We start from the raw sequence: 57671 nt of genomic DNA, 5'->3' as shown, positions 1-57671 counted from the left end.
AACGATAGATTCTACCATTTGAGCCGCTGCCGATCCCGGCGCATACCAGGCAGAAGTCCCCATCAATTTCACGAGCTCTCCGCCTCCAAATTTGGTGCGTTCAATGATGGCATCCAGTTTGTCTTTCGCAATGAGCTCGGTCACGGGAATACCCGCCACGGTAGTATACCTTGGAAGTGGAACCATGGTGTCTCCATGTCCTCCCATCAAAATGGCTTGAATCTCTTTGGGAGAAATATCCAATTCCTCCGCCAAAAAAGCCCTGTACCGGGCGGTATCCAGTATTCCTGCCATTCCAATCACCTTTGTTTTGGGCTTTTTGGACGTTATATGCGCCTGATAGGTCATGACATCCAGCGGGTTGGAAACGATAATAATAATAGCCTCCGGTGAATGCTTGATCACGTTTTCAGTAACCATTTTAACGATTCCCGCATTGGTCTCGATGAGATCGTCACGAGTCATCCCAGGTTTTCTGGGCAATCCAGAGGTAATGACAACTACATCGGACCCAGCCGTTTTGGAATAATCATTGGTACTTCCGATGGTTCTGCTATCGTATGCGTTGATAGGAGCTTTTTGCCAGATATCCAACGCTTTCCCTTCTGCAACTCCCTCTTTGATATCCACTAAAACAATTTCCTCGGCAATCTCTCGGTAAGCTAAAACGTCTGCACAGGTTGCGCCTACATTTCCAGCTCCAACTACGGTTACTTTTGTCATTATTTATAATCGGTTTAGATTGTAATTTTTCAAAATATGCGCTAAGATATTAAAGAATGCGCTTTTAATGAAGGATTATTGCGAATTATTCGAACATCTGCCCCAGGTTAAAAAACCCATAGGAATTTCGGTAAGAAGAGAATAATTGTTGATTGGTTTGGTTGTAAAAATCGGCTAAAGCAGTCATCATCTTTGCTTTTATTTTTTGGTTATTTTTAAAAATTTCCAGGATGGCGTAATTCGGTATCACCCATAAAATCGCCTCCTCGGTGCTTACGATGGCTGTGTAGATTCTTTTTGAATCTGCCAGCATGGAATTTTCTCCAAAAGGCCTTCCTTCCTTCAATTTAATGATGGTTTCAAAGTTGCCCCGAATGTCAATGTTTAAAGTAACTTCCCCTCTTTCCAGTATGTACAATGCCTGACTCGGATCATTTCTAAAAAACACTACTTCATCCCTTTCGTATTTCCGTTGATGTATTGCCGGTAAAAAACGAGCCAATTCATCGAAACTGAGGTCTTGAAAAAACCTGGCTTTGCCTAAAAAATCGAATTGATTTAACTCAGAAGGACTGAATTTCTTTTTAAAAGGATTAAACATTATCATTTTTTTTAAAATACACGACTTCTTTAGTGGCCTGGGTTACTTTAAACCGATCGTCTATTCGAAGGCCAATCACCCAAACAATCTCACCGGCAGAACAAAGTACCTTGACTCGTTCTTTCAAAATTAAAGGCACTTTTGTATCTATCAGGAAATCACTCACTTTTTTGAACCGCCCCATGCCCAACGGTCTGAACTTATCCCCTTGCCTCCAGTTCCTTATTTGTAAGGGAAATTCCAGTAACTGCTTGTCCAATAGTGCATTTTCCTTGGACCGGTCTAGCTGCCAGCCTTCCCTTAAGTGGAGAATTTCATAGCCCGTCTGATCATCAGTCCGGAATGATATCGCATGCGTCTCAACCGTCATGGATACCTCACCGGACTGTTTTTTACCTAAAATTAACCTTTCTCGGTCAATGTTTACCATCCAACTTCCGGAAAAAAAACATTTTCCGGAGACGGAATCGGCCATGGCTTGTACCATTTCCTTCACCTGCGCATACACGAATCCCTTTGACCGCAGCCAGTAAAACAGCAGAGAAGTTTTTCCCGGAACGCCTTCCAGACTTTTAAAATCCAGGTACTCATCGGATGTAACCTGAATTACATGCTGGCTAAGCCATTGTTCATAAAAATAAAAAAATGCTTTTCCGGTATCCTTGACCCTGTCAAAACTGTAATTCATGAGTTCCGGTCCCCTGGGATCAAATTTTTGTAGCAGCGGAAACAATTCATGACGGATAAAATTTCTTTTGTAGATCGTTTTCAGGTTACTGCTGTCCTCTCTCCAGTCCAGCGATTCGTTCGTAAGATACGACTGTATATCAACTCTACTAAAGGGTAACAGAGGCCTAAGGACACAACCTCTCCTTTCGGACATGCCATACAAGCCCTCTATTCCGGTCCCTCGCAATAAATTTAGCAGGACGGTTTCGAGCTGGTCATCGGCATGATGCGCCACCACCACCCCATCGGTTTGGTTATCCCTGTTCATCTGCTCAAACCAGCTGTACCTCAGTTCTCTCGCAGCCATTTGCAAGGATACACCCTGGGCTTTCATGTAGGTTTCGGGCTCAAAAACCTTGACGTGAATTGCACAGTCCAGCCTTTGGGCCAGCTGACGGACAAAAACCTCGTCCATATCGCTTTCTTTTCCTCTCAACTGAAAATTGCAATGAAGGAAACTAAACGTAAACCCCGCCCGATGCATCAGGTGTGCCAGTACCACACTGTCAATTCCCCCGCTAATCGCCAAAAGATATCGATTGTCGACATCTAAAATGTTATTTTCCCGTACATGTTGGATAAAACTCCTGAGCATATCCCAAAAATACCATTTTCTATTAATTTTGACCTGGAATTACAAACGAATGATACGAAACAAAATTCTTTTACTGGGGCTTTTCATCCTGATGGCATCGCTCCAGGCAAAAGGTCAGGAGGAAAAAAGCACGCTTGAAATCCTACAGGCCGAAAAACTTCAGGCAGGAAAAGGCTTTGACCGCTTACTGACAGATGTGATCATGAAGCACAAAAGCTCTCTTATCTATTGTGATTCCGCCCATTTTTACGCCCAGGATAACCTGGCCAAATTATTCGGCAGTGTCAAAATTGAAAATCAGGAAGATTCGGTAACCGTCACCAGCCTCTATGCAGAGTATGACGGAGACACCCAAATGGCCCGCCTGCGCAATGAGGTAGTCCTGGTAAATGAAGGAACAACCTTGTTCACAGACTTTTTAGACTATAACAGGGGTACCGGAGTGGCCAATTATTTTAACTCGGGGATGGTCAAAGACAGTACCAATACGCTTACCAGCGTAGAAGGAATCTATGAAACCCAGCAGGAAAAAATTACTTTTATGGAAAAGGTCGTTTTGGAAAATCCAGACTATACCATGAGGTCTAATATTCTATTCTATTATACGCAAACAAAGATTGCTGAAACCGAAAAACTTACAAATATACTTTCAAAAGAAGGTAATAAATTAAATGCCCAAAGAGGGACTTTTTATGATACTCAAAATAAAATCTTCCGGTTTTACGATGGGGATGTGGAGTCCGAAAATAGCATTGTGTCTGGAGAAATCTTATACTATGACGAAAATGAGCAGTATTATGAAGCAAGGGAAAACGTGAGTATTTTTAATAAGGAAAGGAACGTGGAGGTATTTGGTGAGGAGGGGAAGTATTGGGAAGAACGCCAGTATTCCAAAGTATATGGAAAAGCACTGGTCCGTAAGTATTTTGAAGCCGATACGTTATATATGATTGCTGACACCTTGATCTCTCAGGACAGTGAAGCCCCTGAGGATCGATTCACGCTGGCCTTTCCAAATATGCGGATGATCAAGTCAGACCTGGCCGGACGGGCGGATTCGATGGCCTATCAGTATGCTGACTCCACCGTATATCTTTTCTCCGACCCGGTATTATGGAATAATAAGAGCCAAATCACAGCAGACAGTATCCGGTTTATTATAGCAAATCAGGAAATTGACCAGGCCTTACTGGTAGACAATGCGTTTGCAATCACCCGAGACACCGTGGCCAATTTCAACCAAATAAAAGGGAGAAAAATGACAGCGTATTTTATAGAGGGGGATATGGATTTATTGGACGTAGAAGGAAATGGCGAATCCTTGTATTTTGCGCTTGAAAACGACACCACTTTTAAAGGGTTGAATAAATTGCTTTGTGGCCGTATCATCATGGAGTTTCAGGAAGGAACCGTTTCCAGAATCAGTCATTCAATAAAACCTGAAGCCTCCTTTACGCCCCCCCACCTCATAGAAGAGGACCAGACCCAATTGAAGGGATTTACCTGGCGCTCTGAGGAAAGGCCTGAGCGGAAGATGATTGACGACTGGAGAACTCCCCGGATAAGGGAAAAAAACAGGTATAGTTTTTTTGACGAGCCTAACGTGAGCATACCCCTTCCTTCAGATGATGAAATACAAAAACGTATAGATAATTAATATTATTTATACGTTAAATAACATTTTTTTGAAAAGCTGGTACTTTAAAAACCATTTTCTAACGGTAGACAAGAAAAAAAATTTCATCAAGGTTAACATTTTTTAACCGGAAAATGGGTGAAAAGTGGAACCAATTTGGTATTTTTATCCGTATATACTAGGAATGAAACAAAACCGCAGTCATTATTGAATCAAACTTTACATGAAAATTTTTCTCGCCCTTTTAATCACTTTTGCCTTGTTCGCTCAGCAACCTGCCGAAGCGAGACAAGTGCGTGTATTGAGTGAGAAAGTGGAGTTTAGTGGAAAAGTAAATACAACACAACGAAAATCGGTGATTATTCAAAATGAATCGGATGAAGCTGCCTCCTATTATTTAAGGTATCTTCGCGGAAATATTGGCTCTTCTCAAAACATCCTGGTCTGTTTGGGAGAGACTTGTTTCGACCCCCGGGAAGATCTTTCCCAGATAAAACTAGTGCTGGAACCCGGAGAAATCTTCACGGACCTTTACATCGAATTTGAATTGGGGATTACACCAACCAAAGGTACATTTGATTTGCATTTTTTCAACCGCACCAATTCACGTGATGCTTTTGTAATCGAAAGCGTGTATAATGTAAATGGAGAAAATCCTTCCGAGCAGGTTAGTCATAAGGATGTGGACATGGGAAGCATTTATCCCAACCCCAGTGTTCGGTCGGCCCAACTGGATTATAAAATAAAAAACCCCAACGCTAACGTGAGGGTCGTTATTAACAGTTTTATAGGAAATCCGATTTATGATTTCAGTCTGGATCCGGTTCAGGAGACCTTGGTAATCCCCGTGACTGAATTGAATCCTGGAACCTATTTTTACACCCTCATCGTTGACAATAAAAATATTGTCACCAAAAAACTCTACGTCAAAAGGTAGGTTTATCCGGGATTGGATAAACAACCTTGATAACCAATTATTAATCCCTTATATTTGCAGGCTAGATGAAGAAAACAACCCTATTATATATTAATATTCTATTGCTATCCACGGTAGTATTGTCCGGGTGTGGCGAATTTTACAAATTAGAAAAAAGTACCAATTGGGACGAGCTGTATGAAGCAGCAAACCGCTACTACGATGAAGGGGAGTACAATAAGTCCATCATTCTTTATGACAGGGTGCTTCCGGTAATCAAGGGTAGTGGAAAAGCAGAATTGGCCGAATTTAATTATGCCTATGCGCATTTCAGGACCAAGCGATTCATTGAATCTGCCGGTTATTTTAAAACCTTTTTTGATACTTACAACCGGTCCCCTTTAGCGGAGGAAGCCCTTTTTATGCATGCCTATTCGTTGTACCTCGATTCTCCGGATTACAACCTGGACCAAAGGAGTTCAAGAGAAGCAGTAAATGCCATCCAACTATTCATGAATCGCTATCCGGATTCCGACTCTTACGAAAGAGCCATAACCATGATTGATGATCTCCAGAAAAGGTTTGAGGAAAAAGCCTACGAAGAATCCCGGATGTATTACCGGCTGACCGAGGGGCTCTTTCCCGGCGAATTTTACCGGGCTTGTATCATAAACTTTCAGAATTTTGCCAAGGATTATCCTGATAGCGAATACAATGAAGAATTGGCCTTTAAGTTGGTCGAGGTGAGCAACGCCTATGCAGAAAGAAGTGTCTTTGATAAAAAGGAAGAGCGTCTACAGCAATCCATAGAATTTGCACAAGATTTTGCGCAGAAATACCCAGACAGCAGTTATGACGGAAAAGTAAAAAACCTCATGAGTGAATCCGAAACGGAATTGGAGACGCACTACCGGTTGAAAGAGCAATACGAATCCCGTTCTGCAGAGGCCAGAAGGTTACGTGAAGAGGAAGAAAGGAATCAGAAAGCAACAGAGGCATTACGAAATACAGAAAATTAATCAAATAAACTATTATGGCAGTTAATCCGTCAATCGTTACCAGAGATCTGGATAAAGTAGCCGACAAATCAGGCAATCTTTACGAATCCATATTTGTAATTTCACAAAGGGCTAAGCAAATTTCTTCCACAATGAAGGAGGAACTAAACAACAAACTTTCCGAGTTTGCTTCCACTGTGGATAACTTGGAAGAGGTATTTGAAAACAAGGAACAAATAGAAATTTCCAAGTTTTACGAAAGGATGCCCAAACCCAGTACCATGGCGATGGAAGAATTCATGGAAGACAAGGTCATGTTCAGGTACCCAGAAGAAGAAACAGAATCCTAAATGCCACTATCAGGCAAGCGAATTCTATTGGGAGTAACCGGGGGGATTGCGGCTTATAAAACCGCACATCTGATTCGGTTATTGATCAAAGAAGGGGCAGAAGTCAAGGTCATTATGACGACTTCTGCCCTTTCTTTTATCGCTCCATTAACCTTGGCCACCCTATCGAAAGGGGCGGTATATCATGCGTTTTTCGATAAAAACACGGGAGAATGGACCAATCACGTTGAGCTGGGGAACTGGGCTGATTTAATGGTGATTGCTCCCTTATCGGCCAATACCCTGGCAAAGATGGCCGTTGGTCAAAGCGATAATTTGCTTCTCTGCACCTACCTTTCCTGTACTTGCCCGGTATTGGTAGCACCAGCTATGGACCTGGACATGTATCAGCATCCAGCCGTTCGACAAAACCTTGCTACCTTAAGACAGCATGGCATCGAGGTTATGGAAGCAGCGACCGGGGAATTGGCTAGTGGCCTCAGCGGACAGGGACGAATGCCCGAACCCGAAGACATTCTCTCAGCAGTTTTTACCTTTTTTCGCCCATCAGGTAGTCCATTAACGGGCAAAAAAATAATGATCACCGCCGGGCCAACCCGGGAAGCGATGGATCCGGTCCGGTACATTAGCAACCATTCCAGCGGAAAAATGGGTATTTCTCTTGCAGAGAAAGCAGCCGAACGAGGAGCACAGGTGACGCTTATTCTAGGGCCAAGCTCCCTGAATGCCCGGCATCCGTCCATACAAACGATCCCAGTGTCCACTGCGATAGAAATGTATGAGCAAGCAAAAAAAAGTCACGCACAATCGGACATTGCCATTTTCACAGCAGCCGTGTCGGATTACCGTCCGGAAAGCCCTTCGTCCGAAAAAATCAAAAAAAAGGACGATAAGTTAAGCCTTACGCTGGTAAAAAATCCGGACATTGCCCGGAATCTGGGTCAGGAAAAAAAACCAGGACAGGTACATGTGGGCTTTGCTTTGGAAACAGACGAAGGATCCGGAAGTGCCAGCAATAAACTAAAAACCAAAAATTTCGATTTTATCGTATTGAACTCCCTACTCGATCCGGAAGCCGGGTTTCAGAAAGACACCAACCAGGTGACCTTCATTGATAAAACGGGGAAAAGCCAAAAATCCCAGGTTTTGAAAAAAGAGGAACTGGCCTCAAAGATTCTTGATAAAATAGAAGTCTTTTTTCAGACAACAGAACCACAGGAAAACCGTTGAATAAGGCGTGCTCTAAAATGTAAAAAATGTTCCGATACCTCGTTCTTTTTGGCCTATTGGTACTGGGTTGCCTGCCGCAAACTGGAATCTCCCAACAGTTGAATTTCACCGTTACGATTAACAGTGAACGGGCAAGGACTCAGGATAGGGATATATTTGAGCAAATGAAATCTTCCTTTGAGCAATTTTTAAATGGTCGGAATTGGACCGACGATGAATTTACGCAGGAAGAAAGGATCAAGGGAAATTTACTGATAACCATAAATGACATGCCCCAGGTAGGGCTTTTTACTGCCACCGTGCAGATCCAAACCGTCCGTCCCGTCTACGGTTCCAACTACGAAAGCCTGATGTTGAATTTTGCCGATCGAAATTGGACCTTTGAATACGTAGATTCTCAGCCATTGGAGTTTAATCAATATTCATTTCTAAACAACATCACGTCCCTATTGGCTTACTATGCTTACATAGCTATTGGGATGGATTATGACTCTTTTGCTCCCAGAGGTGGCGATCCCTATTTCGAAACAGCCAATAACATTGTGTCCAATGCACAGCAGTCATCCAGGCCAGGCTGGAACCAAAACCCCTCGGACAAAAGAAACCGATATTGGCTTTCCAATGAATTGTACAGCTCACAGGTGATGGTTCCCGTACGGGATGCCTATTACCTGTATCACCGAAAAGGATTGGACTTTTTGACCACAAAACCGGAAGAAGGTTTTGAAAACATCCTGGAGGCGATCAAATTGGTAGGAGAAGCGAATCAGGCGCAACCCAATAGTATCCTCACAATCAGCTTTATGGATGCCAAATCAGACGAGATAAGCAAACTCTTAAAGACTGCTCCTGATGAAATAAAACAGGAGGCGGTGGAGGTTTTGCTTAAAGTAGACCCGAACAACGCCCGAAAATACAACGACATTTTGAAAGGATAATCCTGTTTTTTTGGTTAATTTTGGTTTCCTGAACGAAACCAAAGCACCATGTTGACCAACCTAAGCATAACAAACTATGCTTTGATAGAGAAATTGGAAATGAATCCTTGCCCGGGGTTAAATATGATTACCGGGGAAACAGGTGCTGGCAAGTCCATCATGCTAGGCGCTGTCGGTTTACTCTTAGGGAACAGAGCCGATACGAAATCACTTTTTGACGAAACCAAAAAATGCGTCATTGAAGGTGTCATAGCCATCCAGAATTACGGTCTGCAAGCCTTTTTTGAAGAGGAAGAACTCGATTACGAGCAGGCTTGCATTATCAGAAGGGAAATCAGCCCTTCCGGAAAATCCAGGGCTTTTGTCAATGACACCCCTGTAAAACTAGACACGCTTAAAGTCCTCGGAAAAACCCTGATGGACATACACTCCCAGCATGAAAATCTACTTCTTGGAGCTTCTGCCTACCAATTGTCACTAATAGATGCTTTTGCTGACAGCAAAAAAGAACGACAACTTTTTAAAGAGAAGTTCGAAACGTTTCAGGTCCTGAACCGACAAGTTCGGGAGCTGGAACAGGAAAGGACAAACCTGCAACAAGAAGCGGATTATAATCAGTTTCAACTGGAGGAATTATCCTCACTAAACCTGGAAAAAGGCGAACAGAGCCAGTTGGAAGCGGAAGAGGAGATCCTAAACCATGCCGAGGAGATCAAAGCCAGAGCCATGGAAGCACTGGGCTTAATGGACAACGAAGAGTTGGGGGCCTTCCAACGACTGGGGGCTGCTAAGCAGCACTTTCAATACCTGAGCCGGTTTGGTAAGTCTTTCGAAGATTTGTCCCAACGATTTAATAGTATCCTGATCGAACTGAAAGATATCATGGAAAGCCTTTCTGCAGAGGAGGAAAGTATGGAAGTGGATCTGGAAAAATCGGAGTGGATCCGGGATCGGCTGAGTAAAATCTATCAACTCCAAAAAAAACACGGTGTTCAAACAGACAGCGAGCTGCTCGAATTAGCTTCTGTGCTGGCAGACAAAGTATTTCGGGCGGATCACCTGGAAGAAGAGCTAATCCGGAAAAAAGCGGAATTGGAGAAGGCAGAGAAAGAGCTACAGTCAGCTGGTGCCCAACTTTCCAAAAAGAGAATTTCCATTTTTGACAGTTTTAGTAGAGAAATTCAAGCACTCCTATCCCAGCTGGGAATGGAAAATGCTAAAATCGAAATCCAGAGAAATCAGATACCAGCTACTGCTTCGGGGATAGACGAGATCGACATTTTATTTTCCGCCAATAAAGGGATTGCAACCCAAGCCATAGGGCAGGTAGCTTCCGGTGGAGAATTTTCGCGTTTAATGTTCGCCATAAAATACGTTATGGCAGATAAAATGGCCTTGCCCACTTTGATTTTCGATGAAATAGACTCGGGTATCTCAGGGGAAGTGGCTTTGCAGATGGTTCGAATGATGCAAAAAATAGCTGAAAATCACCAGGTTATCTGCATCAGCCACCTCCCTCAGGTAGCCGCCAAAGGCGAAAAACACTATTTTGTGTTTAAGGATAACAGTGCCAAAAAGACCGTCAGCAAGATCAAACTCCTTAATGAAGAGGAACGACTCCTGGAGATCGCCAAAATGATATCCGGATCTAACCCTTCTGCCTCCGCTTATGAGAGTGCCAGGGAATTATTGGCCAATTAGCAGCTATTATTCGCTGTATTGATTAAAAACACAAAAAGTTTCAACTATATTTAATTAATTTTATAAAATAATATTTAATTTAAGTCAGAAAATCAAAAGTAAAATATGCCTGAGAATCTATTAAAAGGAAAGAAAGGAATAATTACAGGTGCCCTTGATGAAAATTCCATTGCCTGGCAAACAGCTTTAAAGGCAAAGGAACAAGGGGCCACGTTTGTACTTACAAACGCTCCCATAGCCATGAGAATGGGTGCTATCAAGGAACTGGCAAAGGCCTGCGATACGATTGTCATTCCTGCGGATGCCACCTCCGTAGAAGATATAGAAAACCTTTACGATGAAGCCAAAGAATACCTGGGAGGAAACTTTGATTTTCTTTTGCACTCCATCGGAATGTCACCCAACGTTCGAAAAGGAAAGGCCTACGGAGACCTGAACTATGAATGGGTTCAAAAATCCTACGACGTTTCAGCAGTTTCTTTTCACAAAATGCTTCAAATAGCAGAAAAAAAAGATATTTTAAATGAATGGGCCTCTGTGGTAGGTTTAAGCTACATTGCGGCTCAGCGGGCCTTCCCGTTCTATTCCGATATGTCCGAAGCAAAAGCCATACTTGAAAGTATCGCCAGAAACTATGGATTGCGCTATGGGAAACTGAAGAAAGTGAGGGTCAATACCATCTCCCAATCGCCCACCAAAACCACGGCTGGCTCCGGAATTGGCGGATTCGATGATTTTTACGATTTTGCAGACATTGCTTCTCCCCTCGGAAATGCATCCGCTGAATCCTGTGCCGAATACATCGTGACCTTATTTTCCGATTTCACCCGAATGGTCACCATGCAAAATCTCTTCCATGACGGCGGCTATTCTTCCTGCGGCATTACACAGGAACTAATTGATGTCTTCATGAAAAAGAAGTAAAGAATAAGGCAAACTTAAAAAAAACCGCCCTGGGAAATACTCCAAGGCGGTTTTTTTTAACTATCTATTCGAAAATCAAGCTTTTCCGATCTGTTCGGCTACCCAATCTCCAACCTCAGAGGTCTTATAGGAGGTCCCGCCATCTGCCAGGTCTTCCGTCACCATCCCTTTTTCCAGGGAGAGGTTCACGGCATCCGATATGGCTTTTGCTTCATCCATCAAACCAAAAGCATACTCAAACATCATGGAGGCAGACAAAATGGTAGCCAGTGGATTGGCAATGTCTTTACCTGCTGCCTGAGGATAGGAACCATGAATGGGTTCAAAGAGCTTGGTTTTAATGCCAATCGAAGCCGAAGGCATCAACCCCATAGAACCACTGATCACAGAAGCCTCGTCTGTAAGAATATCTCCAAAAAGGTTTTCGGTAATCAAGACATCGTAGGCTTTGGGCCATTGAATTAATCGCATGGCTACTGCATCTACGAATTCATATTCTACTTTCACATCAGGATATTCGGGAGCCAACCGCTGGACGGTTTCTCTCCATAACCTGGACGTTGCCAAAACATTGGCCTTATCCACACAAGTGAGTAACTTTCGGCGCTTTTGGGCAAACTCAAATCCCATGCGGGCTAATCGCTCGATTTCTTCCACCGAATACACGCAGGTGTCAAAGGCCTTGGTTCCCTGTTCATTTCTTCCCCTGGGCTCTCCGAAGTAAATCCCGCCAGTAAGCTCCCGAAGGAAAACCAGATCCGTTCCTTCTATTCTGTCTCGCTTAAGGGGAGATTTATGTACCAGCGAAGGAAAGGTAAACGTAGGGCGAACGTTGGAAAAAAGCCCTAATCTTTTTCGCATTTCCAGCAGGCCTTGCTCCGGGCGAACCTTTGCGCTGGGGTCATTATCAAATCGTGGATCACCTATGGCTCCAAAAAGTACGGCATCGGATTCCACACATACCTGGTGCGTTTCCTCAGGATACGGATGACCCACTGCGTCTATGGCTGCAGCCCCCGTAATGGCCTCCTTGAAGGAAATCTTATGTCCAAATTTCTTCCCGACTGCATGAACCACTTTTACTGCCTGCGCAATGACTTCGGGGCCGATACCATCACCAGGCAATAGGGCTATATTCATTTCCATATGGATTCTTTTTTTCTGTTTTGTTATTATTTTTAATTTGTTCGATGATATTTAACATTTTTTCAGTGGCCTTCATGGCCGCAATCGTTTGATCACTGTCCAAGCCCTTGGTTTTAAAGATCCTTCCCGAAAGGTCCCAGGTGACCACGCATTCCACAAAGGCATCTGTTTTTCCTCCCGGCGGGATGCTGATTTGAAAATCAGTAAGTTTTGGTAGTTCTTTATCCAGGGATTTGTAAATCTTCTTCAGGGCTTTCATGAACGAGTCGTATTGACCATCGCCGGAAGCATTCTGTTCATAAAATTCATGGAAAATTTTTACCCGCAACTGGACCGACGGTTTTAATCCTTTTGAATGGACCATGTGGTACCCATCGATCACAATATCCTTATGGATAGAGTTGTTTTGCAAGACATCGGAAATGATATAGGGCAAATCTTCTGTGGTTACCCTTTCCTTTTTATCACCTAGCTCGATGATTTTTTGAGTTACTTTTGCCAATTCATCTGGTTCAAGGGATATCCCCAGTTCCACCAGATTTTTCAATATATTGGCCTTGCCCGAAGTTTTTCCCAAGGCATATTTCCTCGTTCTTCCAAAACGCTCCGGCAACAGATCACTGAAATAAAGATTCTTTTTATTATCCCCATCTGCATGAACACCCGCCGTTTGAGTGAAAACATTTTCTCCAACCACTGGTTTATTGGCTGGAATTCGCAATCCGGCAAATTGCTCAATCAATTTACTGATTCGGTAAATTTTATTTTCCTGGATATTTAATTCAAAGTCAGTAAAATCCTGAATGACTGCCACGACTGACTCCAAGGGCGCATTTCCTGCCCGCTCTCCTAATCCATTCACCGTAGTATGCAATCCGAGAGCACCCGCCTTCACAGCGGTCAGCACATTGGCGACGGACAGGTCATAATCGTTGTGGGCATGGAAATCAAAATGAACATCAGGGAATTCCCGGCAGATTGCATCCATAAACACCTGCACTTCTTCCGGGCATAAAAGTCCCAGGGTATCCGGAAGCATGATGCGCTTTACAGGTAAATTTGACAGAAACCGGATCATGGACATGGCGTACTCTCTGGAATTCCTCATTCCATTGCTCCAATCTTCCAGGTATACGTTCACTTCAATTCCATTTTCCTGGGCATAGCGGATGGCCTCAGCTATTTCTTCAAAATGAGCTTCCGGGGATTTCTTCAGTTGATGAGTTAGGTGGTTGAGCGAGCCTTTCGTGAGCAGATTCATGACTTTAGCCCCGGCATCTACGATCCAATCCACGGATTTTGGCGTATCGACGAAGCCCAGAACCTCCACTTTGTCCAAAAAACCCTTCTCAAAAGCCCAATGGGTAATCTTTTTTACGCCTTCTAACTCTCCTTCCGAAACCCTGGCAGATGCCACTTCGATCCGATCTACCCGCAATTCCTCCAGCAAAAGTTTGGCAATCTGTAACTTTTCCGAAGGAAGGAAAGATACACCTGAGGTTTGTTCACCATCCCTGAGGGTGGTGTCCATGATTTCTATTTTCGTTTCTCTACTCATTCCCTATCCATTAATCAGTCCTTCGGTGCTTCACAACTGAACACACGTGCATTACCTATTGGCCTCAAAGGCCCGAATTTCATCATCCAGATTTAAGAGATAATCAATATCATCAAACCCATTTTTCATGTTTTGCTTCTTGTACGAATTGATATCAAAACGCTCCGATTTGCCTGTTGATAGCAGGGTAATGGTTTGTTTGTTGATATCCACTTCCACCTCTGTAGCAGGATCCGCTTCCACGGCTTCGAATAATTCATCTGCAAATTCCGGGGATATGGTTACTGGTAATACCCCAATGTTCAGACAGTTATTTTTAAAGATATCCGCAAAAAAGCTGGATACCACGCATCGAAATCCGTAATCGTAAATCGCCCAAACGGCATGTTCCCTACTGGAGCCAGATCCAAAATTTCTCCCTGCTAAAAGGATTTTTCCTTCGTAAGTAGGGTCGTTTAATACAAAATCCGGCTTTGGATTACCTTCGCTATCGTATCTCCAATCCCTGAATAAATTATCTCCAAAACCTTTCCGTTCCGTTGCTTTTAAAAACCGGGCCGGAATGATCTGATCCGTGTCTACATTTTCGGACGAAAGGGGTACCACCCTGCTGGTCAATATATCAAATTTATCGTATGCCATGGTCTTATTTTTCTAAAGCTAATTCCTCAATCAAATCCCTGGGGTCCGTTATTTCCCCTGTTATTGCCACCGCAGCGACTGTTAATGGAGAGGCCAGAAGCGTTCGGCTCCCCGGTCCCTGCCTGCCTTCAAAATTTCGGTTAGAGGTGGATACGGCATACTTACCCGATGGAATTTTATCATCGTTCATGGCCAAACAGGCCGAACAGCCCGGCTGCCTTAATTTAAAGCCCGCTTCTTCCAGAATTTGAACCAACCCCTCAGCGATGGCTTGCTTCTCTACCTCTCTGGAACCCGGTACGATCCAGGCAGTAATGTTGTCCGCTTTCTTTTTGCCTTTCACGAAATTGGCTACTGTCCGTAGGTCTTCTATTCGGCCATTCGTACAGCTCCCAACAAATACATAATCAATCTTTTTACCCTTCATTGGTTCACCGGGCTTGAATCCCATGTAATCCAGTGATTTGATATAGGATTTCTTTACGCTCTCTTTCATGCCCTCGGTGGTAGGGATATGATCCTTTACCTTTACGCCCATACCCGGATTGGTCCCGTACGTAATCATGGGTTCAATATCCACTGCGTTATAGTGATATTCCAGATCAAATGTGGCACCTTCATCTGTTTTCAGCGTTTTCCAATACGCCACTGCCTCATCCCAGGCTGCACCTTTAGGCGCTAAATCCTTTCCTTTAAGGTAGTCAAAGGTGGTTTCATCCGGGGCGATCAATCCTCCCCGTGCCCCCATCTCAATACTCATATTACAAATGGTCATCCTGGCCTCCATACTTAAGGAACGAATGGCACTTCCAGCGTATTCGATGAAGTAACCGGTACCGCCACTGGCAGAAATCTGAGAAATGATGTATAAAATTATGTCCTTGGAGGAAACACCCGGACCTAACTCACCATCTACCGTAATGCGCATCTTCTTAGCCTTGGCCTGCATGATGCACTGGGTGGCGAAAACCATCTCTACTTCAGAGGTACCAATCCCAAAAGCAATGGTTCCAAAGGCTCCATGGGTCGAGGTGTGGCTATCTCCACATACAATGGTCATTCCGGGTTGCGTGATACCTAATTCCGGCCCAATTACATGAACGATCCCATGATGATCTGTTCCCAAATCATGCAGCTCAATGCCATGTTTGGCACAATTCTGCCGGAGCTTTTCTACCTGCATCCTGGAAAGCTGGTCTTTAATCGTCTTGTCCTGATCGATGGTAGGCACATTGTGATCGGGGGTGGCTACCGTTCTTTCTGGAAACATGACTTTGTTACCTCGTTTCTCGAGGTTAAGAAATGCTACCGGGCTAGTCACTTCATGGATAAAATGCTTATCAATGAAAAAAACGTCCGGACCATTTGGGATAGATTTGATCACATGAGCGTCCCAAATCTTATCAAATAATGTTTTATTCTCCATCTATTGTATGTTTTTGTCAAGTCGTCTTGACAGGTAATTTATTTAACGCATCTAAAAAGGCTTTCGCGGAGGCCAGGACAATGTCTGTTTCGGAACCAAAACCATGGTAAGGTTTCCCCTCATGCATCAGTCGCATGTGCACCTTGCATGTATCGTCGCTGCCTTTCGTCATGGCCTGAATCAGAAATTCATCCAGAATTACTTCATGCGGTATCAACTGCTTGATGGACTTAATCACCGCATCCACAGGTCCGTTTCCGACAGAAGACCCCTTCTTTACTTCCTCCCCAATATTCAAGGCAACTTCAGCATAGGCTTCTTCCCCCTCTTTTCCCCGATAGGAGATTTCTTCGAGTGCAATAAAAGGAGAATGCTCCAGGTGCTCCCCTAGTAGAGAAAGTAAATCTTTCCTTCCTATGTCTCGTTTAGAGTCCGCCAGTACCAAAAAGTCTTCGTAGATCTCGTCCAGCTTTTCTTTTTCAAACTCATACCCAAGCAATTTTAGGTGGTGTTTTAGCGCGGCCCTGCCACTCCGGGCAGTAAGCACAATGGAAGACTCTTCTACCCCGACCTCTTTGGGATCAATTATTTCATAATTTTCCCTGTTTTTTAGCACCCCGTCCTGATGGATACCGCTGGAGTGAGCGAAAGCATTCCTGCCCACAATCGCTTTATTTGGCTGAATGGGCATGTTCATCAACTTGGAGATAATCCTACTGGTTTCGTAAATCTTTCTGGTATTGATATCGGTGTACACAGGTATTTCCTGATGGCTTTTGATAGCCATCACCACTTCTTCCAAAGAGGTATTCCCAGCCCGCTCTCCAATACCATTCATGGTAACTTCCACTTGCCTGGCCCCATTCATAACACCTGCCAGGCTATTGGCTGTTGCCAGACCCAGGTCGTTGTGACAATGGGTGGCAATGATGGCCTGATCGATATTGGAAACATTTTCTTTGAGATGACGGATGATTTTCCCATACTGCTCAGGCAGGCAATAACCCGTGGTATCTGGGATGTTCACCACCCGGGCACCCGCCTTGATCACAGCCTCCAAAACCTGTACGAGAAATTCCGGTGATGCCCGTCCCGCATCTTCCGCATAAAACTCCACTTCCTCCACCAGATTCCGGGCAAACTTTACCGCCCGAACGGCCTTTTCCAAAACAGCTTCCGGAGTACTTCTCAACTTGTGCTGAATATGATACCCCGACACACCAATGCCGGTGTGAATCCTGCTTCTCTTGGCAAAACGCAACGCCTCCGCAGCCACTTCAATATCTTTCTCCACGGCCCTGGATAAGGCACAGATAATCGGATGCTCTACTGCCTTGGATATTTCTACAACAGAATTGAAATCCCCGGGGCTGGATACTGGAAATCCAGCCTCGAGGACATCAACTCCCAATGCCTCCAAAGCCTTGGCTACTACAATCTTTTCCCTGGTATCGAGTTGACATCCCGGTACCTGTTCACCATCCCGAAGGGTGGTATCAAATATCCAAAGCTTTTCTGACATAAAATTGATTAATTATTTTCTGGTCTTAATTTACGGACGGTAGATCCTGCCTGCCACATTTCTGATTCTCGCAGTTCTTTCAACTCTTCCTCCAGTTTCACCCGGTAATCAGACTTGCTGTTCGATTCAATAGACTTAGCGGCTTCCTTTCCGGTTTTCACGCTATTGTATAACTCTTCGAAAACAGGCTTGGTCGCATCTCTAAAAGGCTTCCACCAATCAAGGGCTCCACGCTGAGCGGTTGTAGAACAATTGGCATACATCCAATCCATACCATTTTCTGCGACCAAAGGCATCAGGCTTTGCGTCAATTCTTCAACCGTTTCATTAAAGGCTTCTGAAGGGGAATGACCATTGGCTCTTAATACCTCGTATTGGGCAGCAAAGATCCCCTGAATGGCACCCATCAAAGTTCCTCTTTCTCCTGTTAGGTCGGAAGTTACTTCCTTGTAAAAATCCGTTTCGAATAAGTATCCGGAGCCTACTCCAATTCCCAAAGCCACAACCCTGTCTCTGGCTTTTCCAGTAGCATCCTGATAAATGGCAAACGACGAATTCAACCCTCTTCCTTCAACAAACATTCTCCTCAAGGAAGTTCCTGACCCTTTGGGGGCCACTAAGATTACATCCACGTCTTTTGATGGGATGATTCCTGTCTGATCCTTGTAAGTGATCCCGAAACCATGGGAGAAATACAAGGCTTTACCAGGTGTCAGGTGTTTATTCACGGTTGGCCATAGAGCAATCTGACCGGCATCGGAAAGCAAAAACTGAAGGATAGTACCTCTTTCGCAGGCCTCTTCCAACTCAAAAAGGGTTTCTCCCGGAACCCAGCCATCTGCAACAGCCTTATCCCAGGTTTTGGAACCCTTTCGCTGTCCGACGATGACATTGAAGCCATTATCTTTGAGGTTAAGCGCCTGACCAGGTCCCTGTACTCCGTATCCAAGTACGGCTATTACTTCATCTTTTAGTACTTCTTTGGCTTTTTCAAGTGGAAATTCTTCCCTTGTTACGACATTTTCTTCAACTGTACCGAACTTCAGTTTCATAATTATATATTAAAATTTAATGTAAATAGGTTACAAATATTTATCAATCGTTTCCATGGGTTTGGCCACCGCCACTCTCCCTGAACGCACAAATTCCAAGACATTAAAATCCTTCAAAACTTCTAACAGCTCCTGGGTCTCTTCTTTATGCCCCGTCATTTCGATGACCACAAAATCTTTCTCCGCAGAAATGATCCGGGCATTGTGTTGACGGATCACTTTTTCCAGCCCGGAATCAATGGAGTCAATGGGGATTTTATACAAGGCAATCTCCTGAAACACCATTTCATCATCCAGGTAATAAAAGGCTTTGATCACATCAATGATTTTCTCTATTTGCTTGGATAGCTGTATGATCTGTTCCTCGCTCGTGGTCACCACGATGCTAATTCGGTAGATACCTTCCTCCCGGCTTTCCGATGCCGTAAACCCATCAATATTGATGCCTCTTCGGGTAAATATCAGCGTAATCCTGCTGAGTATACCAATGAAATTTTCTGTGAAAACAGAAATTGTATATCTCTTATTCATTTGAATCAACTAAGTCTTACTTCTTCTACTGAACTTCCCGTGGCAATCATCGGAAACACGTTGTCTTCTTTTTCTACAACCACTTCGAGAAAATAAGGTCCTTCGTGGACAAACATCTCGGCAACTGCTTGCCTCAAATCTGTTCGTTCGTCTACTTTCTGGACTTTGAAATTGTACGCTTCCGCAATTTTAATAAAATCCGGGTTGTCTAATTCGGTAAAGGAGTAACGCTTATCAAAGAACAATTGCTGCCATTGCCTTACCATTCCCAGGAAATTATTATTCAACAACACCACTTTTACCGGTGCCTTGGTCTGCATGATGGTTCCCAATTCCTGAATGGTCATTTGGATACCTCCATCACCTACTACGCAGATAACCTGCCGATTGTAATCGTGCAGCTGAGCACCCAAAGCAGCCGGAAGGGCAAAACCCATGGTTCCCAGCCCTCCCGAAGTGACCTGAGTGCGTGTGGTTTTGTATTCAAAGTACCTCCAGGCAACCATTTGGTGTTGGCCTACATCGGTTACCAGAATGGCATCATCTGCCTTGAATTCGTTGATATGCCGGATTACCTCCCCCATGGTCAAACCTACTTTGGTCGGCGAAAGGTCATTGCCAACTACTACGCGCTTTTCTTCGGCCTCGAGCTCTCTGAACTTCATGATCCAATCGGGATGGTTGCCCTTCGCAACCTTTTCAGTAAGCTTTTCCAAACTTACTTTGCAATCTCCCAAAACCGCCAGCTCGCATTTTACATTTTTATCTATTTCGGCCGGATCCAGTTCCAGGTGGATTACTTTTGCCTGCTTGGCATAGCGCTTTACATCCCCGGTTACCCGGTCATCAAAGCGCATACCAATAGCAATAAGCACATCGCACTGATTTGTAAGCAAATTGGGGCCGTAGTTGCCATGCATGCCCAGCTTTCCGACAAAGTTAGGGTGGCTCTCCGGTAGTGCTCCTGTTCCCAACAATGTACAGGCTGCCGGAATGCCGGTTTTGTCCAAAAAGGCACGCAACGCTTTTTCTGCTTTTCCCAAAACAACGCCCTGTCCAAAGAGTACATAAGGCCTTTCAGCCTGGTTAATCAGGGCGGTCGCTTTTTCAATGATATGATCCTCGACTTTTGGATAAGGCCGGTATGACCGGATATTCAGGCAAGGAACATAATTGAATTCCCCAAGTGCAATTTGCGCATCTTTGGTAATATCTATCAAAACCGGTCCCGGCCGACCCGATCTGGCGATATGAAAGCCCTTGGCAATAGCCGGAGCGATATCCTCCACTTTTCTGACTTGAATGTTCCACTTGGTGCCGGGCATGGAAATACCCACCACATCCGTTTCCTGAAAGGCATCTGTACCCAGAAGCGTAGAGACCACCTGCCCCGTGATACAGACCAACGGAGTACTGTCTATCAACGCATCCGCAATCCCTGTTATCAAATTGGTAGCCCCTGGACCGGAAGTAGCCATGCATACCCCAACCTGCCCGGAAACGCGCGCATAACCCTGGGCTGCGTGGATAGCACCCTGCTCGTGCCGGGTAAGGATATGCTGGATTTGATCCATGTAGTCGTAGAGGGCATCGTAAACGGGCATGATAGCACCTCCTGGGTAGCCAAAAATATACCTGGCATTTTCAGCCACCAATGACTTGATGACAATTTCGGCCCCTCTTATTTGTGAATCATTCATAATCGTTAACTTTTATCGGTCACGCATCCTTCGGATGCCGTAGAAACTAACTGAGAATATTTTTTTAGCGTTCCAATTAAATGGCTTAAATCTTTGTTTACCCAGGATTTTTTTCGCTCTGCAAAAATCTCCTCTGACACATTACAGCTGATTTCCAATGTCTCTGCATTGATGGTGACCACATCCCCGTTTTGCAACAGCCCAATCGGTCCTCCTGAATACGCCTCAGGCGTAACATGACCTACCACAAAGCCGTGGGTACCTCCTGAGAAACGGCCATCGGTGATCAGGGCCACATCGGATCCCAAACCGGATCCAATGATTATGGAGGTGGGTTTCAGCATTTCCGGCATACCAGGGCCTCCTTTAGGCCCTACATACCGGATTACCACCACGTCTCCCTTTTGGACTTGCTGGTTTTTCATAGCCTCATTGGCCTCCTGCTCGGAGTTGTATACCTTCGCCGGTCCGGTAAAGGATACCCCTTCTTTCCCCGAAATCTTAGCAACCGCACCCTCTGGTGCCAGGTTACCATTCAAAATACACAGGTGACCTGTTGCTTTGATGGGATCTTCCAGCGGGTGGATGACATTGCCCTTTTCAGCCTTTACCGGGGCCACGTCGGCCAGGTTTTCAGCCAGCGTCTTACCCGTTACTGTCATACAATCTCCATGAAGCAAGCCGTTATCCAACAAATACTTCATAAAGGCAGGCAATCCGCCTTGGTCGTGCAAGTCCTCCATCAGGAATTTTCCGCTGGGTTTGAAATCGCCCAAAACCGGTGTCGTGGCGTTGATCTTCTTGAAGTCCTCTAATCCGAAAACAATATTGGCTGTTCTTGCAATCGCCAATAAGTGCAACACAGCATTGGTACTCCCAGCTAATGCTACTACTACTCTGACAGCATTCTCCAGACTCTTTCGGGTCAGGATGTCTTTTGGCTTAAGGTCCATGGCCAATAAATTTGCGATAAACTCCCCTGCTGCGTCACATTCTGCCGCTTTTTCTTTGGAATTGGCGGGATTGGAAGCACTGTAAGGAAGCGATAATCCCATCGCCTCAATGGCTGATGACATGGTATTTGCGGTGTACATGCCGCCACAAGCACCAGCACCCGGACAGGCATTTTTTATCACACCCATGTAATCCTCATCGTTTATCTCTTTCTTGAGCCGCTTTCCATAGGCTTCAAAGGCAGAGACGATATTTAGCTTTTCTCCTTTATACTTTCCGGATCGGATAGTTCCTCCGTAGACCATGATGCTGGGACGATTGACCCGAAGCATGCCCATGATAGCTCCAGGCATGTTTTTGTCACAGCCAGCTACCGCAACAATCCCATCAAACGAATGACCTAAAATAAATGACTCAATGGAATCGGCAATGATCTCTCTGGATGGTAGGCTATACCGCATACCGGCCGTTCCCATGGAGATGCCATCACTAATTCCAATGGTATTGAAAACCATGCCCGTGAGTTTCGATTCCACCGTTGAGGCCTTAATGGCCCTTGCAAAATCATTGAGATGCATGTTACAAGGGTTACTTTCATAACCACAACTTGCCACGCCCACAAACGGTTGTTTCATTTTTTCATCTGAAAGACCGGTGGCGTACAACATCGCCATGGAAGCAGGATTTTCCTGGTTATCACTTACCTCCCAACTGTGTTTCTTCGAATTACTCATTATTTTGTATCGGTTTTTTTAAGGACTGGCTTATAAAAAAAAGTGCTTCACTCAAATGAAGCACTTTATTGATTCTTTCTATCGGTAATAGATCAGCGCTTCATCACTTACTAAATGATAATGACAATTAGGACGACGAGGCTGACTAAAACAAACATATTCTTCTCCCGACGAAGGGTTTTATTACTTTATACCATCTATTTATAATGCAATATTAAAACCCATATTCCACACTTACAATATTTTATTTCTTTTTTTAATTTAGTTAAATCAAGAAAATTATGTAATTGAATTTAAATTAGAACTTATGGTTTATTATTACAGATAAAGAGAAATTTAATTTTTTAAATTTTATTAATGGAAAAATTTTCAAAATATTATTCTGAGGCAATTATTTGCTATTTTTTTTGCGTTAAACCACCTTTTATCCCCGGCAGACCTGACATCGCCAGCCCAATAATCAATTTTCAAATCCCTGTGTTTACCTGCGGTATGATACTTTTCCAACACTTTCTTTTACTTTTGGATTCAAATTCGATCTCGCTATGATTTCTTTTCCAAATGCCAAAATCAATCTGGGACTGCATATCCTTGGTAAAAGGAGTGACGGATTTCACGAAATCCAAAGCTGCCTCTACCCGATTCCAATCAGCGATGCCCTGGAAATTATTCCCGGAACTACCACGGAATTTAGCTGTAGCGGAATCCCCATCCCTGGCGAAAGCACAGGCAACCTGATTCTGAAAGCATACCAATTAATAGCTGCCGATTTTCCCGAAATCTCACCCATTACGGCTCATTTGCACAAGTGTATCCCCATCGGCGCAGGGCTGGGAGGAGGCTCTTCAGATGCCGCATTTACATTAAAAATGCTTAATGAAATTTTTAAACTAGATCTGGATGATGAAAAATTAAGCGAGTATGCCGGAAAATTAGGAAGCGACTGCCCCTTTTTCATCCGGGATGAACCCCAATTAGCGAGCGGTAGAGGTGAACTCCTTGAAAAAATACAAGTCGACCTCGCCGGGAACTGGTTGGTACTACTTCATCCGGGCATTCACATAAGTACCCAGGAAGCCTATGCAGGCGTGATACCAGGACCGGCAACAAAAAATATGGTTGAGGTATTGTCCAATCCCTTATCCTGGAAATCTGATCTGCTCAATGATTTTGAAAAAAGCATTTTCGCTAACCATCCCGAAATCGCAGCTATCAAAAGTCATCTATATCAGGCAGGAGCCTGGTATGCGGCCATGTCTGGCTCTGGTTCAGCCGTATTTGGGCTGTTTGACCATGAACCTAAAAACCTGATTTTCCCCAAAAATTATGTTTGCTTTTCGAAACCGCTATCCTGACCTACTGAATGCGTCGTAATTGACGGACCCTTTTCTGACGAAGGGCAAACTGGATGACTGGGTACATGCAGACAGAGGCCAAAATGATTCCGGTTCCCCAATAAAATTCCGGACTCATTTTTTCTTCATTCCCAAAGACCAATACCGCTAGCAAAATCCCATATACCGGTTCCATATTTATGGTCAGATTGATGGAAAATGCCGTTAATCGCTTCATCAATTCTACGGAAACCGTAAAGGCAAATACGGTACATACCTGAGAAAGGACAAGCAACCAAAACCAATCCCAACCACTGGGAAACCCGCCAAAAACGCTATCAGAAAAAAAGAAATAATAAACCGGTAAAAAACCCAAAGACAACAAAAACGCTCCCCCCATTTCGTAAAAGGAAATGATAAATGGGCTGTGCCTGCGGGTTAGTTTCCCGTTAATGACGGTAAACACGGCGCCAATCATTGCTGAAAACACTGCCATTCCCAACCCCAACCAATAACCGGACTCAAACTTAAAAATTACCAATAATCCAATAATGGCCACTAACCCCAATACCACCTCATACCATTTGATAGCTTGCCGGTTAGCCAGCGGTTCGATCAAGGCGGTCCAAAGGGAACAGGTAGCCATGCCTGCCAGGCAGACCGATGCCGTCGAAAGCTGGGCAGACCAGAAAAACAGCGTCCAGTGAAGCCCAATCAATGCTCCGGTTCCCAGGAACTTTCCCGCATCTTTCAGCAGAACCTGTAGCCTCCTTCCTTTTAACCAAATGAGAATGGCCAGCCCTGCACTGGCAAGAAAGGTGCGATAAAGCACGATCTCTACCGGCGAAATACTTATAAGCAATCCCAAAACAGCGGTAAACCCCCAGATGAGTACCACCAAATGGAGCCAGAGATAGTCTTTTATCAGCCCTTGATTCATATCAACGGGGAACGGTCTTGTACAAAACCAGTCCCGTAAGTCCAAAAACGATATTGGGTATCCAGACAGCTAATACGGGATAGGCAGTTCCTGCTTCGGCAAATGTTCGGGAAAGTAAAAAAAGTATGATATACACAAAGGCCAATAGGAACCCCAGTGCAATCTTAAATCCGGATCCACCCCTTGTTTTTTTCGCCGACACGATCACCCCTATAAAGGTGAGTAGGATGGCCGCAAAAGGAGACATAAAGCGTACATATTTTTCAATCCGGTAATAGCTGATATTATCCGCACCCCGCTCTTCCAGAATTTGAATTTGATCGGTCAACTCGGGAAGGGTAAGGGTCTCATGGTGATTTAGCGGAAGATCAAAGTCAGCCGGAGTGATCGACAGCGTTGTATCCATCTCATCTCCGGTAGACCAGTTTTCCTTCATTTCTTTCAATTCACGCAACTTCCAATTCCGGGCGCTCCAGACATTCTTAGCCGTATCCCATACAATGCGATCCGCCGAAAACTTGGATACCAATCTCCCGGAATCAATGCGCTCTAACGTGAAATCACGGCCCGTATTGACGGAAGTATAGTACCTGGAAATGTAGGCATACACCTCCGGATCCGAAGCTACTTTAATATGAATGTTTTGCTGATTGGATTGGTATTGTTTATCCAGGTATTCTTCCTTGAACTCCGAAACCCCGGCCGTTGCTACGGGCAGCACCCAGCCATTGAGCAAAAAACTGACGACAGCTATCAATAAAGCAGAAAATAAAAACGGAACCATCATCCGTAAAAAACTTACCCCGCTACTCAAAATGGCGATTATCTCGGTCCTGCCAGCCATTTTTGAGGTAATAAAAATGACTGAAATGAAAACGGTTATCGGAGTAAGCAAATTATTAAGATACAATCCGTAATTCATCATGTACTGAAGCACTTCATTGGTAGGGACATTATTACGGATGTAGGTGTCGTTTTTTTCCGTAAAGTCCAGCACCAGCACAATCAGGATCAACATCAAAACCACGAAAAGGTAGGTTTTGAGAAAATCTCTAATGATAAGTTTGTCCAGTAACTTCATTTCAACGGTTCTTTTATATCGTTTTGAAAAACGGATAAATCCAAGCTAAGTTTATAATCGCCTGTTTACTTTTTCTACCATATCCGTTTTCCAGGATAAGAAGTTCCCGGACTGAATGTGTTCCCGCGCCTGCTCGGTGAGCCAAAGGTAAAAGGATAAATTATGAATGCTTGCAATCTGAGCGGCGAGCATTTCTTTGCTAATGGTCAGGTGACGCAGGTAGCTTTTGGTGTAAAAGTTACTCACATACGATTGAAATCCTGTATCCAGCGGCGCAAAATCCAATTTCCATTTTTCATTACGGATATTGATAATCCCTTCCGTCGTGAACAACATGCCGTTTCTGGCATTTCGGGTGGGCATGACACAGTCAAACATATCGATGCCCAGCGTGATCCCTTCCAGTATATTAGCAGGCGTACCCACGCCCATCAGGTACCTGGGTTTTTCTTCGGGCAAAAGGTCCGTTACCAGATCCGTCATTTCATACATCAATTCGGCCGGTTCCCCTACCGAAAGTCCCCCGATGGCATTCCCCTCCCGGTCCTGATCGGCTACAAATCGGGCGGCATCTTTTCTCAGGTCTTTGTAAGTACTCCCCTGCACAATGGGAAAAAGGGCTTGTTGATACCCATATTTCCCCGAGGTCGTGTCAAATCGTTCCATGCATCGCTTTAACCAGCGATGGGTCAGGTCCATGGAAGTTTTGGCATAACTCCGCTCACAGGGGTAAGGCGTACATTCATCAAAGGCCATGACGATATCAGCACCGATGGTACGTTGGACATCCATGACTGATTCAGGTGTGAAATGGTGCCTGGATCCGTCGATATGGGATTGAAACAAGACACCTTCTTCGGATATTTTACGACTACCTGCCAGCGAAAACACCTGATAACCACCACTATCGGTAAGGATCGGAGCGGACCAGCCCATAAATTTATGCAAGCCGCCGGCAGTTTCCAGGACCTCCAGCCCCGGCCGAAGGTATAGGTGATAGGTGTTGCCCAATATGATCTGAGCCTTCACATCATACGTCAATTCCCGCTGGTGTACTGCTTTGACAGATCCGGCGGTACCCACCGGCATAAAGATGGGGGTTTTGATTTCCCCGTGGTCGGTTTGGATTTTCCCAGCCCTGGCTTTGGTAGCCGGATCCTTTTGTAGAAGTTTAAATTTCATTCCTGACTTTCATTGAAAAATCCCCCATTTACTCCGTATATTTGGGCACAAAAATAGGGGCATTTCTGCAAAAGAAACGAAATTTTTGATTTAATCTACCCTACCTACTGAGCGGAATACTATGGAAATGATAATTTGGGGGCTGTTTTTTTTGGCTACAGGAATTCAGTTTACCTATTTACTCTTTGTTTTCGGCAGGTTTGCCTTATTCTATAAAGATAAAGGAGAGCAAGACCTGGATTTGAATACGAGTGGGGTATCCATTATCATCGCAGCTAAAAATGAAGCGGCACATCTAAAGGACCTCCTTCCCCTGCTGATGCAGCAGGATTACCCCGATTTTGAAGTAGTCGTCGTTAACGACCGTTCTACGGACGGATCAGAGGAACTACTAGCTACTTTCACAAAGGAATATGCTAATCTCCGGTCAGTAACCATCCGGTACACCCCGGCACACCTGACTTCTAAAAAATATGCCCTTACGCTGGGGATAAAAGTTTCCGCATACGATACCGTGTTGTTGACAGATGCCGATTGCCGGCCCGTTTCCTTAAATTGGATCAAAAGAATGTCGGCTCCCATAAGGAACGATCAAAAGACCTTTGTGCTGGGCCACGGTTCCTACCTGGCCTTGCCGGGCTTGCTCAATAAAATCATTCAGTTTGAAACCCTGATGACTGCGGTTTATTATTTTTCCTTCGGTTATTGGAAATCCCCGTTTATGGGCGTGGGAAGGAATCTTTGTTACCGTAAGGATTTTTTTATGGAGAAAAAGGCCTTTAAATCCCTTTGGCATATTGAAGGAGGAGATGATGATTTGTTTGTAAACCGATATGCAAATTCAAAAAATACGGCCATCGTAGCTCATCCGGAAAGCATCACCGTGTCAGAACCCAAAACCAGTTTCAAGGAATATTTTGTGCAAAAAAAGCGGCATTTTCATGCGGGAAAATATTACCAGGCGAAAGACAAACTAAAATTGGGACTGTATACGTTAAGTCATTTGGTGTTTTGGTTTGCAGGCCTCGGGATTGTTATTCTTGACACCTCCTGGGAACCAATTGCCTTGGTATTGGGGTTAGTTTTGGCAAGAGCCATGCTTCAATATTATATCATCGGCAAAGCCAGAAAAAAATTAGAAGGCAAAGGAAAAGTGATTTGGACCCTGTTTTTCGATTTGATGTACATGGTGAATTATTGGGTTCTGGGTGTGCAAGGCTACCTTTCAAAAACGATTAAATGGAAATAAACGAACGAGGATTTTCAGATAAAGCATTGGAGGATTTTGAACTGATCGATAAGGCGGTCAGGGAAAAAGATCAGCAGGCCTATGCCTCACTGATGAAGCGTTATAAGAAAGCCGTTTATTTCATGATCCTAAAAATGATCCGGGACGCTGATGATGCCGAAGACCTGACCATGGAAGCATTTGCCAAGGCATTCCGAAACCTTCATAAGTTCAAAAAAGACTATACGTTTAGCACCTGGCTTTTTCGGATTGCCACGAATAATGCCATCGATTTTATCCGCAAAAAGAAGCTCAAAACCATGAGCCTGAACAATACCATGACGGATGATGGTGGCAATTCCGTTACCATCGATATTGAAGATGATGACAACAATCCTCAGGATGAATATATCAAATCCCAACGAAAAGAAATGGTGCGTCTTTTCGTATCCAAACTTCCCGCCAAATACCGAAAATTAGTGAAATTGAGGTATTTTGACGAGCTTTCCTATGATGAAATTGCAGCGGAATTGGGGAAACCTCTTGGTACGGTAAAGGCCCAGTTACACCGCTCCAGGGAATTACTTTTTGAAATCGCCCAGGGAAAAAACAAGCATATCTAAACCATGAATCCAGACCATTCGCTGATTCAGTCCTATTTCGAGAACCTAAGTCACCCTCAGGTGGAACAGATGGAGCAATTGGCGGCCCTTTATCAGGACTGGAATTCCAAGATCAATGTGATCAGCAGAAAGGACATGGATCATTTCTACATCCACCACGTCTTGCATTCACTGGGCATTGCTAAAGTCATCGCATTTTCACCGGGTACCAAGGTCCTCGACATCGGCACCGGAGGAGGTTTTCCAGGCATTCCGCTGGCCATCTTGTTTCCTGAAGCACACTTCCATTTGGTAGATTCTATCGGGAAAAAGATTGCGGTGGTCAAAGATGTAGCCCGGCAGTTGGGCTTAAAAAACGTGGAAGCACAACAGGCAAGGGCAGAAAGCTTAAACCGAACCTATCATTTTGTCGTCAGCAGGGCCGTTACCCAAATGGAAAAATTCTACCCCTGGGTGCAGCGCAAATTCAGGAAAGAAGATATACATAAAGACTTTCCCAATGGGGTTTTTTACCTGAAAGGAGGAGAAGTAGACGAAGAATTGGAGGCACTGGACCTGAATTACGTTCCCTATTTTCTGGAAGATTATTTTAAAGAGCCCTTCTTTGAAACCAAAAAAGTGATTTACATTCCTTACGAGGGGAAAAGGTAATATTTATTCTTTTAATGACGCCTACTCTAAAATTGAATTTATACAATTAACGCTGTACGCGTTGAAAAAGATAGTCAACGACTAGTCCTGATGTGGATCATTTAATACGAAGAAACCGATTACCTGACCAACAGAAATTCCGCCGTTGCTTCTTCTACGGTAAGCCCATCTATTTCAAATTGTTCGAAATCCGAAACATCAGGAGTGGTAGCAACCCGCAGCCGATTGGATGTAAATTCGAGTATATCCATTGCAAAGGTATCGTCCTGGTCTTCCATTAGCAGTTGCCCGTCTTTAAGCTCCCAGGTGCCGGCAAAGTTTTGATCTCCGCTGATTGGAAAGCGCTCCTCTGCTAACGGCAAGCCGATCGCACTTACTTCCACAAGAAACACAAAGCCTCCCGCTGCTTGTACCGTTTGAGGGTTTTCCCCAAAATTCACGGTCATTTGGTAGTCCTCACCGGTACCGGTAATGGAGACCGGGACCGAATTTTGTGTACCGGGAATTATCGCCCTGCCAGAAGCCTGTACACTGGCTTCCTGAAGGGTCCAAACCCCAGCCGATAATTGACCCTGCTCCGGCGTTTCCTCTGTCGATTCGCACCCAAACAACAGCATCAATCCGAAAAACGATAATGAAAGCAGTCTTTTCATAATTTATTTCTTTTTATAGGTAATTTTGACAGGAACCCCTTCAAAATCAAAATTTTCCCGCAGCCTGTTTTCCAAAAACCGCGTATAGGGGGATTTGATGTATTGGGGCAAGTTGCAGAAAAAGGCAAACACCGGATTCTTGGTCGGCAATTGGGTGATGTATTTGATTTTGATGTATTTCCCCTTGTTTGCCGGCGGGGGGTATTTTTCTATTTCCGGCAGTAACAACTCGTTCAACTTGGAAGTGGGGACTTTCCGGTGTTTATTTTCATATACCCTCATGGCCAGTTCCATGGCCTGAAAAATTCGTTGCTTGGTCAATGCGGAGATAAAGATGATCGGGATCCATTTGTTTTCCCCTAGCTTATTGGTCATGTCATCCTTAAAGGTTTGCATGGTCTTGTGATCTTTTTCAATCAAATCCCATTTATTCACCATGATCATGATCCCTTTATTATTTTTGATGGCCAGGGAAATCAGGTTGACATCCTGGGCTTCCAGTCCACGGCTAGCGTCCACCATAACGATCACCACATCCGAGTCTTCCAGCGTTCGCAAGGAACGCATGACGGAATAAAACTCAATATCTTCTTTAACCTTCGCTTTTTTACGGATTCCTGCCGTGTCGGTAAGGATGTAATCCTTCCCATACAATTGATAACGGGTATGGATCGCATCCCGGGTAGTACCTGCTTCATCGGTAACAATGGATCGTTCTTTTCCAATCAGCGCATTAAGAAAAGATGATTTACCCACATTAGGCCTCCCTAAAATGGATAGTTTGGGAACTCCCTCGTCGGGGTCTTCTTCTCCTTCATCCGGAAATTTTTGGATCACCTCATCCAGCAGGTCACCAATTCCACTGCCGCTGGAAGAAGAAATAGGGAAAATGGTTTCCTCCCCAATGCCCAGGGCATAAAATTCATTAGCCGTTAGCATTTTATCCAGGTTATCCGCCTTATTGGCCACCATAAACAGCGGTTTGTCCGTGCCCCTGAGTTCTTTGGCAAATTCAGTATCCAAATCGGTCAGGCCATCCAGGCAGTCTACCACAAATAGAATCACCGAGGCTTCATCAATGGCCAGGCGTACCTGTTTCCGGATTTCTTTTTCAAAAATATCATCCGAACCCGTGACATACCCTCCGGTATCGATAACAGAAAAGAACTTTCCTCCCCACTGTGCATGGCCGTAATGCCTGTCTCTGGTCACCCCACTAAGATTATCTTCGATGGCTTTCCGCTCTTCAACGAGCCGGTTAAAAAGCGTGGATTTTCCCACGTTAGGTCTCCCTACAATTGCTACTATATTAGCCATATGCTACTGTTTTATTGGTCGTAACCAAATTTTCTAAGTTTGTTTTTATTTTTTCGCCAGTTTTCCTCCACCTTGACATAGGTTTCCAGGAAAACTTTCTTTCCAAAAAATTGCTCCATTTCCTCCCGGGCTTTTGTTCCCACCCTTTTCAGTGCATTTCCCTTATCCCCGATGATGATGCCTTTTTGGCTCTGTCGCTCCACGTAAATAATGGCCCGCATGCGGATCAGTTTATCCGTTTCCTCAAATTCCTCCACCCGCACCTCCGAGCTGTAGGGTATTTCCTTTTTGTACTGGGTGAATATTTTTTCCCGAATGATTTCCGAAGCAAAAAACCGTTCCGGACGATCACTTAGTTCTTCCTTATCATAAAACGGTGGGTGCACCGGCATCCGATCCAGGATTTCCTGTAAGATTTTTTGTATATTAAAGTTTTCAAGCGCAGATACCGGGATGGTTTCCACGGCCTGAATTCTTTCCTGCCAGTAAGCGGTCACTTCCTGCAGTTTTTCTTCCTTATTGAGGTCTATCTTATTGATTACCAATAGTACCGGCACTCCGGCAGCATTGATTTTCTGAATGATTTCTTCTATATCCGTATCGTCTTCAAACAAATCCGTCACGAACACAATCAAGTCGGCATCTTCCAGGGAAAGGTTCACGAAGCTCATCATGCTTTTGTGCAATTCGTACTTCGGTTTCAGCATTCCGGGGGTATCCGAAAAGACGATCTGGTATTCGGGTTCGTTCATGATCCCCAAAATCCGGTGGCGGGTGGTCTGGGCTTTTGAGGATATGATGGAGAGCTTTTCACCCAAGAGGGCATTCATCAGGGTAGACTTTCCCACATTGGGTTTTCCTATGATATTGACAAAGCCTGCTTTATGGTTACTTTCGGACATGGACTCATTTTTTTTTACAAAGGTACTTGATTTTTGAGAATATGTCCTTACCTTTGTACCACAATAAAGCAAAGGGCAACAAAAAACGTTTGCTGCCGTATAAAATACTGAAAAGCGATTATAACTATTTTAAAAATATATCGCGGGATGGATCCGCCCCGGCGGATCGTTGGGCTCATATCCGCCGCGGCGGACACAGGTTCGAGTCCTTAAAATTGAAATCTTGAATTAAAAATATATCGCGGGATGGAGCAGTTGGTAGCTCGTTGGGCTCATATCCGCCGCGGCGGACACAGGTTCGAGTCCTTAAAATTGAAATCTTGAATTAAAAATATATCGCGGGATGGAGCAGTTGGTAGCTCGTTGGGCTCATAACCCAAAGGTCACAGGTTCGAGTCCTGTTCCCGCTACTTTCGAAGGCACTGGAAACAGTGCCTTTTTTTTGTTATTTTTAGCACCATGTTTACCGTATATGCCCTTTACAGCGAAAAATTTGATAAAATCTATATCGGGTTTACCTCTGATCTGGAAAAACGCCTGATCTCACATAACGAGCTGGGTACAACCGGATGGACGATTGCGTTTCGACCCTGGAAGCTTATCCATACCGAAACTTTTGAATCCAAAAAAGAGGCCATGGATAGAGAAAAGCACCTAAAAACTGGGGTAGGAAGAGAATTTATCCGGAGATTAATTCCTGAAAAATAAATCCAGGGACCCTACCCGCCGCGGCGAACACAATGCCTGTTCTAATCCTTGGAATTCAAGTCCCATTTCACTGAAGTTCAACATGCTCCGGTTTAACTTTTGCGGTAAGCATTTTTTCTAAAGGTGGAATAAGAATTGCCATAAAGGAAATAAATGATTAATATTTAATTCAATATTTTTTCAAGATCCATCAGATCCTTTTGATTTTCCAAATTTTTCATTTCGTCTAATTATTATAGGTCAGGGCATTGATCAAGTAAGGATTGATATAATAATTGGGTTTGCTCACCTTTTTAATGATCACGCCATCTTTGGCCAGTTGGTTGAGGTAACCGGCAGCGGTGGGGCGGCTGATGCGAAGGGCTTCCTGTACATATTCTATTTTGGTATAAGGCTGCCGGAAGAGGTGGTTGAGCAGGTCTTGACTGTAAAATTTATAGCGGTCACGGAGTACATTTTTTAGTGCTAGCATGGCTGCTTTTATTTGTTCCACTTTGGTCATGGTACTAAGGGCGGTCTGCTCTACTCCACGCACCATGTACAGCAGCCAGGCTTCCCACTCATCGGTTGTCCTCACCGTTTGCAAGTGTTGGTAGTATTCGCTTTTGTTCTCAATAATGAAGCGGCTGAGGTACAGAATGGGCAGGTCAAGAAGTCCTTGAAGCACCAGGTAAAGGATATTAATGATACGACCGGTGCGGCCATTGCCATCGTAAAAGGGATGGATGCTCTCAAATTGAAAGTGGATAACAGCCATCTTGACGATGGGATCGAGTTCACTCATCTCCGGATCGTTGATAAACTGCTCAAGGTTCTGCATCAGCTTTAGAATATCATCGTACGCTTGTGGTGGGCTGTACACCACCTCCCCAGTTTGCTGGTGCTTGAGTGCTGTGCCGGGCAGTCTGCGGAAACCAGCATCATTTGCTTCCAACACGGCCTGTATCTCTAGTATGTGATTGGAAGTGAGTAGGTGATGCCGTGTGACAATGTCGTATCCGCGCTTGAGGGCCGCCACATAATTTTTTACTTCTTTGGCCTGCGGGGAAACATCAAAATCGAGGCCAAGAGTGGAGCGGTAGAGTTCATCATGCGTGGTGACAATATTTTCCACTTCCGAACTATCTTTTGCCTCCTGAATGGCCAGTGAATTAATTAGGATATCCTGACGTGGAATGCTGCGTGCAACACCTTTGAGCTCAGCCAGTGCACGGTGTGCCTGATTGAGGGCTCTGAGTACAGGCTTCGTCTCAAGCTCTGCATGGTACGGAAGCGGTGGGTGTCCAGGACATTTTCAGTGTAAAGATTTTTTGATTTTCTTTATATTGTAATACACTAATGTAAAAAAAATGCGATTCTTTTACATTGTAAGTACGCATTGTTAAGATTTTTTCATTTCTTTAACATTAGCTCCAATGTTTCCAAGTCCTTCCGGTTTTCCTCCACCAGTTCCTTCAAGCCTTTTGCATCTTCTTTCCCATGGATGATTTCTTCGGGCGTATCATATTCCACCGCTTTACAACCGAAGAAATGATAAAACAACCAATAACCCAACTTATTTTTTGTGCTAAAAAATGTGTCCTACCTAAGAATGACAGCACTTGCACGCGTTCAAAAATGATATTTGCAAGTGATCTTCTAAAATAAAAGTTAGCTCCAAAAATCCCTTCCTAAACTAAACCACCTTTCAACTTTTTTTCACTCCCAATGCTTCCCGTCAATACAGATACGGGTGGTAATCTGTTGCGGGTGCAGTCACCTGATACTCCGATTGAAGAAAAGCAACCAAATCAATCAGTTCCTGTACGGTCATAACCTCGTTGTAATTCTTCATCTTGGAAAGACCTTCTTCGGTACGGGCATTTTCTTTGTATATCCACGCAATTTTATGGGAAGGGTTGATGACCGAAGTGACTAATTCTCCATAGGATTTTTGAGTGCTTACTTCACCGCCGAGCGGTATTCTAAGACCATCATTTTCTCCCTGCCAGGCAATCCCTGAAATACTATGGCATGCATTACATGCCAATCTCGTATAGGTCGCTTTTCCTAGTTCAATCTCACCCTCAGGTAGCGCAAAACCACGCTCCTGCGAGTTACAACTACTCACAAATAATCCCCCACATACTGCGATAAACAGCACTAATCTACTTAATGCGGTGCTAACGGTTTTCTTTTTCTTTATATGAAACATACACGATTGTTTTTATGAAAGATCTAATACATCCTACTGTCTAATAAAAATGAAGGTAATATCTAAGCTACAGAACAACAATGATTTAAGTAAGACCTGTCATTGACTTTACTCATGAAGTTACTTTACAAATGGCAAAACACTACCTGCGGGAGATGCCTTCAGTAGTTTCTGGAAATAGGAGATGCGCATTTTTACTACCTCCTTCCTGAAATTGACTGTATGGTTTTTTCCATTTCCTAAATTGATATTGGTGACAAAGTGCTGTTGTGCGGGAGACAGCGTTCGATGTAGTAAATCAAAAGCATCCGGCTTTCCACCTACTTCCCTTCTAGCTATCGCGTCCGTTTCGAAGGAGAGCTCTTCGAAAGGCCAACCCCCCTTCTTTTCCCAACTCCTTAATTCTCACCCAATTTGACAGCGAAGTTTTTTGTCCTGCTCGTGTTTACTGCCGCATATCTGCTGATGGGCTCCCCTTCGAGCTCGCTCGTGCAATCTGCAGAGATCGAACGTGCATTTCTTCCCGAAATTCATTTTACACGAAGGCTATCCTGCGTGACATTTGCCAGACTTATAGAGGGTTATTCAATCCCAAAACGGACCAATACGCCACCATCCGCAGCATAAAAACTTAAATACCTTTGTCTTGAAAATCTAAAGAAGCAGAGGCATAGGGAAGGGTATTCCTCTTAGATAGGCTTTACTGCGAATTTTGTGAGGGTAAATCGGGGAATATGGGATGTGATTTTACATCACCAGCGGAAATCACGATTCAATAAAGCCCCTTGGTGGAATAGCGGGTAGTAGACCAGCGCTCCATGGCGTTTGGTTTGCGTCCATTCCCCGGAAGAAATTAGGGATCTGATTTATCGTAAGCTTTGGGGGCATGGAGCCCAACCAAAAAAAGCCGGTAAGGAAATCCCCACCGGCTTTTGTAATCTATCAAACCGAAATGCGATCAATACCCCGGGTTTTGAACCAGGAAACCTTCTTCATTGGAGGCTCCGTCGATTGCTCGTTGCGGGATGGGAAACAGTCGTTTGTTTGGGTCGCTGTCGGTTTTTCCCGTCCAGTTGTCCTCGTATTTTCCGTACCTGATTTGATAAACTCTCCGAAGGCCTTCCCAATAGAGTTCAAAGCCTGACTCCCGGAAAAGAATATCCATATCGATGGCATTCAACGGAGCAGGTGTCTGAGCAGGTCGGGCATTTCTGGAGGTTCGCAGGGTATTCACATCGGCGAGTGCACCGGCATTATCCCCTTTGCGCAATTTGGCCTCCGCACGCATCAGATAGATCTCGCCCAATCGGATCAACACAATGTCCACGCTACTGTTGGTGCAGCAGTTGGGTGCTGTTCGGCTGAATTGGTATTTGGAGAAGCGATGCCCTGTGTTGTGAAGGCTTCCTTCACTGCTGAAATCTACCTGGAAGGTATGGTCCACGTAGCGGATGTCGGCCCCGCTGCTTCTTCGGTTGATCACCGGGTAGATTCGTATCTTTCCATCCTCACAGGTTAGTATATTTCCACTGTCATCCTTTCTGGGGCCCCAAATGATGCCCCTAAGAAACCCCCGATTAATTTCAAATGCTTCTGCGTCCACACAATAGTAATGGTCAGCGTCATTCGTCGGGTTTACATCGCTCAAATCCCTGAGATTTTCTGGAATAAGGGTATTTTCCTGGAAAAACCGTGCATCTGCTTCTGCAGGATCAACCTCCCCATAGGCATCATACCAAGTTTGAATAAAGTCAGGAGTGGCTGCAACGGCATCTGTGCCTCGGGTGTTTGGAAATTCCGGTCTGGGTGTAAGGTCTCCCGAGATGGACCAATATTGCCATCTGCTGTGTTCTGTTTGAAGTACCCCGCGCTGATCCAGGGAAAAAATAATTTCCGGATTGGTATCGTTATCGTCATTAAACAAGTCAAAGTACTCAGGTGACAGGGAGTATGGTCCGTTGATGATATTCGTGGTATATTGGATGACTTTATCCAGGTCTTCCGATCTGAAGTCCGGCGTTCCATATGGATCGCGATAAACCGCTGCATTCAAATACAAGCGAGCGAGCAATGCTTCTACAGCAAACTTATTCATGCGTCCGGGACCATTGTTGCTACTGATGACATCGGCTACCGAAAGCAGCTCTGACTCTAAATAATCAAAGGCCTCTTGTCTTCTTAGAATCTCCGATTGCTGGTCAGAATCATCCTTTTTGAATACAAGCCCCCAATTATCCATGGCGAGCATATTGAGATAGGCCTTCATGGCAATCATCTCGTACAAGGGGTTTTGGGCATTGGTATTCCCGTTTTCCACTTCCAACCGCAATAGCTCCTCTGCGGCTACAGCTCTGGATAAAGTCAAGGTAATAAAGGTCCAGGAATCTCCCACCAAGCTATTGCCGGGAGTCATCAGGTGCTGGTGTATTGCGATAAATTTTCCACCATCAAACCAGTCTGTCCCGCCCCGGTAGGGGAGAATTCCCTCATCCGATGCGACTTCCTGCAAGCCAAAATTTACGGTGTGCAACCATACTTGACGTAGCATGCCATAAACCGGGGCTATGGACCCACTGACGACCTCTGCCTGCCCCGTTCCTGTCAGCGATTCATCGAGAATTTCTTCATCCAATGTCGTGCAACTGAAGAAAGCCAGAATGAAAGCGAACGTTGGCAATAATTTATGATATCTGATAGTTTTCATACGATTCTTATTTTCTGGTAGGTTGAATTTTATCTACAGGTTTATTTAAAATGTTACGTTCAGGTTGACCATAAAAGTCCTCGCCCGAGGGTAAGTAAATCGGTCAATACCGAATGTTTGGATTCCGCCTGAGGTAGCTCCTGTGTTGACCTCCGGATCAAACCCTGAGTAGTTGGTGATGACAAACAGGTTTTGGCCAGTCACCGAAAGGCGGATGGCTTGAAACGCATTGCCCACTCCCAGACGATTTGGCTGTACATTGTATCCCAACGTAGCATTGTTTAGCCTGAAGAAGGCACCGCTTTCCAGGAAACGGGTTGATACCGTATTGGAGTTGTTGAATGACTCTTCTGGAAATTGTACTGCAAAATCAGTCGTATTATTGGACCTTGAAAGCTGGGCCTTGGTAAAGAGTGACATGGTCGTGTGATTGTAGATTTTATTTCCTGCTGTCCCATTGAAGTTCAAACCCATATCAAAGCTCCTGTATCTAAAATTGGTGTTGATTCCGTAGATGACCTTCGGAATGGCGCTTCCGACTACTGCCCGGTCATTGTCCAGGATTTCTCCATCTCCGTTGGTATCTACGAATCGGTTCAGTCCGTCTTCACCGATCCCGTCAAACTGCAGCATGTAAAATGCGCCAATAGGCTGATTATTGATGTAGCCATTGATGGTCGCGCCTGTCTGTCCGGCACCTTGAGCCGCTCCTGTGGTCAAAACCGAGTAAGGGGAATCCCGAACTTCATTTTGGATCAAGGTGATGTTTCCTCCGATGTCATAGGAAAAGTCTCGTTGGGGCATACTGCTGTAATTCAAGGCCAGTTCAACGCCACTGTTGAATATTTTCATGTTGTCAATATTGTCCCAGAAAGTAGAGGTAGGCTGTACCGGGTCGGCGGGAACTACCTCCAGCAATATATTGGATGACACCTTGTTAAAATAATCCAATGTACCGGTCAATCGATTGTCGAGAAACGCAAAGTCAACGCCTACGTCAAATTGAGTCGATACCTCCCACTGTAGATTTGGGTTGGCCAATCGCGTGAAAACAATTCCGTACGGATAGCTATCCAGGGTATTGCCATCGGTATCGATTGGGTAGGTACTAAGGCTACCCGCGCCGGTAGCCAGTCGATCCTCCGAGAAACTTGCTTTGGTGATTTTCGAAGGAATCTCCTGGTTGCCCGTTTGGCCCCAGCTGGTTCGGAGTTTCAAGTTGTCGAAACCCGAGTTGGCCATAAAATCTTCCTTGCTCAAATTCCATCCCAGAGCGAACGAAGGGAAATAGCCGTATTTGTTGTTATCCCCAAACTTGGAGGAACCGTCTGCTCGGAAAGTAGCCGTAAACAAGTACTTTTCGGAAAAGGTATAATTCAACCTGCCAAAGAAGGATTGCAGTTCATTGCGGGTAGCAGAGGAGTTGACCGTCGTCGGAAATTCACTGGTACTGTTATGATCCTGATAGCGCGGGTCAATGTTGTTTGCAGCAAAGCCTCTGGAAGCAGTCCTTCTGAATTCATCCAGAAAGGTTTGGTAGGAATGTCCAGCCAAGACCGTGAAATGGTGCTGGTAGTTGTTCCAGTTGTAGGTTAGCGTATTCTCTACCAGGCTGTTGGTATTGGCCGTGGTCAATTCATCCAAGGTGCCGTCCGAGACATTGGATTCGTTTACTACTTCTGTGAAAGGCCGGTATTGGATGTATCGGGCCGTATTGGAATAATCCACTCCCAGATTCAACTTATAGGTAAGTCCGTCCAATATTTCGAAAGAGGGGGAAATAGTCCCTAAGATTCGATTGTTCCCCGCGTCATCACTATAGAGCTCATTTCGCTTCAGAGGATTGAGGGCATTGGTATTGAGCAGGGTGGGTTCCCCATTCGTGTAGGCAGGGATGGTCGGATTCAAATACAGCATGTCACTGGTGATGGAACCAATCGCTGGCCTTAGGTTTTCGGTAAAGGAGGCAGTCAGATTATAGTCTACGATCAATCTCCCCTCAAAAGCCTTTTGATTCATATTCAGCTTTCCCGAATAGCGTTTCAATTTACTATTTTTCAAAATTCCTTCCTGCTCTTGATAGCCCAATGAGGCGAAATAAGAGAAGCTCCCTTTATTGGCACCACTCATGGAAAGGTTGTAATCCTGAGAGCGTCCAACCTGGGTCAATTCATCCTGCCAATGGGTGTTTCCTCCAAAATCTTCCAGGGCACCGCCCACGGCTTGCACCTGTCGACGAAATTCATCCGCATCGTAGACATCTATCTGGCTGGCCATGGACGACCAGGCAGTGGAAGCGGAAAGGTTCACCTGAGAGGCTCCTGATTTCCCCTTCTTGGTAGTGATTACCACTACCCCATTCGAAGCTCTGGAACCGTACAGTGCCGTGGCACTCGCATCCTTCAACACATCGATGCTTTCAATGTCATTGGGATTTAAAAAATTAAGCGGGTTAGAGGCAATGCCGGTATCGGAATTATCCAGCAGAAATCCGTCCAACACATACAGGGGTTGCGTGCCGGATCGCAAACTCCCAATTCCCCGGATGATTACGTTTTGATTGGCTCCCGGTTCGCCACTGGTCGAGGTGATATTTACCCCGGCGATTTTTCCTTGCAGCAGATCCACCGGATTGGTGATCACTCCCCGGTTAAAGTCTTCGCTTTTTACAGAACCAATGGCTCCGGTCACATCTGACCGCTTTTGGGTACCATAGCCTACTACGACCATTTCTTCTAACTGGGTAGCGTCCGGTTCCAATTGAATTTCCAGGATGGATTGCCCGTTGACTTCGATTTCCCTGCCCATGTACCCTACGTAGGAAACCTGAAGAATGGCACCTTCCGGCACATCCAAGGAAAATTTCCCATCCAGGTCGGTGACTGTTCCGGTGGTAGCACCTTTTACCAGAATGATCGCACCCGGTAGTGGCATGCCGGTTTCATCGGTTACGGTTCCGCTAATTGGCTGGAGCAGGGTTTCCTGGTCAACTTTGGAACTCTTTGCTCCAATTTCGGTCCCTAAAGCTGCTGCTTTGAGTGGGACAGGGCTGGTAGCTAATCCCGCCCAGAGGATAGAACATGCGGCGGCAAAGCGGAGTTTTGATACGTGTACTCGTAGATCCATAAAACGTTGGTGTTGGTTGATTAATAGACTGTTACCTGGCTGATTTAAAAGGTAATGGGCATTGGTATTTTTATTACCCAGTGGCAAAAGTAGGCCAAACAATGATGCGGTGTGGCATGGGTTAGCTTCCAGAAACACGAATTAAAAAAAACTTAATAGTCGGCTGAAAAGTATAATCGAAACGTAAAAAATCGATCAATTTGAATTTATATCGGTATATCGGTCAGACGGTTCAAAACCGTCAGACCGATTTAGACCGATCAAAACAATTTTTCTGACACATCAGGCGGAATTACCCGATACGACTCTTGATAAAAAAACTCCTTTGATATATCAAGCAGCTCGATCACAGCCTGCTGGTCACATCGAGAACCATTTCTCATACCCAAATAATCGGTAAAAGAACTGAACTCCCAATCTTCCAATTTACTAACAAAACCCGACCGTAAGGGATTTTGGTGGATATAATGGAAACATATAAGCGGATAATGCTCATCCCGGTATTCCAATAATTTCGCTTTTGTTTTTTGACGAAAAAGCGAACCCGATCGCCCTTCTTGTTTATTGATGGCCTGTGCGTACGAACTGAGCAACTGTCTGAATCCATTGTTCAAAGCAGAAACCATCAAACTTCCCACTTGCATCTCGACAATTGAGTCTTTGGTGGTATTGATCAGAAAATGAAAGTGATTAGGCATCAGGCAATAAGCAAGTACCTGACAGTGCGGCAAAACATATTTTCTAAACTTTTCGAGAAAGTATAAATGGTTTTCCCTTGAGAAGAAAATCCTTTGCCGATTATTACCCTGATTGTAGAAATGGTACAGTTTGTTTTCTTGCAGGCTCATACGGTTCGAAATTTATTACCGTAACCGCACCGGTACCTGTCTGACGGTTCAAAACCGTCTGACAAGTACCAGTATGGTAAGTAAGGTAACAAATAAAACCCTCATTTCTTTAACATTAACCCAAGTACCTCCAGGTCTGTACGGTTTTCCAGCACCAGGTTTTTTAATCCTTCTTTCCCTTGGATGATTTTTTCGGATGTGTCGTATCCTACTGCTTATTACGCGATCTCCTTGTAAGGTTCGATACTCAGGCTCCTTTCGTTGGCCTGGATTTCGGAAACGGGAACAACGAATGATTTATACATTGGAAAAATAAAAAAGCAGATGACTGATAGCGAATAAATTTCCCTCAATCAAAAAACATATTGCATCCCTCCAATCATTCCTAAATGCAGGGCAAATAAACCCCTGCTGTTGTGTTTTTCGGCAATCTTCCAGCCGGAAACCGGCCAGTTCCAGGCCTGATCTAAGACACTAAAAGCCATGGTAGGCCCGGCGAAATATTTTAGGCGGCCTCTTTGATATCCCGGCAGGAATCGTAAAGAATTGGAATGATTCGTCATTCCACCAAAATCACTGCTCCATCGGTTAACCAGCTCAATATCCATAAAATAAGACTTTTTTCGGAAAGCATGCCAGCCAAATCCCAGGTCCAGGCCAAACATGGCAATGGGATGCAGTCTTATCCCCGTACCCAGCAACCCGTAAAGTTCCTTTCCTCCGCTTCTCAGGCTGAGCTGCGCAAAGGAAGATTCATCCATACCAACAGAAATACTTTGTTCCCCATCCCCAATGATATTGATCAAACCAAGGGAATAATCACTGGAGGCTGCTATATTCACTAATCCCGCCAGCTGAAAACCTGAAACAGTATCTGCCTTATTGATTAGGCCACTAAGTTGATATGCTACGTTGCCTCCGGAATGGTTGAATATTCCGGCGATTTGGGCACTGCCTGCATTCCCTTCCGTGTGGTTATACAGGCCTGCCAGCTGGAACTCATCGGTGCTCCGGCTAAGATTAGCCCAGCCAGCTATTTGGATCCGGGCCTTGCCATCCACCTGGTTAACCAATCCAGCCACCTGGGCACCATCCAAATCACTCCCTGTCTTGTTTAGCAATCCGGCCACTTGAAATCCAGTCAGGTCACCATACACATTATTGAAAATTCCGGCTGCCTGAAAACCGGAAACATTTCCACCTACCATGTTGAAAAGCCCCGCAGTCTGCATGCCGGTAACCATCCTTTGATTCATATTAAAAAGACCAGCCACCTCCAGACCTTCCACCCCGGCCGTGTAGCCCCCCAGCAGATTAAGGGAGAAATTATTGATCATCTGGCTACTGAAGACTCCCTGTGTACTCAGGCCCGGAGTCAAAGACATTTGAACCGGACTTTCTGCAAAGAAACCAGCCAGATTTAGCCTTTGCATTCGTTGCCGAAATCCGATAAACATCCCGCCCCAAAAACTATCTTCCAGGTTTTCGGCAGACCCATTTTGTGGAAAAAATCGAAATTTTCTTCCTTCCTGGCTGCGGCTCCCCACATGCACGGGAGGAAGTAAGACAAAGGAAGTATCCCTGTATTCCTCCTTGCGCAGGCTCAACCAAACGGAGGAAGGAGCGGCAGATTTTAGCTTCAGCTCAAACTCTCCCTGAGCACCAGACAGGGTAAAGGCCCATCCAGTTTTTTCAAAAATACTGACAGCGGAAAGGGCTTCCCCACTGTGAAGGTCTTTCACCTTACCCTTAACCAGCAGCATCTTTCCTTCCTGCTCCATTTCAAGTTCCGCATCCAGTTTTCCGGGGGCATGGCGGATGATCACATAGCCATCGTGCTCCCTGAATTCGTAGGAATCACCAAAAACTTTTTGAAGAAATCCGGCTAAATTACCCTGATAGGATTGGAAAGGCAGCCCTGCATCCAAATCTATCAAAGAGCTTTGGTAGGAAAAATAAAAACCCTGATTGCTAGCAATTTCTTCCATAACCAAGCCCAATTTATTGTCAGCCGGGTTAGAGACATCCAACTCCCTTAAAAGATAATCCTGGGCCTGAACTGCCCCTTGAAAAGCAGGCCCGATTGCTAAAAGCAATAAAAACAAAAAACGAATAAAACGCATCGACAAATTATCATCCTTACATGAATGTAAGGAATTATTCCACAACTATTCCATTCTCCTTTTGGATAATGCTCAAGCCGAGTGTTTCCCTGATCACTTCCAGGTTCTTTTCCAGCGAACCGTATTCCAAAGTGGTAGTAATAAGCATGTTTTGGGCCCTTTCCGAACCAATTGCTATTTTGCTTCCGTAGGCCTTGTTCAGGGCCTCCACCAATTCCGGTAAGGCCGTAGACTCGGCCACAAACTTCCCTTCCACGTAGTAGCGGAAGAGCTTATCCCTGTTCACCTCTTTCTCCATACCCCCTGAAGCAGTATCGATGGTTACTTTCTCATTCTTCTTCAGAAAGATTACCTGGTCCTGATAGGCCACCTTTACCTCCCCAGCATCCACTATGACCTCAATCATTTCAGGTGATTGGTTGACATGAAAGGAAGTCCCCAAAACCGTTAAGATCATTTCCTCAGCGGTGACTACAAAAGGCTTTGCCTCATTTTTTACTACCTCAAAATAGACTTCACCTCCAGCCAGGTCTACCAGCCGCCTATTTCCCAAAAGCTTTTGAGAATACCTTAAACTGGAATTTTTATTCAGGGTCAACACCGAGCCATCTAATAGAACCTCTTTTCTAGAGGCTTCCTCGGACTCAAATACTACACTTGTATAAAACGCCCTGACAGGCCCGGGTAAATAGGATCCTATCAGCCATCCGCCCAATATGACCAGGGTGATCACAGCGGCTACCCTGAGCCAATCAGGGAAAAATATCCGTTTCGGAGTGAATTGACTTTTTTCTTCCATCCTGTCCCTGCGATCCTTAAATTGACTCCAGGCCACGTTATTATCCACCTCTTGCTTTTCAAGCAGATGGGCGGATTTGTCCCAAACCCAACTCATCTGCTCAAAATAGGCACGGTTCCGGAGATCAGCTGCAATCCATTGTTTGACCAGATCCGTTTCCCTGGGATCTGTTTCTCCGAGTAGGTAATTTATAAGTAGTTGATCATCCATAATTTAAACGATAAGCTTCCACATCATGATAAGGAGAGGTAGAAACTCCGCCAGCTCTATCCTCAGTGTCTTCAGGGCCTTACCCATATGGGCCTCCACTGTTTTGACTGAAAGCCCCAAACGCAAAGCAATTTCCTTATATTTTAGCTCTTCGATTCTGCTAAGAAGAAAGACCCTCCTACATTTTTCAGGCAAATTGTCCAAGGCATGGTTTAATTTCGATTGCATCTCCTGGTCCTCAACTGAAAATGAAGCATCCACACTCTTGGTATTGGCCATCTCATACCGGTTTATTTCCAAATGTTTCATTTTTACTTTTTCATGCTTGATATAATTCAGGCAGTCATAATAAACGCACTTGTACAGGTAAGCTTTCAGGGAGGTGGAAATTTCCAAATCCTCACGTTTTTCCCAAAGCTTCAGAAAAACGGTTTGAACAATTTCATTGGCCGCCTCACCATCCTTCAACAAGGCCTGTGCATAGGCATGCAGTGGACCGTAGTAGTTTTTGAATTGTGCTTCAAAAACGGCTTCATCCAGTAATTCTGGCAAATCTTCACTTTCTTCAGGAACCTTTCTCACTCCTTACGCAGGTTAAATCGGGCATCCATACTCGCTTTACATCTAATTTATTCATGTTACTTCTCCTGAAATCCGAACCAGGGTTAACCTTTTGACAGCTGGAAAGGCGCTATTAATATAATTCCTTTTCATTTTAACTTAATCTATTCAAGCAGGCGACACTTTTATTCACTTTTCCCAGTCATAACTGGTTTACTTCATTGCCTCCAACAAAACGGTACTGAAACTTGCTTTAAAGGTAGCCTTTTCATTTTTACTGAATACGTATTTGAAGCCCGGCATTGAATCCCCAGTGGATAGCTTTAAAGGTATTCATTTGGTTCTTGTCCCATATTTTTAACTTTGCCAGATCCCGACCTTTAGGATTTTGGGTATTCATGTAATTCAAACTGGGACCGGCATACAATTGTAAATTTCTGGAAAGTTTCAATACCGGAAGGAGGCGAATTCCAGTTCTGGAATATCCTCCCCATTTCTTAAAATTAGTCCCCCATACATTGCTTGCTTCCATGTCCAGCCTGAATCGTTTACTATCCGATAGTTTGATCCCTATACCCGTTTCCATGGCGTATGGCAGATCACCATAGGTAAAATTAGAGCCCAACCCAATGATTCCATACATGCGACTGCCTCCAGAACGAAAACTAATCAACTGTGTGAGATTTTCATCTACTGAAATGCCTATCCTTTTTTCTCCATCAGTGATCAGGTTAAGGATGCCTATGGGGTAATCACTACTGTCGGCAATATTGATCAAGCCGGCCAATTGGACCCCTTTAACGGTTTTGGCTTTGTTTACCAAACCTGAAATCTGAATACCATTTACCTCCTCCGCCAGATTCAGGATTCCAGAAAGTTGAATTCCCTTTGCCTGGTGAGAAAAATTGGCAATCCCCGTTAACTGAGCCCCCTTGAAGGAGGCTGCGGCATTGACAATTCCTGACAGCTGAATGCCTGATGCTTCCTTTGACCTATTCACCAGGCCTGCCACCTGAACGCTTCTACTTGCCTGCCGGGCTTGATTGACAAGCCCGGCAACCTGCAATCCCTTGAGTTCACCGGAAACGGAAAGCCATAATCCCCCCGATTGAAAGCCTGTAGCATTTCCTTTGATAAATCCCCCAAGTCCATAGATCGCCAGACCGCTTTCACCCCCTGAAAGTCCGGTCAAGGCATGGATACTTACATCATTGGAGTAGTCTGCAGCGCGCAGACCATTCGTGCTGAGTGGATAAAGAAAGCCCAGGTGGGCAGGTCGCTTTTCCTGAGCCTTAGCATCCACTGCAAACAAGGTGGCAAACAGGCTGCTAATAGCAATCAAATAATACTTCGTTTTCATGATTCTGGACATTTCAATTTGTGATATAGTCCTGTGACAACCAATCCATGATTTACCCTTACTCAAAAAAAAAGATTTATAACATAGGGTAAAATGAAATCCGGTTGTCATACCTGCAAGACCTAAAAACCATCGGAAATGAAAAAAATTGGAAAATTGGACAAACCGGATAATCAGGGAACTGCTGAAATTTTCAAACATCCCATTCTAGAAAAGCTAACCAAAACTCATATAGGGATACCCATCGTACTTTTCCTCCTGCTTGCAGGCTTCTTGCTGTACCGGGCCTGGTTTTATAGCCATTTACCTTTGGGTATAGGAATACTGTATTTTCTGGCCGGCTACCTTGCTTTTACCCTGATGGAGTACCTGATGCATCGCTACTTCTATCACATGAAACCGGTTCAAAAATGGAAGAAAAATATCCAATATTCGGTTCATGGCATACACCACGACTATCCTAAAGATAAGAAAAGGCTGGCCATGCCACCAATACTATCAGTAGGATATGCCTTCGCGTTATACTACCTATTCAATTTTTTAATGGCGGAGCAGGTATATTATTTTTTGCCTGGATTTTTAACCGGATACGCTAGCTATCTGGGCATACACTATATCATCCATGCTTTCTCACCACCTAAGGGGCTCTTTAAAGTCCTGTGGGTTAATCATGCCATCCATCATTATAAGGATCCGGATGTAGCATTTGGGGTCAGTACGCCCCTTTGGGATCATGTTTTTGGGACCAGCCCTAAAAAATAAAAAACCATCCGGAAATTCCGGATGGTCAGTTTCGTCCTATATCAATTGACTATTCCCTAACGAAAGGATAATCATCTTCTGCATATACGTCTTTGAAGGCATCCTCCCCTTTGGGCCAAGGGGACTCTTCTGCAAATTTCACCGCATCGGCCACCTGCTTTTTCACTTTGGCTTCGATTTCTTTGATCTCTTCTTCCGTAAGAATTTTGTTATCAAGGATGGTGGCTTTCACCTGCTCCACCGGATCTCGCTGCTTGTACTCTTCCACTTCTTCTTTAGTCCGGTATTTTTGAGGATCCGACATGGAATGCCCCTTGTACCGGTAAGTTCTGAATTCCAAAAGAGTGGGTCCATCTCCTTTTCGGGCTCTGTCAGCGGCCTCTTTTACTGCTTCATGAACTTCTTCCACGTTCATGGCATCCACAGGAAAAGAAGGAATATCATAGGCCTCACCCAGAGTGTACAATTCATCCACGTTGGAGGACCGCTTTACAGAGGTACCCATGGCATATCCGTTATTTTCGATAACAAATATGACTGGCGTTTTATAAAGCATGGCCAGATTTAATGCTTCATGAAAAGCTCCCTGCCTGACGGCACCATCTCCTAAATAACAGATACAAAGATTTTTGGTGCCTTTATACTTTTCGGCAAAGCCAATTCCAAGCCCCATGGGTATCTGGGCACCCACGATGGCGTGTCCGCCCGCAAAATTCTTGGATTTATCAAAAATATGCATGGAGCCCCCTTTTCCCTTGGTTGTACCTGTTTCTTTTCCAAAAAGCTCTGCCATGACGGCTCCTGGATCTGTTCCGAGGCCCAATGGAGTAGCGTGGCACCTGTAGGCGGTGATCCATTTATCGTCTTTTTCCAGGGCAGTGATAGCACCTGAGGCGCAGGCTTCCTGCCCTATGTAAAGGTGACAAAATCCACGGATCTTTTGCTGTCCGTAAAGCTGCCCGGCCTTCTCTTCAAAACGCCTCATGAGCAACATGCTTTCAAACCAATAAGTGTAGGTTTCTTTGGAATATTTTGTTTTAGATTTACTCGTACTAGTACTCTTCTTTGCCATACCGTATTGTATAAAATATGCTAACTTTGGTCTCAAATATAGTGAAAACGCAGCAATTTTGAGTCCTTTTGCGAAAATACTAAAAAACATCGATTGATAGCCCCATGTACCTGAAAAACTTAGAGCTGATCCAATTTAAAAATTACGAACGGCAACAGTTGGAGTTTAACTCAGAGGTCAATTGCTTTTTGGGAGAAAACGGGGCCGGTAAAACCAATCTCCTGGATGCCATCCATTACCTATGCCTGACCAAAAGTGCCTTTCTGCCGGTAGATAGTCAACATATCCGACACGGCCAATCCTTTTTTACGCTGAAAGGAACGTTTGAGTTAGCGCAAAAGACGCTTTCCTTATCTTGCATTTTTGAGAGCCATAAAAAGAAACGATTTGAAGTGAATGGCAGCCCTTATCAACGGCTGAGTGAGCACATTGGTTTGTTGCCATTGGTCATGATTGCACCAGACGATACCTTGATTATTACTGGCGGCAGCGAAGAAAGAAGGAAATTTTTCGATGGCATGATCAGCCAAACCAACAGCCATTACTTGCAATTGCTCATTCGGTACCAACATTATTTGAAACAGCGAAATGCCCTACTTAAACGCCTTGCGGAGGAAAGAAAAAAGGACCTTCTTCAGCTTAGCCCTTACGATCAAAAACTCATTCAGCTCTCAGTAGAAATTCATGATATCCGCAGCCGTTTCCTGACGGATTTCATACCCTATTTTCTGGACCACTATGCCACCATTTCCGGACAGAAGGAAAACGTAACCATTGATTACAAAAGTCAGGTAAGCCAACCTGATTTTTCCAAAAATTTTACCACTTCCCTGGACCAGGACTTATTCCGGAAACGAACCGGCCACGGTATCCACAAAGATGATTTTGATTTTCAATTGGATGGATATCCGATAAAAAAATTTGGATCTCAAGGACAAAAAAAATCTTTTTTAATCAGTCTCAAGCTGGCTCAATTTTTCATCTTCAAAACGCTTAAAGGAACCACCCCACTGCTACTGCTGGACGATATATTCGATAAATTAGATGATCGGCGTATCTTCCATTTATTGTCTCAGGTGGCAAAAAAAGAATTTGGCCAGCTATTTATTACCGATGCCCGGCCGGAAAGATCCAAGGAAATTTTAAAAACCATTAGGGCCAGGGTCAGCTTTTTCTCCATTAATAAAGGTCGCTTATCAAAGGAGAACGTTGATTAATACTTTCGCCTTTTGAGAATTTGACCATCCAAGGACAACTTTCCCGGCCCTGTAAATAATAACACGACAAACACCAACAAATACATCAGGGAAAGTTCCTGCCGGTTGAAGGGATCGTCACCGTGGACTACAAAAACAATCACTGCCATATTGATGATCAGAGGAATCAAAAAAACCCTGCTCATAAAGCCTAGCATAAGAAATATGGTACAAAAAAACTCTGCAAATATCACTAATTGCAGCGAAACTGCCGGTCCAAGACCAATAGGGTCGGCAAAATTATTCAAACGTTCACTGAAATTCGTGATTTTGGCCCAGCCGTGAGTCAGCAGCATCAGGGAAGTTCCTACTCTCAATAAAAGTAACGCCAGGTCTGCGGCTACAGGAAAATGCGAAAAAACAAGTCGTTTCATTCTGTGTCGATTTTTTTAGAAAATTTACAAAAATAAAGTTATATAAATTTCAACGGGAATAACAGCATTTAAACTACTTTGCGCTTTTCAAATTAATCCAGCGATGGAATTCTCTCCAAGAAAGTAGTTCTGGGCACTTTCGTGAACTATAGGTGTTTTACCACAATCTCTCCGGATAAGCACCCGCTTCATGCAAATTCCGAAGGGCCTTTACCACATGTTCCCGGTCTTGGGAATAGGTAACGCCGAACCATATTTTCCCTCCTTCCAGGATCTTGACCCGCGCAATATCCTCCTGAATGAGTGAATTAACAACTTTTGGAATGTAAAATTCAGACTTTAGATTTTCCTGATTTTCAGCTAAAAAAGGAATCCATAATTTCTCTGTTTGTTCGAAAACAGCTTGATGAAATCCCCAGCAATTCATAGACACCGGATTTTCCGGAGAAATTTCTATTTTATCGGAGCCTTCCTCGTGAAAAATTCCTCCTTCTTTTCTGGAAATAGCCGTACGCTCAATCATTCCTGTGAGGAACCCCTCAGGAGAAGATTCACAAACGCCTCTGCTTACGGTACCATAATCGGACAAAACATTTTCCAAGGCATAACCTACCATGCAGTGAAGTTGGGGGCTTACCTCTTTGCTTAAAAATGCAGCAAGGATCCGAAACGCCTCCACACCATAAAAATCATCCGCATTAATTACAGCGAATGGCTCTTTGATGGTATCCTTCGCACACAACAGCGCATGTGCCGTGCCGTAAGGTTTTTTTCTTTCCGGTTGCCGGTAGGCCTCCGGAACCATGCTTTCAAGGGATTGAATGACGAATTCAATCTGAATTTTATCTCCAAACTTAGGAACAAAAATAGCCTTGGCTTCCTCTAGAATTTCCTTCCTGACAATAAAAACGATTTTGCCAAATCCGGACCGTATGGCATCAAAAACGGAATACTCGAGAATGGTTTCCTTATTGGGCCCAAAGCCGTCTATTTGCTTGTCTCCCCCGTACCGGCTGCCCATGCCTGCCGCCAAAATCAAAAGTGTTGGTTTTTGCATAACTGATTTAAAATAGGTATTAAATTCCTTACCCAGGAAAAATTTATCAGCGACAAAGGTACTTTTTTTACCCTTTCAATGGATTTAATTTGCTGCTTTTTTTGTCCGAGGCAGATCAAAAATAAAAAGTTGGTTTCGGTTAATAAAAATTCCTCATTTTATCACTAACGATGACAGATATAAAAAAATAGGGGTGAATTTAAGTTCGAAACACCAATTTACATGTATATCTAGTCCTAATTAGTCACATTTCACTCCATTTTTCATAAATTCTCTACTTTTTAGCCGGATTTAATTGTTAAATCGGTTTTGATTTTTAATTTTGAAAAAAATAAAATTTTTAATGATAGAATTAGCAACAAATTACTAACCCTGTTAAGAAAATGAAAAAAATTGAAGCATTAATTAGAACTTCAAAATTTGATGAAATTCACCAATGCCTGTCCAGCTTGGGGGTAAAATTTCTAACCTTTTATGAAGTAAAAGGAATGGGACTGCAGCATGCCCGTATGCAGACCTACCGGGGCGTGGCTTACGAGCCAACGTTCATTCCCAGGACAAAACTGGAAATCGTCGTACCTGATGAGTTAGAAGATGAGGTGGTCCAATGCATCCTGAAAGAAGGGAGAACCGGCGAAGTAGGTGATGGAAAAATATTCGTCTACGAGGTGGGCAAAGCCTTTAGAATACGCAATGATGACTCCGGAGAAGCGGCACTTTAACCGTACTCCTGGCATTTTATCATCTAACTAATATTCCAACTTATACTAAATATCAACGAAATGAATCAGGAACTATTTACTGTGAACAATCTTTGGATCATGGTGGCCACGATTTTGGTGTTTATCATGCACCTGGGATTTGCTGCGCTTGAAGCCGGACTTACCCGGGCAAAAAATACCGTCAATATTCTCTTTAAAAACACCATTATTCCCGCCTTGGGTCTAATATCCTATGCGTTTGTAGGATTTAACCTGATGTATCCGGGAGAGGCATTCTCAGGTGGTGTTTTTGGATTGAGTGGTTTTGGACTTAGCCTTCCGGAGGGATGGGATACCGCTGCATATTCTGAAGGATACACGTTTTTCACCGATTTTATCTTTCAGGCCATGTTTGCGGCCACGGCTGCCACGATCGTTTCAGGGGCCGTCGCCGAGCGCATAAAATTGGGCCCGTTTATTTTCTTTTCTTTGCTCTATGTAGGGATTTGTTATCCCATCGCTGGGATGTGGAAATGGGGTGGAGGATTTCTGGATACACTCGCCATACCATTCTATGATTTTGCCGGCTCCACCATCGTTCATTCCGTAGGCGGTTGGGGTGCTGTAATTGGTGCCTATTTATTAGGACCACGAATCGGCAAATACAAGGACGGCAAAATGAATGCCATTCCAGGCCACAACATTCCCCTGGCTACCTTTGGGGTGTTTTTGCTTTGGTTTGGTTGGTTTGGTTTCAACGGTGGCTCGGTCCTTTCCGCTGATCCCGGAGCCGTTTCCCTCGTATTTGTCACGACCGCCCTGGCAGCCGCCGCTGGAGCGTTTGGGGCCTTGCTCGCATCCTATCTCAAATTTAAAGCGTATGACATCACCATGGTCCTGAATGGCATCCTGGCTGGCCTGGTTAGTATTACTGCCGGTGCAGATCTGATGTCGCCCACAGAAGCGGTGATTATTGGTTTTATAGGTGGAGTTTTGGTTGTATTTGGGGTGGTCTTTTTTGATAAAATAAAAATTGATGATCCGGTAGGAGCTATTTCCGTTCACCTGGTTTGCGGTATTTGGGGAACATTGGCTGTCGGCATCTTTGGCGACCTAGCCGGTGGAGGACAACTTTTATCTCAATTAGTGGGGATCGGCGCCATTGGAGCCCTTTGTGTGCTGTTCAGTTTTCTGGTGTTCTTTACGCTGAAAAAAACCATTGGTATCCGCGTAGACGAACAAGAAGAGATAGAAGGACTCGATATCAACGAGCATGGCATGCATGCCTATCCGGATTTTGCTACAAAGGAATAAGCATTTCTGACTACAGCTTTATAATAAAAAAAGAGGCAGAAAAACCTGCCTCTTTTTTTTATTTGACGAGGAAAGGAAACGTCAAATCAAAATGTCTCGAACCTTTGAGGTCTTCGGGACCTCGAAGGTTTTTTTCGGGGACGTTCTGCGGAAAGAATACGGGGTTAGGGAAACCCCAAGGATCAATGTCTGTAACCGTTGAGGTCTTTGGGACCTCGACGGTTTTTTTCATGTACGTTCTGCGGAAAGACCCTCGGGGTTGGGGAAACCCCAAGGGTCAATGTCTATAACCATTGAGGTCTTCAGGACCTCGAAGGTTTTTTTCGAATACGATCCGCGAAGAGACCTTCCTTTGGGAAAACCCCAAAGGTCAACAATATTCCAAACCTTTGAGGTCCTCGGGATCTCGTTTGTAACGGTAGCAATGATGAGCAAATGTTACGTTTATTTACTTTTCCTTTTTCATCGGGTTAGGGCCGGAAGAAGTTCCCCTGGCAGGTGCCCGCTGCTTGAATAATTCGAATTTTGAGGGCTGAAATTGTCTGGGCCAGTAGTTATTGTTTTCATCTATATCTGCCGTCTCCCGGTAAGGATCAAGCACAATCCGGACTACTTCCTTCTCTTTAGCAAAAACTTTGCTCACCTGGTATTCATCCATTCGCCAAATCTGAGCTGGAATTCGTTCAACCTCGGAACTTCCGTCCTGATATTGAAATTCCAGAATAATGGGCATTACCAGCCCACCAATATTTTCGAAATTGACTTCATAGAAATTCAATCCGCTTTCGAGCATGGCCCTTTCCTCGCCACTTAGACTGGAAAGGAAATCCTGGTAGGCCTTTTCATCCTCGGGACCTACACGGAATCGATCGTAACGGTTATAGAAATCTGCGGCCTCCGGATCTTTCTCCACTACCGTTTCCGGAATATCCCGGGCATTTCTTGTCCTGGAAATATAATTTTCTTCCCTTTCGTAGGCCTCCCGCTCATCGGCTTTTACTTCGGCTGGCTTTTTACTGTCAATTTTATACCAGGTGACATCCTGTATGGCAATGTCCACGGGTTCGGTGCCATAAAACCATCCCCTCCAAAACCAATCCAGGTCTACAGCAGACGCATCCTCCATTGTCCTGAATAAATCCGCCGGTGTGGGGTGTTTGAACATCCAACGTTGGGCGTATTTTTTAAAAGAGTAGTCAAATAACTCTCTACCCATGACCGTTTCCCGAAGAATGTTCAGGGCAGTGGCCGGTTTTGCATAGGCATTGGGACCAAATTGAATGATGTTTTCGGAATTGGTCATGATCGGTTCGAGCAGATGCTTTTCGCTTCTCATATACGGTGCGATCTTGTGTGCAGGGCCTCTGCGGGAGGGATACTCCCGTTCCCATTCCTGCTCCGCCAAAAACTGCATAAAAGTGTTCAACCCTTCATCCATCCAGGTCCACTGCCGCTCATCGGAATTTACGATCATGGGGAAAAAATTATGTCCCACTTCGTGAATAATAACGGATATCATGCCGTATTTGATGGCCTCGGAGTAGGTGCCGTCCGTATCGGGCCTTCCATAGTTAAAACATATCATTGGATATTCCATTCCGTTTGTGGCTTCCACCGATATGGCCACCGGATAGGGATAATCAAAGGTTCGGGCGGAATAGGATTTCAGGGTATGCGCTACCACCCGGGTGGAGTATTGTTCCCAAAGAGGGTTAGCTTCTTTGGCATAATAGGACATGGCCATGACTTCCTTCCCTCCAAGGGATACGGCCATGGCATCCCAAATGAACTTCCGGGAAGAGGTCCAGGCAAAATCCCGAACGTTCTCTGCATGGAATATCCAGGTTTTCTTTTCCTCGGACTTTCCTTTTTCCAGTTTCTCTGCTTCGGCTTGCGTTCGGATGATAACCGGCGCATCAAAGGTGGTTTTAGCCAATTCCCAGCGCTCCAATTCCTTCGCATTAAGAACATCTCCCGGATTCTGTAAAACACCCGTTGCTCCGACCATGTGGTCGGCCGGTACCGTTATGGATACTTCGTAATCACCAAAAACCAATGCAAATTCCCCTCTTCCTACAAATTGTTTGTTTTGCCAACCTTCAAAATCGGAGTACACCGCCATGCGGGGAAACCACTCAGCCATGGTGTATAAATAATTTCCGTCTCCCTCGAAATATTCGTATCCGGGCCTACCCCCAATAAAACTCATCCGGTCATGAATGGAGAAACTCCATTCGATATGAAACTCAAAACGTTCTCCCGGCAGAAGCGGTTCGTCCAGATCCAGTCGCATCATCGTTCGGTTTACTGTGGTAGGAATCTCATTTCCCCGGGAATCCGTTACGGAGTAAATTTTCAATCCCAACTCCATATCGTGCCACAGGATCCGCTGAAGCTGCCCCAAGCTCATTTTGGGCTGAATGCTGTTGCTACTCATTTTGGGCGTCTCGGAATCCTTATCCCGCTCATTTTGATCTAGTTGAACCCATAAATAATCGAGTGGATCAGGTGATTCGTTGTAGTAGGTAACTTTCTCCTTTCCCTGAATGGATTGATTTTCATCATTCAACTCCACCTCAATTTCGTAATCGGCTTTTTGCTGCCAATATTGGTGACCGGGTGCTCCGGAGGCCGTGCGGTAGACATTGGGTGAGCGGAGCAGGTTACCTAATTGCTCAAAGCGATTGCCATGACGTTGCTCATCTACCTGAGCAAAGGCAGACAGGTGGATGAGCATTCCTACGAATAAGGAGACAAGAATATTTTTCATAAAATAGGATAAATTACTAGAAGGCGTAGGATAACCCAAGCCCCCAAAATGGAATTAAAGTGGAATTTAACAAATTAACCGTATTATTATGCCCTATGTTGGTTAAAATTCTTCCTTTTTTACCAATAGCTGCTATCAATCATCATCATGGTGGCCATTCCCAGGACGATGGATGAAACGACCAGCACCCACTCTTTTCGATTCACCCCGAAAATCCCTACGATCAGGGAAGATATCACCAGAAATCCGATCACAATTACCAACTGCCCCACTTCCAGGCCCAGGTTAAATGCGAGCAGCGGCTGAAATATCGATTGTTCCCTGCCCAACAAGGATCTGAGGTAATTGGAGAATCCCAACCCGTGGATCAACCCAAAAAACAAGGCAAACAGGTAATTGAGCTGTACTCCTCTCCCTCCGGAAGGTCTGGGCTTGAGGATATTGGCAGCGGCGGTGATGGCAATGGTTACCGGGATCAAAAATTCTACCAGGTCAGTATTGATTCGAACCAATTGAAGGGTAGCCAGTGCCAACGTCAGGGAATGCCCTATGGTAAAGGCAGTAACCAAAATGACAATTCTACCCCAGTCCCGCATCATGTAAATAACCGCAAGTGCGATGACAAAAAGAATATGATCAAACCCTTTCAGGTCAAGAATGTGTTGGATTCCAAGATTAAAATACAACTGAAATTGGTTCATACAACAGGTGATTTAATACTTTTGCTTTGAAAATTTTGTTGTAATATTAATGCATATTTCAGACATAAAACAAAATTCATTACTATAAATGCCTCTAATGAACCCAATCACCATCGTTATCTCCTTTTGGTGGCTAGTGCACCCCTTTTATATTAGCCTGACAGACATGGTGTACAATGAAGAGAATCAGACCATTGAAATCGCTCAAAAAATTTTCTGGGATGACCTGGAAGTTGCCCTATCCAATGCAAGCGGGACCGCGGTAGAATTCCTGTCGCCAAACCAACCAGAGAAACTGGACAGTTTGATAGCCCGGTATCTGCTTGCCCATAACCAAATCCTTATTCAGACTGATACCGTCCGGCTTCATTACCTCGGACACGAGGTAGAAGGGGAGGCCGCCTGGTTTTACATGGAATCGGAGAAAATTCCCTCTCCAGCTCAAATTACTATTTACAATGCCGTTCTGATCGATGATTTCCCGGAACAGCAAAACATTGTCAATTTCTATAAA

At 44.5% G+C, this 57671-nt stretch carries 50 protein-coding genes and 1 tRNA gene (2 of these 51 cut by a window edge); 19 read left to right on the top strand and 32 right to left on the bottom strand.

The window, feature by feature from the left end; translation table 11 throughout:
- The 3 genes from mdh to tilS all read right to left on the bottom strand — a co-directional run.
- A protein-coding gene (gene mdh, locus GJS45_RS09935) for a malate dehydrogenase (protein WP_162341465.1) crosses the window boundary here: on the bottom strand, positions 1–723 show its 5' portion. 216 nt of this gene lie to the left of the window's left edge; 723 of the gene's 939 nt are visible here — the first part of the coding sequence; its start codon is at positions 721–723; the stop codon falls past the left edge of the window.
- Between the two features lie 85 nt (positions 724–808).
- The gene (locus GJS45_RS09930; protein WP_162341463.1) at positions 809–1324 is read right to left on the bottom strand and encodes a Crp/Fnr family transcriptional regulator; all 516 of its coding nucleotides are present in this window, start codon (positions 1322–1324) and stop codon (positions 809–811) included.
- On the bottom strand, positions 1317–2648 hold the full coding sequence (tilS, locus tag GJS45_RS09925) for a tRNA lysidine(34) synthetase TilS (RefSeq protein ID WP_162341461.1): 1332 nt from the start codon (positions 2646–2648) through the stop codon (positions 1317–1319). Before tilS ends, GJS45_RS09930 begins: the two co-directional genes overlap by 8 nt.
- 49 nt (positions 2649–2697) lie before the next feature.
- Here tilS and GJS45_RS09920 point away from each other — a divergent pair, with 49 nt between their 5' ends.
- The 8 genes from GJS45_RS09920 to GJS45_RS09885 all read left to right on the top strand — a co-directional run bounded on the left by GJS45_RS09920 (position 2698) and on the right by GJS45_RS09885 (position 11341).
- Positions 2698–4305, top strand: a complete 1608-nt coding sequence (locus GJS45_RS09920) for an OstA-like protein (RefSeq protein WP_162341459.1) — start codon at positions 2698–2700, stop codon at positions 4303–4305.
- Positions 4306–4507: 202 nt separating this feature from the next.
- On the top strand, positions 4508–5221 hold the full coding sequence (locus GJS45_RS09915) for a T9SS type A sorting domain-containing protein (protein WP_162341458.1): 714 nt from the start codon (positions 4508–4510) through the stop codon (positions 5219–5221).
- A gap of 65 nt (positions 5222–5286) precedes the next feature.
- The gene (locus GJS45_RS09910) at positions 5287–6219 is read left to right on the top strand and encodes an outer membrane protein assembly factor BamD (protein WP_162341456.1); all 933 of its coding nucleotides are present in this window, start codon (positions 5287–5289) and stop codon (positions 6217–6219) included.
- Between the two features lie 14 nt (positions 6220–6233).
- Positions 6234–6548: a DNA-directed RNA polymerase subunit omega gene (locus GJS45_RS09905; protein ID WP_162341454.1), complete on the top strand. Its 315-nt coding sequence runs from the start codon at positions 6234–6236 to the stop codon at positions 6546–6548.
- Positions 6549–7778, top strand: coding sequence for a bifunctional phosphopantothenoylcysteine decarboxylase/phosphopantothenate--cysteine ligase CoaBC (coaBC, locus tag GJS45_RS09900; RefSeq protein ID WP_162341452.1), 1230 nt, complete (start codon positions 6549–6551; stop codon positions 7776–7778). It abuts the gene before it with no gap.
- A gap of 26 nt (positions 7779–7804) precedes the next feature.
- Positions 7805–8716 carry a type IX secretion system protein PorD gene (porD, locus tag GJS45_RS09895; RefSeq protein WP_162341450.1) on the top strand — a complete coding sequence of 304 codons (912 nt, stop codon included), beginning with the start codon at positions 7805–7807 and terminating at the stop codon, positions 8714–8716.
- A gap of 48 nt (positions 8717–8764) precedes the next feature.
- A complete protein-coding gene (gene recN, locus GJS45_RS09890; protein ID WP_162341448.1) occupies positions 8765–10417 on the top strand; it encodes a DNA repair protein RecN in 1653 nt (550 codons plus the stop codon).
- Positions 10418–10522: 105 nt separating this feature from the next.
- Complete coding sequence (locus tag GJS45_RS09885) at positions 10523–11341, top strand: enoyl-ACP reductase FabI (protein WP_162341446.1); 819 nt, start codon at positions 10523–10525, stop codon at positions 11339–11341.
- 75 nt (positions 11342–11416) lie between these two features.
- On the opposite strand, the gene leuB is transcribed toward GJS45_RS09885, so the two are convergent.
- Genes leuB through ilvD form a run of 9 tightly spaced genes read right to left on the bottom strand, consistent with a single transcriptional unit; the run spans position 11417 to position 22606 of the window.
- Positions 11417–12487, bottom strand: a complete 1071-nt coding sequence (gene leuB / locus GJS45_RS09880) for a 3-isopropylmalate dehydrogenase (protein ID WP_162341444.1) — start codon at positions 12485–12487, stop codon at positions 11417–11419.
- On the bottom strand, positions 12456–14045 hold the full coding sequence (locus GJS45_RS09875; protein ID WP_162341442.1) for an alpha-isopropylmalate synthase regulatory domain-containing protein: 1590 nt from the start codon (positions 14043–14045) through the stop codon (positions 12456–12458). The genes leuB and GJS45_RS09875 overlap by 32 nt, the downstream gene beginning before the upstream one ends.
- Before the next feature lie 51 nt (positions 14046–14096).
- Positions 14097–14687: a 3-isopropylmalate dehydratase small subunit gene (gene leuD / locus GJS45_RS09870; protein ID WP_162341440.1), complete on the bottom strand. Its 591-nt coding sequence runs from the start codon at positions 14685–14687 to the stop codon at positions 14097–14099.
- 4 nt (positions 14688–14691) lie between these two features.
- Positions 14692–16113, bottom strand: coding sequence for a 3-isopropylmalate dehydratase large subunit (leuC, locus tag GJS45_RS09865; RefSeq protein WP_162341438.1), 1422 nt, complete (start codon positions 16111–16113; stop codon positions 14692–14694).
- A 16-nt stretch (positions 16114–16129) separates the two neighbouring features.
- On the bottom strand, positions 16130–17635 hold the full coding sequence (locus tag GJS45_RS09860; protein ID WP_162341436.1) for a 2-isopropylmalate synthase: 1506 nt from the start codon (positions 17633–17635) through the stop codon (positions 16130–16132).
- Between the two features lie 8 nt (positions 17636–17643).
- On the bottom strand, positions 17644–18687 hold the full coding sequence (gene ilvC, locus GJS45_RS09855) for a ketol-acid reductoisomerase (protein WP_162341434.1): 1044 nt from the start codon (positions 18685–18687) through the stop codon (positions 17644–17646).
- Positions 18688–18717: 30 nt separating this feature from the next.
- Positions 18718–19218: an acetolactate synthase small subunit gene (gene ilvN / locus GJS45_RS09850; protein ID WP_162341432.1), complete on the bottom strand. Its 501-nt coding sequence runs from the start codon at positions 19216–19218 to the stop codon at positions 18718–18720.
- A gap of 5 nt (positions 19219–19223) precedes the next feature.
- Positions 19224–20918 carry a biosynthetic-type acetolactate synthase large subunit gene (gene ilvB / locus GJS45_RS09845; protein ID WP_162341430.1) on the bottom strand — a complete coding sequence of 565 codons (1695 nt, stop codon included), beginning with the start codon at positions 20916–20918 and terminating at the stop codon, positions 19224–19226.
- 5 nt (positions 20919–20923) lie between these two features.
- The gene (ilvD, locus tag GJS45_RS09840) at positions 20924–22606 is read right to left on the bottom strand and encodes a dihydroxy-acid dehydratase (RefSeq protein ID WP_162341428.1); all 1683 of its coding nucleotides are present in this window, start codon (positions 22604–22606) and stop codon (positions 20924–20926) included.
- A gap of 545 nt (positions 22607–23151) precedes the next feature.
- Between ilvD and ispE the strand changes: the two genes are divergently transcribed.
- Positions 23152–23961: a 4-(cytidine 5'-diphospho)-2-C-methyl-D-erythritol kinase gene (gene ispE / locus GJS45_RS09835; RefSeq protein ID WP_162341426.1), complete on the top strand. Its 810-nt coding sequence runs from the start codon at positions 23152–23154 to the stop codon at positions 23959–23961.
- A gap of 1 nt (position 23962) precedes the next feature.
- Here the strand turns inward: ispE and GJS45_RS09830 are convergent, their stop codons facing one another.
- From GJS45_RS09830 to tgt, 3 genes are read right to left on the bottom strand one after another with little or no spacing between them, the layout of a single operon-like run.
- Complete coding sequence (locus GJS45_RS09830) at positions 23963–24880, bottom strand: DMT family transporter (protein WP_162341425.1); 918 nt, start codon at positions 24878–24880, stop codon at positions 23963–23965.
- 1 nt (position 24881) lies between these two features.
- Positions 24882–25961 (bottom strand): LptF/LptG family permease, encoded by a 1080-nt coding sequence (locus GJS45_RS09825; RefSeq protein ID WP_162341423.1) that lies wholly within the window; start codon positions 25959–25961, stop codon positions 24882–24884.
- A gap of 51 nt (positions 25962–26012) precedes the next feature.
- Complete coding sequence (tgt, locus tag GJS45_RS09820) at positions 26013–27143, bottom strand: tRNA guanosine(34) transglycosylase Tgt (protein ID WP_162341421.1); 1131 nt, start codon at positions 27141–27143, stop codon at positions 26013–26015.
- Between the two features lie 121 nt (positions 27144–27264).
- Here tgt and GJS45_RS09815 point away from each other — a divergent pair, with 121 nt between their 5' ends.
- The 3 genes from GJS45_RS09815 to rsmG are packed head-to-tail and all read left to right on the top strand — an operon-like array spanning position 27265 to position 29645.
- Entirely contained in the window at positions 27265–28392 is a 1128-nt protein-coding gene (locus GJS45_RS09815) for a glycosyltransferase (protein WP_162341419.1), read from the top strand.
- Complete coding sequence (locus GJS45_RS09810) at positions 28383–28994, top strand: RNA polymerase sigma factor (protein ID WP_162341417.1); 612 nt, start codon at positions 28383–28385, stop codon at positions 28992–28994. Before GJS45_RS09815 ends, GJS45_RS09810 begins: the two co-directional genes overlap by 10 nt.
- 3 nt (positions 28995–28997) lie before the next feature.
- Positions 28998–29645, top strand: a complete 648-nt coding sequence (rsmG, locus tag GJS45_RS09805; RefSeq protein ID WP_162341415.1) for a 16S rRNA (guanine(527)-N(7))-methyltransferase RsmG — start codon at positions 28998–29000, stop codon at positions 29643–29645.
- 119 nt (positions 29646–29764) lie between these two features.
- On the opposite strand, the gene GJS45_RS09800 is transcribed toward rsmG, so the two are convergent.
- Genes GJS45_RS09800 through era form a run of 3 tightly spaced genes read right to left on the bottom strand, consistent with a single transcriptional unit; the run spans position 29765 to position 32517 of the window.
- Positions 29765–30298, bottom strand: a complete 534-nt coding sequence (locus tag GJS45_RS09800; protein ID WP_162341413.1) for a hypothetical protein — start codon at positions 30296–30298, stop codon at positions 29765–29767.
- A gap of 3 nt (positions 30299–30301) precedes the next feature.
- Entirely contained in the window at positions 30302–31615 is a 1314-nt protein-coding gene (der, locus tag GJS45_RS09795) for a ribosome biogenesis GTPase Der (protein ID WP_162341411.1), read from the bottom strand.
- Positions 31616–31626: 11 nt separating this feature from the next.
- Entirely contained in the window at positions 31627–32517 is an 891-nt protein-coding gene (gene era, locus GJS45_RS09790) for a GTPase Era (RefSeq protein ID WP_162341409.1), read from the bottom strand.
- Positions 32518–32854: 337 nt separating this feature from the next.
- On the opposite strand from era, the gene GJS45_RS09785 reads away from it, so the two are divergent.
- Positions 32855–32927: transfer RNA gene (locus GJS45_RS09785), tRNA-Met, on the top strand.
- Positions 32928–32976: 49 nt separating this feature from the next.
- Complete coding sequence (locus tag GJS45_RS09780) at positions 32977–33225, top strand: GIY-YIG nuclease family protein (RefSeq protein WP_162341407.1); 249 nt, start codon at positions 32977–32979, stop codon at positions 33223–33225.
- Between the two features lie 226 nt (positions 33226–33451).
- Here the strand turns inward: GJS45_RS09780 and GJS45_RS09775 are convergent, their stop codons facing one another.
- From GJS45_RS09775 to GJS45_RS09735, 9 genes are all read right to left on the bottom strand, one after another.
- Complete coding sequence (locus GJS45_RS09775) at positions 33452–34402, bottom strand: Fic family protein (RefSeq protein WP_235954716.1); 951 nt, start codon at positions 34400–34402, stop codon at positions 33452–33454.
- Positions 34403–34942: 540 nt separating this feature from the next.
- On the bottom strand, positions 34943–35419 hold the full coding sequence (locus tag GJS45_RS09770) for a c-type cytochrome (RefSeq protein ID WP_162341405.1): 477 nt from the start codon (positions 35417–35419) through the stop codon (positions 34943–34945).
- Between the two features lie 958 nt (positions 35420–36377).
- Complete coding sequence (locus GJS45_RS09765) at positions 36378–38123, bottom strand: RagB/SusD family nutrient uptake outer membrane protein (protein WP_162341403.1); 1746 nt, start codon at positions 38121–38123, stop codon at positions 36378–36380.
- Between the two features lie 45 nt (positions 38124–38168).
- Complete coding sequence (locus GJS45_RS09760) at positions 38169–41249, bottom strand: SusC/RagA family TonB-linked outer membrane protein (RefSeq protein WP_162341402.1); 3081 nt, start codon at positions 41247–41249, stop codon at positions 38169–38171.
- A gap of 260 nt (positions 41250–41509) precedes the next feature.
- Positions 41510–42097 (bottom strand): transposase, encoded by a 588-nt coding sequence (locus GJS45_RS09755; protein WP_162341400.1) that lies wholly within the window; start codon positions 42095–42097, stop codon positions 41510–41512.
- 353 nt (positions 42098–42450) lie between these two features.
- Positions 42451–44085 carry a hypothetical protein gene (locus GJS45_RS09750; RefSeq protein WP_162341398.1) on the bottom strand — a complete coding sequence of 545 codons (1635 nt, stop codon included), beginning with the start codon at positions 44083–44085 and terminating at the stop codon, positions 42451–42453.
- A gap of 169 nt (positions 44086–44254) precedes the next feature.
- On the bottom strand, positions 44255–45229 hold the full coding sequence (locus tag GJS45_RS09745; protein ID WP_162341396.1) for a FecR domain-containing protein: 975 nt from the start codon (positions 45227–45229) through the stop codon (positions 44255–44257).
- A 3-nt stretch (positions 45230–45232) separates the two neighbouring features.
- Positions 45233–45811, bottom strand: coding sequence for an RNA polymerase sigma-70 factor (locus GJS45_RS09740; protein WP_162341394.1), 579 nt, complete (start codon positions 45809–45811; stop codon positions 45233–45235).
- 253 nt (positions 45812–46064) lie between these two features.
- Complete coding sequence (locus tag GJS45_RS09735) at positions 46065–47150, bottom strand: hypothetical protein (RefSeq protein ID WP_162341392.1); 1086 nt, start codon at positions 47148–47150, stop codon at positions 46065–46067.
- 138 nt (positions 47151–47288) lie between these two features.
- Here GJS45_RS09735 and GJS45_RS09730 point away from each other — a divergent pair, with 138 nt between their 5' ends.
- The gene (locus tag GJS45_RS09730; RefSeq protein WP_162341390.1) at positions 47289–47912 is read left to right on the top strand and encodes a sterol desaturase family protein; all 624 of its coding nucleotides are present in this window, start codon (positions 47289–47291) and stop codon (positions 47910–47912) included.
- A 49-nt stretch (positions 47913–47961) separates the two neighbouring features.
- On the opposite strand, the gene pdhA is transcribed toward GJS45_RS09730, so the two are convergent.
- The gene (pdhA, locus tag GJS45_RS09725) at positions 47962–48984 is read right to left on the bottom strand and encodes a pyruvate dehydrogenase (acetyl-transferring) E1 component subunit alpha (RefSeq protein ID WP_162341388.1); all 1023 of its coding nucleotides are present in this window, start codon (positions 48982–48984) and stop codon (positions 47962–47964) included.
- A 104-nt stretch (positions 48985–49088) separates the two neighbouring features.
- Here pdhA and recF point away from each other — a divergent pair, with 104 nt between their 5' ends.
- Positions 49089–50201 carry a DNA replication/repair protein RecF gene (gene recF / locus GJS45_RS09720; protein WP_162341386.1) on the top strand — a complete coding sequence of 371 codons (1113 nt, stop codon included), beginning with the start codon at positions 49089–49091 and terminating at the stop codon, positions 50199–50201.
- Here the strand turns inward: recF and GJS45_RS09715 are convergent.
- Positions 50198–50614, bottom strand: coding sequence for a DoxX family protein (locus GJS45_RS09715; RefSeq protein ID WP_162341384.1), 417 nt, complete (start codon positions 50612–50614; stop codon positions 50198–50200). The genes recF and GJS45_RS09715 overlap by 4 nt on opposite strands.
- A gap of 157 nt (positions 50615–50771) precedes the next feature.
- Entirely contained in the window at positions 50772–51671 is a 900-nt protein-coding gene (locus GJS45_RS09710; protein ID WP_162341382.1) for a nucleotidyltransferase family protein, read from the bottom strand.
- Between the two features lie 383 nt (positions 51672–52054).
- Here GJS45_RS09710 and GJS45_RS09705 point away from each other — a divergent pair, with 383 nt between their 5' ends.
- Together GJS45_RS09705 and GJS45_RS09700 are read left to right on the top strand one after the other, a co-directional pair.
- The gene (locus GJS45_RS09705) at positions 52055–52393 is read left to right on the top strand and encodes a P-II family nitrogen regulator (protein WP_162341380.1); all 339 of its coding nucleotides are present in this window, start codon (positions 52055–52057) and stop codon (positions 52391–52393) included.
- Positions 52394–52453: 60 nt separating this feature from the next.
- Positions 52454–53686: an ammonium transporter gene (locus tag GJS45_RS09700; protein ID WP_162341378.1), complete on the top strand. Its 1233-nt coding sequence runs from the start codon at positions 52454–52456 to the stop codon at positions 53684–53686.
- Positions 53687–54134: 448 nt separating this feature from the next.
- Here the strand turns inward: GJS45_RS09700 and GJS45_RS09695 are convergent, their stop codons facing one another.
- Positions 54135–56456, bottom strand: coding sequence for a M1 family metallopeptidase (locus tag GJS45_RS09695; RefSeq protein WP_162341376.1), 2322 nt, complete (start codon positions 56454–56456; stop codon positions 54135–54137).
- A gap of 119 nt (positions 56457–56575) precedes the next feature.
- Positions 56576–57157, bottom strand: coding sequence for a HupE/UreJ family protein (locus GJS45_RS09690; RefSeq protein WP_162341375.1), 582 nt, complete (start codon positions 57155–57157; stop codon positions 56576–56578).
- A gap of 97 nt (positions 57158–57254) precedes the next feature.
- Here GJS45_RS09690 and GJS45_RS09685 point away from each other — a divergent pair, with 97 nt between their 5' ends.
- A protein-coding gene (locus GJS45_RS09685; RefSeq protein ID WP_235954702.1) for a DUF6702 family protein crosses the window boundary here: on the top strand, positions 57255–57671 show its 5' portion. It continues 69 nt past the right edge of the window; the window shows 417 of its 486 coding nt (coding positions 1–417); the start codon lies at positions 57255–57257; its stop codon lies beyond the right edge, outside the window.

This window comes from Cyclobacterium salsum (assembly GCF_010119245.1).
Taxonomy (GTDB): domain Bacteria; phylum Bacteroidota; class Bacteroidia; order Cytophagales; family Cyclobacteriaceae; genus Cyclobacterium; species Cyclobacterium salsum.
The sequence above is the reverse complement of the archived record's forward strand: the minus strand, read 5'-3'. Positions and strand labels throughout refer to the sequence as shown.

What these genes read in the sequence shown, in the direction of transcription:
- GJS45_RS09930 (WP_162341463.1), bottom strand. Translation starts at nt 1,324, where the DNA reads ATGTTTAATCCTTTTAAAAAGAAATTCAGTCCTTCTGAGTTAAATCAA.
- tilS (WP_162341461.1), bottom strand. Translation starts at nt 2,648, where the DNA reads ATGCTCAGGAGTTTTATCCAACATGTACGGGAAAATAACATTTTAGAT.
- GJS45_RS09920 (WP_162341459.1), top strand. Translation starts at nt 2,698, where the DNA reads ATGATACGAAACAAAATTCTTTTACTGGGGCTTTTCATCCTGATGGCA.
- GJS45_RS09915 (WP_162341458.1), top strand. Translation starts at nt 4,508, where the DNA reads ATGAAAATTTTTCTCGCCCTTTTAATCACTTTTGCCTTGTTCGCTCAG.
- GJS45_RS09910 (WP_162341456.1), top strand. Translation starts at nt 5,287, where the DNA reads ATGAAGAAAACAACCCTATTATATATTAATATTCTATTGCTATCCACG.
- GJS45_RS09905 (WP_162341454.1), top strand. Translation starts at nt 6,234, where the DNA reads ATGGCAGTTAATCCGTCAATCGTTACCAGAGATCTGGATAAAGTAGCC.
- coaBC (WP_162341452.1), top strand. Translation starts at nt 6,549, where the DNA reads ATGCCACTATCAGGCAAGCGAATTCTATTGGGAGTAACCGGGGGGATT.
- porD (WP_162341450.1), top strand. Translation starts at nt 7,805, where the DNA reads ATGTTCCGATACCTCGTTCTTTTTGGCCTATTGGTACTGGGTTGCCTG.
- recN (WP_162341448.1), top strand. Translation starts at nt 8,765, where the DNA reads ATGTTGACCAACCTAAGCATAACAAACTATGCTTTGATAGAGAAATTG.
- GJS45_RS09885 (WP_162341446.1), top strand. Translation starts at nt 10,523, where the DNA reads ATGCCTGAGAATCTATTAAAAGGAAAGAAAGGAATAATTACAGGTGCC.
- leuB (WP_162341444.1), bottom strand. Translation starts at nt 12,487, where the DNA reads ATGGAAATGAATATAGCCCTATTGCCTGGTGATGGTATCGGCCCCGAA.
- GJS45_RS09875 (WP_162341442.1), bottom strand. Translation starts at nt 14,045, where the DNA reads ATGAGTAGAGAAACGAAAATAGAAATCATGGACACCACCCTCAGGGAT.
- leuD (WP_162341440.1), bottom strand. Translation starts at nt 14,687, where the DNA reads ATGGCATACGATAAATTTGATATATTGACCAGCAGGGTGGTACCCCTT.
- leuC (WP_162341438.1), bottom strand. Translation starts at nt 16,113, where the DNA reads ATGGAGAATAAAACATTATTTGATAAGATTTGGGACGCTCATGTGATC.
- GJS45_RS09860 (WP_162341436.1), bottom strand. Translation starts at nt 17,635, where the DNA reads ATGTCAGAAAAGCTTTGGATATTTGATACCACCCTTCGGGATGGTGAA.
- ilvC (WP_162341434.1), bottom strand. Translation starts at nt 18,687, where the DNA reads ATGAAACTGAAGTTCGGTACAGTTGAAGAAAATGTCGTAACAAGGGAA.
- ilvN (WP_162341432.1), bottom strand. Translation starts at nt 19,218, where the DNA reads ATGAATAAGAGATATACAATTTCTGTTTTCACAGAAAATTTCATTGGT.
- ilvB (WP_162341430.1), bottom strand. Translation starts at nt 20,918, where the DNA reads ATGAATGATTCACAAATAAGAGGGGCCGAAATTGTCATCAAGTCATTG.
- ilvD (WP_162341428.1), bottom strand. Translation starts at nt 22,606, where the DNA reads ATGAGTAATTCGAAGAAACACAGTTGGGAGGTAAGTGATAACCAGGAA.
- ispE (WP_162341426.1), top strand. Translation starts at nt 23,152, where the DNA reads ATGATTTCTTTTCCAAATGCCAAAATCAATCTGGGACTGCATATCCTT.
- GJS45_RS09830 (WP_162341425.1), bottom strand. Translation starts at nt 24,880, where the DNA reads ATGAATCAAGGGCTGATAAAAGACTATCTCTGGCTCCATTTGGTGGTA.
- GJS45_RS09825 (WP_162341423.1), bottom strand. Translation starts at nt 25,961, where the DNA reads ATGAAGTTACTGGACAAACTTATCATTAGAGATTTTCTCAAAACCTAC.
- tgt (WP_162341421.1), bottom strand. Translation starts at nt 27,143, where the DNA reads ATGAAATTTAAACTTCTACAAAAGGATCCGGCTACCAAAGCCAGGGCT.
- GJS45_RS09815 (WP_162341419.1), top strand. Translation starts at nt 27,265, where the DNA reads ATGGAAATGATAATTTGGGGGCTGTTTTTTTTGGCTACAGGAATTCAG.
- GJS45_RS09810 (WP_162341417.1), top strand. Translation starts at nt 28,383, where the DNA reads ATGGAAATAAACGAACGAGGATTTTCAGATAAAGCATTGGAGGATTTT.
- rsmG (WP_162341415.1), top strand. Translation starts at nt 28,998, where the DNA reads ATGAATCCAGACCATTCGCTGATTCAGTCCTATTTCGAGAACCTAAGT.
- GJS45_RS09800 (WP_162341413.1), bottom strand. Translation starts at nt 30,298, where the DNA reads ATGAAAAGACTGCTTTCATTATCGTTTTTCGGATTGATGCTGTTGTTT.
- der (WP_162341411.1), bottom strand. Translation starts at nt 31,615, where the DNA reads ATGGCTAATATAGTAGCAATTGTAGGGAGACCTAACGTGGGAAAATCC.
- era (WP_162341409.1), bottom strand. Translation starts at nt 32,517, where the DNA reads ATGTCCGAAAGTAACCATAAAGCAGGCTTTGTCAATATCATAGGAAAA.
- GJS45_RS09780 (WP_162341407.1), top strand. Translation starts at nt 32,977, where the DNA reads ATGTTTACCGTATATGCCCTTTACAGCGAAAAATTTGATAAAATCTAT.
- GJS45_RS09770 (WP_162341405.1), bottom strand. Translation starts at nt 35,419, where the DNA reads ATGTTTCATATAAAGAAAAAGAAAACCGTTAGCACCGCATTAAGTAGA.
- GJS45_RS09765 (WP_162341403.1), bottom strand. Translation starts at nt 38,123, where the DNA reads ATGAAAACTATCAGATATCATAAATTATTGCCAACGTTCGCTTTCATT.
- GJS45_RS09760 (WP_162341402.1), bottom strand. Translation starts at nt 41,249, where the DNA reads ATGGATCTACGAGTACACGTATCAAAACTCCGCTTTGCCGCCGCATGT.
- GJS45_RS09755 (WP_162341400.1), bottom strand. Translation starts at nt 42,097, where the DNA reads ATGAGCCTGCAAGAAAACAAACTGTACCATTTCTACAATCAGGGTAAT.
- GJS45_RS09750 (WP_162341398.1), bottom strand. Translation starts at nt 44,085, where the DNA reads ATGGAAGAAATTGCTAGCAATCAGGGTTTTTATTTTTCCTACCAAAGC.
- GJS45_RS09745 (WP_162341396.1), bottom strand. Translation starts at nt 45,229, where the DNA reads ATGGATGATCAACTACTTATAAATTACCTACTCGGAGAAACAGATCCC.
- GJS45_RS09735 (WP_162341392.1), bottom strand. Translation starts at nt 47,150, where the DNA reads ATGAAAACGAAGTATTATTTGATTGCTATTAGCAGCCTGTTTGCCACC.
- GJS45_RS09730 (WP_162341390.1), top strand. Translation starts at nt 47,289, where the DNA reads ATGAAAAAAATTGGAAAATTGGACAAACCGGATAATCAGGGAACTGCT.
- pdhA (WP_162341388.1), bottom strand. Translation starts at nt 48,984, where the DNA reads ATGGCAAAGAAGAGTACTAGTACGAGTAAATCTAAAACAAAATATTCC.
- recF (WP_162341386.1), top strand. Translation starts at nt 49,089, where the DNA reads ATGTACCTGAAAAACTTAGAGCTGATCCAATTTAAAAATTACGAACGG.
- GJS45_RS09715 (WP_162341384.1), bottom strand. Translation starts at nt 50,614, where the DNA reads ATGAAACGACTTGTTTTTTCGCATTTTCCTGTAGCCGCAGACCTGGCG.
- GJS45_RS09710 (WP_162341382.1), bottom strand. Translation starts at nt 51,671, where the DNA reads ATGCAAAAACCAACACTTTTGATTTTGGCGGCAGGCATGGGCAGCCGG.
- GJS45_RS09705 (WP_162341380.1), top strand. Translation starts at nt 52,055, where the DNA reads ATGAAAAAAATTGAAGCATTAATTAGAACTTCAAAATTTGATGAAATT.
- GJS45_RS09700 (WP_162341378.1), top strand. Translation starts at nt 52,454, where the DNA reads ATGAATCAGGAACTATTTACTGTGAACAATCTTTGGATCATGGTGGCC.
- GJS45_RS09695 (WP_162341376.1), bottom strand. Translation starts at nt 56,456, where the DNA reads ATGAAAAATATTCTTGTCTCCTTATTCGTAGGAATGCTCATCCACCTG.
- GJS45_RS09690 (WP_162341375.1), bottom strand. Translation starts at nt 57,157, where the DNA reads ATGAACCAATTTCAGTTGTATTTTAATCTTGGAATCCAACACATTCTT.